At 66.7% G+C, this 55,183-nt stretch carries 60 protein-coding genes (1 of these 60 cut by a window edge); 37 read left to right on the top strand and 23 right to left on the bottom strand.

Going from position 1 to position 55,183, the window contains the following annotated elements:
- Positions 1-430 precede the first annotated feature (430 nt).
- The 3 genes from G6N43_RS25510 to G6N43_RS30460 form a co-directional block, all read right to left on the bottom strand.
- Positions 431-643 (bottom strand): hypothetical protein, encoded by a 213-nt coding sequence (locus tag G6N43_RS25510; protein WP_083154372.1) that lies wholly within the window; start codon positions 641-643, stop codon positions 431-433.
- A gap of 51 nt (positions 644-694) precedes the next feature.
- Positions 695-1,720: a DNA topoisomerase IB gene (locus tag G6N43_RS25505; protein ID WP_083154370.1), complete on the bottom strand. Its 1,026-nt coding sequence runs from the start codon at positions 1,718-1,720 to the stop codon at positions 695-697.
- An 81-nt stretch (positions 1,721-1,801) separates the two neighbouring features.
- Positions 1,802-1,969: a hypothetical protein gene (locus G6N43_RS30460; RefSeq protein ID WP_165761887.1), complete on the bottom strand. Its 168-nt coding sequence runs from the start codon at positions 1,967-1,969 to the stop codon at positions 1,802-1,804.
- 121 nt (positions 1,970-2,090) lie between these two features.
- Here G6N43_RS30460 and G6N43_RS25500 point away from each other — a divergent pair, with 121 nt between their 5' ends.
- Together G6N43_RS25500 and G6N43_RS25495 are read left to right on the top strand one after the other, a co-directional pair.
- Positions 2,091-2,525: an ATP-binding protein gene (locus tag G6N43_RS25500; RefSeq protein WP_083154368.1), complete on the top strand. Its 435-nt coding sequence runs from the start codon at positions 2,091-2,093 to the stop codon at positions 2,523-2,525.
- 62 nt (positions 2,526-2,587) lie between these two features.
- On the top strand, positions 2,588-3,310 hold the full coding sequence (locus G6N43_RS25495) for an RNA polymerase sigma factor SigF (protein WP_275989105.1): 723 nt from the start codon (positions 2,588-2,590) through the stop codon (positions 3,308-3,310).
- Here the strand turns inward: G6N43_RS25495 and G6N43_RS25490 are convergent.
- Positions 3,281-3,724, bottom strand: coding sequence for an STAS domain-containing protein (locus tag G6N43_RS25490; RefSeq protein WP_083154450.1), 444 nt, complete (start codon positions 3,722-3,724; stop codon positions 3,281-3,283). The two genes, G6N43_RS25495 and G6N43_RS25490, sit on opposite strands and share 30 nt — an antisense overlap.
- 251 nt (positions 3,725-3,975) lie before the next feature.
- Here G6N43_RS25490 and G6N43_RS25485 point away from each other — a divergent pair, with 251 nt between their 5' ends.
- Positions 3,976-4,512, top strand: coding sequence for a nucleotidyltransferase family protein (locus tag G6N43_RS25485; RefSeq protein WP_083154447.1), 537 nt, complete (start codon positions 3,976-3,978; stop codon positions 4,510-4,512).
- On the opposite strand, the gene G6N43_RS25480 is transcribed toward G6N43_RS25485, so the two are convergent.
- Positions 4,505-4,834 (bottom strand): hypothetical protein, encoded by a 330-nt coding sequence (locus tag G6N43_RS25480; protein ID WP_083154364.1) that lies wholly within the window; start codon positions 4,832-4,834, stop codon positions 4,505-4,507. The genes G6N43_RS25485 and G6N43_RS25480 overlap by 8 nt on opposite strands.
- A 23-nt stretch (positions 4,835-4,857) precedes the next feature.
- Between G6N43_RS25480 and G6N43_RS25475 the strand changes: the two genes are divergently transcribed.
- Positions 4,858-5,556 carry an SDR family oxidoreductase gene (locus tag G6N43_RS25475; protein WP_083154362.1) on the top strand — a complete coding sequence of 233 codons (699 nt, stop codon included), beginning with the start codon at positions 4,858-4,860 and terminating at the stop codon, positions 5,554-5,556.
- Positions 5,557-5,607: 51 nt separating this feature from the next.
- Here the strand turns inward: G6N43_RS25475 and G6N43_RS25470 are convergent, their stop codons facing one another.
- From G6N43_RS25470 to G6N43_RS25445, 6 genes are all read right to left on the bottom strand, one after another.
- Positions 5,608-7,407 (bottom strand): acetyl/propionyl/methylcrotonyl-CoA carboxylase subunit alpha, encoded by a 1,800-nt coding sequence (locus G6N43_RS25470; RefSeq protein WP_083154360.1) that lies wholly within the window; start codon positions 7,405-7,407, stop codon positions 5,608-5,610.
- Positions 7,408-7,532: 125 nt separating this feature from the next.
- Positions 7,533-7,937, bottom strand: coding sequence for a SufE family protein (locus tag G6N43_RS25465; protein ID WP_179967920.1), 405 nt, complete (start codon positions 7,935-7,937; stop codon positions 7,533-7,535).
- A 2-nt stretch (positions 7,938-7,939) separates the two neighbouring features.
- Positions 7,940-8,827 (bottom strand): sulfurtransferase, encoded by an 888-nt coding sequence (locus G6N43_RS25460; RefSeq protein ID WP_083154356.1) that lies wholly within the window; start codon positions 8,825-8,827, stop codon positions 7,940-7,942.
- Positions 8,828-8,945: 118 nt separating this feature from the next.
- The gene (locus G6N43_RS25455) at positions 8,946-9,587 is read right to left on the bottom strand and encodes a Maf family protein (protein WP_083154355.1); all 642 of its coding nucleotides are present in this window, start codon (positions 9,585-9,587) and stop codon (positions 8,946-8,948) included.
- On the bottom strand, positions 9,584-9,856 hold the full coding sequence (locus tag G6N43_RS25450; RefSeq protein WP_407664834.1) for an acyl-CoA carboxylase subunit epsilon: 273 nt from the start codon (positions 9,854-9,856) through the stop codon (positions 9,584-9,586). Before G6N43_RS25450 ends, G6N43_RS25455 begins: the two co-directional genes overlap by 4 nt.
- 50 nt (positions 9,857-9,906) lie before the next feature.
- Positions 9,907-11,547, bottom strand: a complete 1,641-nt coding sequence (locus G6N43_RS25445) for an acyl-CoA carboxylase subunit beta (RefSeq protein WP_083154351.1) — start codon at positions 11,545-11,547, stop codon at positions 9,907-9,909.
- A gap of 96 nt (positions 11,548-11,643) precedes the next feature.
- Here G6N43_RS25445 and G6N43_RS25440 point away from each other — a divergent pair, with 96 nt between their 5' ends.
- Together G6N43_RS25440 and G6N43_RS25435 are read left to right on the top strand one after the other, a co-directional pair.
- Positions 11,644-12,450, top strand: coding sequence for a biotin--[acetyl-CoA-carboxylase] ligase (locus tag G6N43_RS25440; RefSeq protein ID WP_083154349.1), 807 nt, complete (start codon positions 11,644-11,646; stop codon positions 12,448-12,450).
- A 21-nt stretch (positions 12,451-12,471) separates the two neighbouring features.
- Positions 12,472-12,990, top strand: a complete 519-nt coding sequence (locus G6N43_RS25435) for a PH domain-containing protein (protein WP_083154347.1) — start codon at positions 12,472-12,474, stop codon at positions 12,988-12,990.
- Here the strand turns inward: G6N43_RS25435 and G6N43_RS25430 are convergent.
- Positions 12,945-13,625 carry a GtrA family protein gene (locus G6N43_RS25430; RefSeq protein WP_083154345.1) on the bottom strand — a complete coding sequence of 227 codons (681 nt, stop codon included), beginning with the start codon at positions 13,623-13,625 and terminating at the stop codon, positions 12,945-12,947. The genes G6N43_RS25435 and G6N43_RS25430 overlap by 46 nt on opposite strands.
- Before the next feature lie 129 nt (positions 13,626-13,754).
- Here G6N43_RS25430 and G6N43_RS25425 point away from each other — a divergent pair, with 129 nt between their 5' ends.
- From G6N43_RS25425 to G6N43_RS25415, 3 genes are all read left to right on the top strand, one after another.
- Positions 13,755-14,939: a 5-(carboxyamino)imidazole ribonucleotide synthase gene (locus tag G6N43_RS25425; RefSeq protein ID WP_234810169.1), complete on the top strand. Its 1,185-nt coding sequence runs from the start codon at positions 13,755-13,757 to the stop codon at positions 14,937-14,939.
- Positions 14,932-15,444 (top strand): 5-(carboxyamino)imidazole ribonucleotide mutase, encoded by a 513-nt coding sequence (gene purE, locus G6N43_RS25420; RefSeq protein WP_083154341.1) that lies wholly within the window; start codon positions 14,932-14,934, stop codon positions 15,442-15,444. The genes G6N43_RS25425 and purE overlap by 8 nt, the downstream gene beginning before the upstream one ends.
- Positions 15,445-15,506: 62 nt before the next feature.
- Positions 15,507-16,670, top strand: coding sequence for an acyl-CoA dehydrogenase (locus G6N43_RS25415; RefSeq protein WP_083154339.1), 1,164 nt, complete (start codon positions 15,507-15,509; stop codon positions 16,668-16,670).
- Between the two features lie 92 nt (positions 16,671-16,762).
- Here G6N43_RS25415 and G6N43_RS25410 read toward each other — a convergent pair whose 3' ends face one another.
- From G6N43_RS25410 to G6N43_RS25400, 3 genes are read right to left on the bottom strand one after another with little or no spacing between them, the layout of a single operon-like run.
- Positions 16,763-18,178, bottom strand: a complete 1,416-nt coding sequence (locus tag G6N43_RS25410; protein WP_083154337.1) for a multicopper oxidase family protein — start codon at positions 18,176-18,178, stop codon at positions 16,763-16,765.
- A gap of 23 nt (positions 18,179-18,201) precedes the next feature.
- A complete protein-coding gene (locus tag G6N43_RS25405; RefSeq protein WP_110810468.1) occupies positions 18,202-18,906 on the bottom strand; it encodes a TIGR03089 family protein in 705 nt (234 codons plus the stop codon).
- 2 nt (positions 18,907-18,908) lie between these two features.
- Positions 18,909-20,375 carry an LCP family protein gene (locus G6N43_RS25400; RefSeq protein ID WP_083154333.1) on the bottom strand — a complete coding sequence of 489 codons (1,467 nt, stop codon included), beginning with the start codon at positions 20,373-20,375 and terminating at the stop codon, positions 18,909-18,911.
- Positions 20,376-20,442: 67 nt separating this feature from the next.
- On the opposite strand from G6N43_RS25400, the gene rfbD reads away from it, so the two are divergent.
- From rfbD to manB, 3 genes are read left to right on the top strand one after another with little or no spacing between them, the layout of a single operon-like run.
- Positions 20,443-21,306, top strand: coding sequence for a dTDP-4-dehydrorhamnose reductase (gene rfbD / locus G6N43_RS25395; RefSeq protein ID WP_083154331.1), 864 nt, complete (start codon positions 20,443-20,445; stop codon positions 21,304-21,306).
- Between the two features lie 33 nt (positions 21,307-21,339).
- Positions 21,340-22,242, top strand: a complete 903-nt coding sequence (locus G6N43_RS25390; protein WP_083154329.1) for a glycosyltransferase family 2 protein — start codon at positions 21,340-21,342, stop codon at positions 22,240-22,242.
- On the top strand, positions 22,239-23,318 hold the full coding sequence (gene manB, locus G6N43_RS25385; protein WP_083154445.1) for a mannose-1-phosphate guanylyltransferase ManB: 1,080 nt from the start codon (positions 22,239-22,241) through the stop codon (positions 23,316-23,318). The genes G6N43_RS25390 and manB overlap by 4 nt, the downstream gene beginning before the upstream one ends.
- 49 nt (positions 23,319-23,367) lie before the next feature.
- Here the strand turns inward: manB and G6N43_RS25380 are convergent, their stop codons facing one another.
- Genes G6N43_RS25380 through cofD form a run of 3 tightly spaced genes read right to left on the bottom strand, consistent with a single transcriptional unit; the run spans position 23,368 to position 26,251 of the window.
- Positions 23,368-23,907: an NUDIX hydrolase gene (locus tag G6N43_RS25380; protein WP_083154327.1), complete on the bottom strand. Its 540-nt coding sequence runs from the start codon at positions 23,905-23,907 to the stop codon at positions 23,368-23,370.
- Positions 23,904-25,253 (bottom strand): coenzyme F420-0:L-glutamate ligase, encoded by a 1,350-nt coding sequence (locus G6N43_RS25375; RefSeq protein ID WP_083154325.1) that lies wholly within the window; start codon positions 25,251-25,253, stop codon positions 23,904-23,906. Before G6N43_RS25375 ends, G6N43_RS25380 begins: the two co-directional genes overlap by 4 nt.
- Entirely contained in the window at positions 25,250-26,251 is a 1,002-nt protein-coding gene (cofD, locus tag G6N43_RS25370; protein WP_083154323.1) for a 2-phospho-L-lactate transferase, read from the bottom strand. The genes G6N43_RS25375 and cofD overlap by 4 nt, the downstream gene beginning before the upstream one ends.
- A gap of 295 nt (positions 26,252-26,546) precedes the next feature.
- Between cofD and G6N43_RS31135 the strand changes: the two genes are divergently transcribed.
- Positions 26,547-26,954, top strand: a complete 408-nt coding sequence (locus G6N43_RS31135) for a WhiB family transcriptional regulator (RefSeq protein ID WP_083154321.1) — start codon at positions 26,547-26,549, stop codon at positions 26,952-26,954.
- A 10-nt stretch (positions 26,955-26,964) separates the two neighbouring features.
- Here the strand turns inward: G6N43_RS31135 and G6N43_RS25360 are convergent, their stop codons facing one another.
- Positions 26,965-27,387: a metallopeptidase family protein gene (locus G6N43_RS25360; protein WP_083154442.1), complete on the bottom strand. Its 423-nt coding sequence runs from the start codon at positions 27,385-27,387 to the stop codon at positions 26,965-26,967.
- Positions 27,388-27,515: 128 nt separating this feature from the next.
- Here G6N43_RS25360 and G6N43_RS25355 point away from each other — a divergent pair, with 128 nt between their 5' ends.
- From G6N43_RS25355 to manA, 4 genes are all read left to right on the top strand, one after another.
- On the top strand, positions 27,516-27,935 hold the full coding sequence (locus G6N43_RS25355; protein ID WP_083154319.1) for a DUF3499 domain-containing protein: 420 nt from the start codon (positions 27,516-27,518) through the stop codon (positions 27,933-27,935).
- Positions 27,936-28,019: 84 nt separating this feature from the next.
- Positions 28,020-29,408 carry a phosphomannomutase/phosphoglucomutase gene (locus tag G6N43_RS25350; protein WP_083154317.1) on the top strand — a complete coding sequence of 463 codons (1,389 nt, stop codon included), beginning with the start codon at positions 28,020-28,022 and terminating at the stop codon, positions 29,406-29,408.
- The gene (locus G6N43_RS25345; protein WP_083154315.1) at positions 29,405-30,505 is read left to right on the top strand and encodes a TobH protein; all 1,101 of its coding nucleotides are present in this window, start codon (positions 29,405-29,407) and stop codon (positions 30,503-30,505) included. The genes G6N43_RS25350 and G6N43_RS25345 overlap by 4 nt, the downstream gene beginning before the upstream one ends.
- 4 nt (positions 30,506-30,509) lie before the next feature.
- Positions 30,510-31,736, top strand: coding sequence for a mannose-6-phosphate isomerase, class I (manA, locus tag G6N43_RS25340; RefSeq protein WP_083154313.1), 1,227 nt, complete (start codon positions 30,510-30,512; stop codon positions 31,734-31,736).
- Here the strand turns inward: manA and G6N43_RS25335 are convergent.
- The gene (locus tag G6N43_RS25335; RefSeq protein WP_083154440.1) at positions 31,733-32,062 is read right to left on the bottom strand and encodes a hypothetical protein; all 330 of its coding nucleotides are present in this window, start codon (positions 32,060-32,062) and stop codon (positions 31,733-31,735) included. The genes manA and G6N43_RS25335 overlap by 4 nt on opposite strands.
- 33 nt (positions 32,063-32,095) lie before the next feature.
- Positions 32,096-33,469, bottom strand: coding sequence for an FAD-dependent oxidoreductase (locus tag G6N43_RS25330; RefSeq protein ID WP_083154311.1), 1,374 nt, complete (start codon positions 33,467-33,469; stop codon positions 32,096-32,098).
- 53 nt (positions 33,470-33,522) lie between these two features.
- On the opposite strand from G6N43_RS25330, the gene G6N43_RS25325 reads away from it, so the two are divergent.
- From G6N43_RS25325 to ahcY, 6 genes are all read left to right on the top strand, one after another.
- A complete protein-coding gene (locus tag G6N43_RS25325; protein WP_083154308.1) occupies positions 33,523-34,989 on the top strand; it encodes an amino acid permease in 1,467 nt (488 codons plus the stop codon).
- Between the two features lie 170 nt (positions 34,990-35,159).
- On the top strand, positions 35,160-36,362 hold the full coding sequence (locus G6N43_RS25320) for an alkane 1-monooxygenase (protein WP_083154437.1): 1,203 nt from the start codon (positions 35,160-35,162) through the stop codon (positions 36,360-36,362).
- Positions 36,359-36,520 carry a rubredoxin gene (locus tag G6N43_RS25315; protein ID WP_083154306.1) on the top strand — a complete coding sequence of 54 codons (162 nt, stop codon included), beginning with the start codon at positions 36,359-36,361 and terminating at the stop codon, positions 36,518-36,520. Before G6N43_RS25320 ends, G6N43_RS25315 begins: the two co-directional genes overlap by 4 nt.
- Positions 36,521-36,603: 83 nt before the next feature.
- Positions 36,604-36,783 carry a rubredoxin gene (locus G6N43_RS25310; protein ID WP_083154304.1) on the top strand — a complete coding sequence of 60 codons (180 nt, stop codon included), beginning with the start codon at positions 36,604-36,606 and terminating at the stop codon, positions 36,781-36,783.
- A 50-nt stretch (positions 36,784-36,833) separates the two neighbouring features.
- Positions 36,834-37,472: a TetR family transcriptional regulator AlkX gene (gene alkX, locus G6N43_RS25305; RefSeq protein WP_083154301.1), complete on the top strand. Its 639-nt coding sequence runs from the start codon at positions 36,834-36,836 to the stop codon at positions 37,470-37,472.
- 128 nt (positions 37,473-37,600) lie between these two features.
- Positions 37,601-39,058 carry an adenosylhomocysteinase gene (gene ahcY / locus G6N43_RS25300; RefSeq protein ID WP_083154299.1) on the top strand — a complete coding sequence of 486 codons (1,458 nt, stop codon included), beginning with the start codon at positions 37,601-37,603 and terminating at the stop codon, positions 39,056-39,058.
- A 48-nt stretch (positions 39,059-39,106) separates the two neighbouring features.
- Here ahcY and G6N43_RS25295 read toward each other — a convergent pair whose 3' ends face one another.
- The gene (locus G6N43_RS25295; protein ID WP_083154297.1) at positions 39,107-39,463 is read right to left on the bottom strand and encodes a heme-binding protein; all 357 of its coding nucleotides are present in this window, start codon (positions 39,461-39,463) and stop codon (positions 39,107-39,109) included.
- Positions 39,464-39,618: 155 nt separating this feature from the next.
- On the opposite strand from G6N43_RS25295, the gene G6N43_RS25290 reads away from it, so the two are divergent.
- Positions 39,619-40,923, top strand: a complete 1,305-nt coding sequence (locus tag G6N43_RS25290; RefSeq protein ID WP_083154295.1) for a lipase family protein — start codon at positions 39,619-39,621, stop codon at positions 40,921-40,923.
- 12 nt (positions 40,924-40,935) lie between these two features.
- Here the strand turns inward: G6N43_RS25290 and G6N43_RS25285 are convergent, their stop codons facing one another.
- Positions 40,936-41,622 (bottom strand): DUF899 domain-containing protein, encoded by a 687-nt coding sequence (locus tag G6N43_RS25285; protein WP_083154293.1) that lies wholly within the window; start codon positions 41,620-41,622, stop codon positions 40,936-40,938.
- 91 nt (positions 41,623-41,713) lie between these two features.
- Between G6N43_RS25285 and G6N43_RS25280 the strand changes: the two genes are divergently transcribed.
- The 13 genes from G6N43_RS25280 to hpf all read left to right on the top strand — a co-directional run.
- Complete coding sequence (locus G6N43_RS25280; RefSeq protein ID WP_083154291.1) at positions 41,714-42,340, top strand: dTMP kinase; 627 nt, start codon at positions 41,714-41,716, stop codon at positions 42,338-42,340.
- A 102-nt stretch (positions 42,341-42,442) separates the two neighbouring features.
- A complete protein-coding gene (locus G6N43_RS25275; RefSeq protein WP_083154289.1) occupies positions 42,443-43,699 on the top strand; it encodes a prolipoprotein diacylglyceryl transferase in 1,257 nt (418 codons plus the stop codon).
- A gap of 154 nt (positions 43,700-43,853) precedes the next feature.
- The gene (locus tag G6N43_RS25270) at positions 43,854-44,996 is read left to right on the top strand and encodes a BTAD domain-containing putative transcriptional regulator (protein ID WP_083154287.1); all 1,143 of its coding nucleotides are present in this window, start codon (positions 43,854-43,856) and stop codon (positions 44,994-44,996) included.
- Positions 44,997-45,108: 112 nt separating this feature from the next.
- Positions 45,109-46,662, top strand: coding sequence for a serine/threonine-protein kinase (locus tag G6N43_RS25265; RefSeq protein WP_083154435.1), 1,554 nt, complete (start codon positions 45,109-45,111; stop codon positions 46,660-46,662).
- A gap of 110 nt (positions 46,663-46,772) precedes the next feature.
- A complete protein-coding gene (locus G6N43_RS25260; RefSeq protein WP_110810467.1) occupies positions 46,773-47,474 on the top strand; it encodes a C39 family peptidase in 702 nt (233 codons plus the stop codon).
- A 160-nt stretch (positions 47,475-47,634) separates the two neighbouring features.
- Positions 47,635-48,321 (top strand): two-component system response regulator MtrA, encoded by a 687-nt coding sequence (gene mtrA / locus G6N43_RS25255; protein WP_069407393.1) that lies wholly within the window; start codon positions 47,635-47,637, stop codon positions 48,319-48,321.
- Positions 48,322-48,370: 49 nt separating this feature from the next.
- Complete coding sequence (mtrB, locus tag G6N43_RS25250) at positions 48,371-50,008, top strand: MtrAB system histidine kinase MtrB (RefSeq protein WP_083154285.1); 1,638 nt, start codon at positions 48,371-48,373, stop codon at positions 50,006-50,008.
- 56 nt (positions 50,009-50,064) lie between these two features.
- The gene (gene lpqB, locus G6N43_RS25245) at positions 50,065-51,789 is read left to right on the top strand and encodes an MtrAB system accessory lipoprotein LpqB (RefSeq protein ID WP_234810168.1); all 1,725 of its coding nucleotides are present in this window, start codon (positions 50,065-50,067) and stop codon (positions 51,787-51,789) included.
- A 99-nt stretch (positions 51,790-51,888) separates the two neighbouring features.
- On the top strand, positions 51,889-52,542 hold the full coding sequence (locus G6N43_RS25240) for a hypothetical protein (RefSeq protein WP_083154282.1): 654 nt from the start codon (positions 51,889-51,891) through the stop codon (positions 52,540-52,542).
- Positions 52,535-53,104 (top strand): DUF6529 family protein, encoded by a 570-nt coding sequence (locus G6N43_RS25235; protein ID WP_083154279.1) that lies wholly within the window; start codon positions 52,535-52,537, stop codon positions 53,102-53,104. Before G6N43_RS25240 ends, G6N43_RS25235 begins: the two co-directional genes overlap by 8 nt.
- A 14-nt stretch (positions 53,105-53,118) precedes the next feature.
- Positions 53,119-53,544, top strand: a complete 426-nt coding sequence (locus G6N43_RS25230; protein WP_083154276.1) for a Rieske (2Fe-2S) protein — start codon at positions 53,119-53,121, stop codon at positions 53,542-53,544.
- Positions 53,545-53,588: 44 nt separating this feature from the next.
- Positions 53,589-54,230, top strand: a complete 642-nt coding sequence (locus G6N43_RS25225) for a ComF family protein (protein WP_083154274.1) — start codon at positions 53,589-53,591, stop codon at positions 54,228-54,230.
- A 322-nt stretch (positions 54,231-54,552) separates the two neighbouring features.
- Positions 54,553-55,183: the 5' portion of a ribosome hibernation-promoting factor, HPF/YfiA family gene (gene hpf, locus G6N43_RS25220; protein ID WP_083154272.1), read on the top strand. The gene runs 47 nt beyond the window's last position; 631 of the gene's 678 nt are visible here — the first part of the coding sequence; it begins with the start codon at positions 54,553-54,555; the stop codon falls past the right edge of the window.

The following is a 55,183-nucleotide window of genomic DNA, read 5'->3' as shown; positions in this document are numbered from 1 at the left end:
AATCTCCCGCAACCGGTGGGTACCCGGGGCGGTGCGGGCTAAACCCGGGCTAAGCCTTCGCGCAATGCCGCGGAGTACCTGCTGTAGCCCGCTCGCAGCGCCACGACGACGACGACCCACGCCAGCCCGAAGCCCGAAGCGCGAACCGACGATCGCGTTGGTGACGAGGTCGCCGATGTCGAGGAAACCGCCGATGCATGGCCTGGGCGAGTTGGCCGGGCATGCCGTCACGGTTGGCCGGGCAACGCGTCACCAGCAGACCCGTCCCCGCAACGATCAGTGCCAGCAACAGAGCCGCACGTAACCGATGTGCACGTGCACTGCGAACCGCCATGGCGACTCCTGTCAGCCGGAGAGCGTCTCACCTCCGACAGGTGCGAGTACCTCGCCGCTGTTGGTGTGGTCGGGATATGAGATGTCAGCGTCCGGATCAGACATCCATGTCCTCTTCGGGGTCGAAGTCGACGGTTTCAAGTTGTTCCTGCCAGTCGGGGCCCGCCGCCTCGAGCGGCAATTCGGTCGGGGGTTCCGCGGTGTCCTCTTCGTCGAGAACCGGCTCGTTGATCGCGCGATGCTGCTCGACGGCGTCATCGACCGGGATGTCGACGGGGATATCGTCGGGGAAGTTCTCGCTGTCTTGCATAGCGGCCGGATACCCCGCGCGACGTGCGGGAAACCCTGTCGCGACAGGACGCTAGCCCTTGTTGCCCTTCGCGACCTTGCGGATCAATCGCGCGGTGCCGCTGTCCAGAATCGCCTGACGTTTGTCCACCGCTTTGGTTTTCGCGGCGCGCCGGGCAGCGGCGGCGATCGTGAGGCCGGACTCGTATCCCTCGACGACGCGGGGGTCGACGTAGGACCCCCGGGCCACCGCGGGAGTGTTGCCGAGTTCCTCGGCGACCTCTTTCATGACCGCCGATTCCACTCGCTTGATCACGGACTTGTTCTCCGGGGGATCGGCATCGACGAACGCCGCCGCCGCCAGGACCGTGCCATGCCAGGTGCGAAGGTCCTTGACCGTGTACTCGTCGCCGACGAGCTCTTTGAAGCGACCATTGAGATCGTCGGCGTGCAGCTCGGTCCAACCGGAACCGTTGCGGCACACCAGCAACCGCTCGGTGCGGTCGGGTCTGCGCATAAGCGCACGCACCGATCGCACCACCTCGGGGTCCTCGATCTTCAGGGTGCGGCGCACCCCGCTCTTGGCTGGATAGTCGAACTCGACGGCATCCTGCGCGAGCGTCACGTGCTCACAGAGCAGCGTCGCGAGGCCGAACGAGTTGTTCTCTTCGGCGTACTGTTCTGATCCCGATCGGAAGTACCCGAGATCGAGCAGCTGCAGTGCCAGCGCGATCACGCGGTCGCGGGTGAGCCCGCGGCCACGCAAGTCGGAGGCGATCTGCTGCCGCATCTCGGGCAGCGCGGCGGACATGTGCAGCGCCCGGTCGAACTTCTCCTCGTTGCGGTCCTCCTGCCACTGCTGGTGATAGAGGTACTGTCTGCGGCCGGCGGCGTCGGTTCCGACCGCCTGGATGTGCCCATTGGGATAGGAGCAGATCCAGACCTTCTTCCAGGCCGGCGGGATCACGAGGTTTTTGATGCGGCTCAGCGTCTCTTCATCGGTGACCGGGGAGCCATCGGGGTAGTGGTAGGAGAATCCCTGCCCTCTTCGCACCCGACGCAGGCCGGGGCCGCGCAACTGGCTACGGCGAAGCCGCATGTTTGGCGCGTGACCAGGTGAGGGTATGGATGTCAGACCATGCCGACTCACGAACCAACACGGACAACCAACTCTTCGGCGTCACTGCATCATGGGCGCCAGGATGACGAACGCCCCGGCGTATATCGCCACCACGATCAAGATCAGCCCAACCAGTACCAGCCCGGCCGTGACAATGATCCGACGCAGTCCCCGGGCACCCCCCGGGTCCGCGTCGCCGAGCCGGCCGTGCGACTCCACTTGCTTCATGACCGGGGATTACCCGACCCCGCTGCTTGGCACACGTCAGCCTTGGCTGGCTCCGGATGTGCCCATGAGTAACTGGGATACGACCTGGGGTAACCTCGCTTCAACATTGCCGGGAGGTCAAATGGCCGACGTTGCTAAATCAAACAACGGGCACCAACGGAAGGCCGGGTCGGTCGAACTTCGAGTGGCCGCCACACTGGAAAACCTTGCGGTGCTTCGGACACTCGTCGCCGCCGTGGCCACCTACGAGGATCTGGACTTCGACTCCGTTGCCGATCTGCGGTTGGCCGTCGATGAGGCATGTACACGGCTCATCCGATGCGCAGTCCCGGACGCGACGCTGTTGCTGGTTGTCGATCCGCAGGAGGACGCGGTTGTCATCCACGCGTCGACGACATGCAAGAGTCCCGACATCCTGGCACCCGGCAGCTTCAGCTGGCATGTGCTGAGCTCACTGACCGACGACGTGCGGACCTTCCAGGACGGGCAGGGCCCTGAGGAAGGACAGGTGTTCGGGATTTCGATGACGACGAGGCGAGCGAGCTCGCTGCAGTGAGCCCGTCGACCTCGCAGGGTTCGTCGTCGCGCTCGAACTCTGAGTACGCGGACGTCGCCGACATGTTCCGCGAGCTGGAGGGCGTGCCCGAAGACACGGCGGCCTTCCAGCGGCAACGCGACCGCATCGTCGAGCGGTGCCTGCCGTTGGCCGACCACATCGCCCGCCGCTTCGATGGCCGCGGGGAATCCCGCGACGATCTGGTTCAGGTGGCGCGGGTGGGCCTGGTCAATGCGGTGATCCGGTTCGACGTGAACGCCGGTTCGGACTTCGTCTCGTTCGCCGTGCCGACGATCATGGGAGAGGTCCGCCGCCACTTCCGCGACAACAGCTGGTCGGTCAAGGTGCCCCGCCGACTAAAGGAACTTCACCTACGGCTGGGCGCCGCGACCGCGGAACTGTCCCAGCGGCTGGGGCGCGCCCCCACCGCATCGGAACTGGCCGCCGAGCTGGACATGGACCGCGACGAGGTCATCGAGGGTCTGGTGGCCGGAAGCTCGTACAACACGCTGTCGATCGACAGTGGCGGCAGCGGCACCGAGGATGCCCCGGCGATCGCCGACACCCTCGGCGACGTCGATCTGGGACTCGATCAGATCGAGAACCGAGAAGCGTTGCGGCCGTTACTCGAAGCGCTTCCGGAGCGGGAACGAACGGTGCTGTTGCTGCGATTCTTCGAATCGCTCACGCAGACGCAGATCGCCGAGCGCGTTGGCATCTCGCAGATGCACGTGTCTCGCCTGCTGGCGAAATCGCTAGCGCGTCTTCGTGATCAGCTGGAGTGACGGCCGCGGTTCGTCCGCAACCGCGGACAGCGCGCTGTCGAGGCGTTCATAGAACGGCAGGGCCGAATCGGGATCGCAGATCGCCAACAGCTTCGTCACCGCCGCACTTGGCACCGAAGCCCATTTGATGGACTCGCCCGCGCACCGGATATTCAGCGTGTGCAACGCCGAAAAGCCAGAAGTGCCAAAGAATTCCACCTCACTCATATCGAGAACGAGGTTCTGGATGCGAGCGCCGTGGCGCATCGCATAGTCGACCAACTCCTGTGAGTTCGCCGCGTCGATCTCGCCCTGCGCCGTGACCACGACGGTGTTCGGCGGGAGCAATCGGGTCGCGAAGTGTGCCGTGTGTACTTCGGCATGATCGATCGGGGTTTCCGGCTTGGGATGCCGGGTATTTGTCGATGTGGACATGTGTGACTCCATCAGTGAATACGTGATTCGTACTGTGGCTCACGTCAAAAATTTGGCCCTGCGCTATTGAAAGCCTCGCCGCAGGAGGTGCTATCCGCCCTGCACGTCGATGACGTTTGCAGCCGGCTGTTACCTCAACCTGTATCGAACCCTACGCCCTGCGGCTCCCACTAACAATCGGAATGACTCAACTGCAGGTCAAAGCGCTGGTAACGCTTGTATCGCCCGCCCGCCGGCACCACACTGATGACATGTCACCGAAGACGGCTGGGGTGTTGCTCGCCGCCGGTGCGGGTAGGCGGTTCGGTATGCCGAAAGTGCTTGCCGCGCAGGGTGAGTGGCTGACATCCGCGGTCGCTGTGCTGCACGACGGCGGCTGTGATGACGTGATCGTGGTGTTGGGCGCCGCGATCGTCGACGTGCCCGCGCCCGCGCGTGCCGTCGTCGCAAGCGACTGGTCAGACGGGTTATCCGCCTCGTTGCGCGCGGGTCTGTCGGTGGCCGACGCCGACTTCGCGGTGCTGCACACCGTCGACACTCCCGATGTCGGGGCCGACGTGGTGAGGCGGGTGCTGGCTGCCGCGCAGTCATCGTCCTCGGGACTGGCCAGGGCGGTGTACGACGGCGTTCCCGGACACCCCGTTGTCGTGGCTCATCAGTATTGGGCCGAGTTGCTCGACGGCCTGCACGGTGACGAGGGCGCCCGACGCTTCCTTGCCGCGCGCAGCGACGTCATCGAGGTGGAGTGCGCCGACCTGGCGACCGGCCGCGACATCGACGTCAGGTAATCGTCAGCCCGAGCATCGCCGACGCGAAGCGACGAACGGATTGCTCGGCGATCTCCGCGGCATCGTCGTGGCCCTCGCGCGCCCTGGTGGTCAACGTGGCGGCCTGCGGGTCGACCCGCACCTCGGCGAGCATCTCGCCGGTGGTCGGTTCACAGACGGCCCACGTATAGCCGGTATCGGTCGCCCATTGCGCGGTGCAGCGCGCGATGTAGTCGGGGTCGGCCTCACCCATCGAGGCGAGTGCGGGTCGGTCGTTGATCAGTTCGTCGTCCCGCGGTGCGCGCAGATACCAGGCACCTGCATTAATCTCCACGGGCTCCATACCCTCGATGGTAGGCATGCCGTATGAAGATCACAGTGATCGGTGCCAGTGGGCTGATCGGCACCAAGGTAGTCGGGCTGTTGGCGGCCGACGGACACGAAGTGGTCGCCGCAGCCCGCAGTACAGGTGTCGACGTACTCACCGGTGAGGGGCTCGGTGAGGCGCTGACGGCCGCCAACGCGCTCGTCGACGTCACGAATTCCCCGTCGTTCGAGGACGGCCCCGTATTGGACTTCTTCACCACGGCGACCACGAATATCGTTGCCGCCGCGAAGAACGGGGCCGTCGGCCACTACGTTGTGCTGTCGATCGTCGGGGTGGATGGTCTGCCGCACAGCGGCTACATGCGCGCCAAGGTGGCCCAGGAGAAGTTGCTCATCGAGTCCGGCCTGCCGTACACGATCGTGCGTGCGACGCAGTTCGCCGAGTTCACCGACGCCATCACCGGATCGTTGACGGTCGGCGACGAGGTGCGCGTCCCCGACGCGCTGATCCAGCCCATCGCGGCTGACCGCGTCGCCTCCGAGGTCGCGCTCGCCGCCGTCTCACGGCCGCTCAACGGCATCGTGAATATCGGTGGGCCCGAGAAGATTTCGTTCGAGCAGATGGCGAACGAGTCACTGGCCCGGCAAGGCGACGACACGAAGACCGTCGTCGTCGACTCCGATGCCGAATACTTCGGCACGCCGCTGCAGCGCAACAGTCTCGTGACGGTCGACTGACGGCGATTTGTGTGCGTTCGGGAGCGCTGAGCGATCCTCAACGCACACAAATCACTTGATTTCGGCCAGCACCGTGCCCTGAGTGACGGCCGCACCCGACTCGACTGCGAGACCGGTGACCGTGCCGTCCTTGTGCGCCGTGACGGGGTTCTCCATCTTCATCGCCTCGAGGACCACGATCAGGTCGCCTGCGGAGACTTCCTGTCCTTCTTCGACGGCGACCTTGACGACGGTGCCCTGCATCGGCGCAGTGACGGCGTCACCCGATGCCGCCGCACCACCGTGCGAACCGCGCTTGCGGGGCTTGGGCTTCTTGCGCACGATGCCGGCGCCGGCCGGGGCCGCACCGCCACCACCCAATGCGAGATCGCCGGGCAGCGACACCTCGAGGCGTCGTCCGCCGACCTCGACCACGACGGACTGCCGCGGGATGGTGTCTTCCTCTTCGATCGGGTCACCGCCGGTGAACGGCTCGACGGTGTTCTCCCACTCGGTCTCGATCCATCGGGTGTGCACGTCGAACTTCTCGCCGTCACCGATGAAGGCCGGGTCGGAGACCACCGCGCGGTGGAACGGGATGACCGTGGCCAGGCCTTCGACGACGAACTCGGACAGCGCACGCCGCGACCGGGCCAGCGCCTCTTCACGGGTGGCACCGCTGACGATCAGCTTGGCCAGCATTGAGTCGAACTGGCCGCCGATGACCGAGCCGCTCTCCACGCCGGAGTCCATCCGCACGCCAGGGCCCGTGGGTGCGACGAACTTGGTGACCGGGCCGGGGGCGGGAAGGAAGCCGCGGCCGGCGTCCTCGCCGTTGATGCGGAACTCGAAGGAGTGGCCGCGCGGGGTCGGATCCTCGGTGATGTCGAGGGGCTCGCCATTGGCGATCTTGAACTGCTGCAGCACCAGGTCGATGCCAGCGGTCTCCTCGGTGACCGGGTGCTCGACCTGAAGGCGGGTGTTGACCTCGAGGAAGGAGATCAGCCCATCCTGGCCGACGAGGTATTCGACGGTGCCGGCGCCGTAGTAGCCGGCCTCCTTGCAGATGCGCTTGGCGGACTCGTGGATCTCCTTGCGCTGCGCGTCGGTCAGGAACGGTGCGGGCGCCTCCTCGACCAGCTTCTGGAAGCGGCGCTGCAGCGAGCAGTCGCGGGTGCCTGCGACGACGACGTTGCCGTGCTTATCGGCGATGACCTGCGCCTCCACGTGGCGGGGCTTGTCCAGGTAGCGCTCGACGAAGCACTCGCCGCGGCCGAATGCGGCGACCGCCTCGCGGGTGGCCGACTCGAACAGCTCGGGGATCTCCTCGATGGTGCGGGCGACCTTCATGCCGCGGCCGCCACCGCCGAACGCCGCCTTGATCGCGACGGGCACGCCGTACTCCTTGGCGAAGGCGACGACCTCGTTGGCGTCCTTGACCGGGTCGGGGGTGCCTGGCACCAGCGGAGCCTCGGCGCGCGCGGCGATGTGGCGCGCGGTGACCTTGTCGCCGAGGTCGCGGATCGACTGCGGGCTGGGGCCGATCCAGATCAGCCCGGCGTCGATCACCGCTTGGGCGAAATCGGCGTTCTCCGAGAGGAATCCGTAGCCGGGGTGGATCGCGTTGGCTCCAGACTTCTCGGCGGCTTCCAGGATCTTCTCGAAGACGAGGTAGGACTCGGCCGACGTCTGCCCGCCGAGCGCGAAGGCCTCATCGGCCAGCCGTACGTGAGGCGCGTCGGCGTCCGGCTCCGCGTACACGGCCACGCTTGCAAGCCCGGCGTCCTTGGCGGCCCGAATCACCCTGACCGCGATCTCCCCGCGATTGGCGACAAGCACCTTGGAGATCTTTGAGCTGGCGTGACTGGCCACTGCGCCTCCTGACGGCATTATTTTTTAAGAAACGTCTTTAAGAATGTATCGGAGGCAGTTTAAGAGACTCCGCTGGGCTGCTGATGACGCGGTGCCCCTAACCGGTTCACAGTGTGGCGCCGATCTCAGCGCAGATGCCGCTTGATGCGCGCCAGCATCGCTGACATGCCGCGCAGCCGCAGCGGGCTGATCAAGGCGGCGAGCCCGAGATCGCTGTAGAAGTCGTCGGGCACCGCCAGGATGTCGTCGGCCGGTTGATCGTCGAGCCCCGCCGCGAGGATGGCGGCGAAACCCCGCGTGGTCGGCGCTTCCGCGGGTGCGCTGAAGTACAGCCGGACGTGGTCGCGGTCGCCGGCGTCGACGTGAAGAAACAGCGGCGACTGGCATTCCGGGACCGGTTCCATCGCCGCCTCTTCGAGATCCGCGGGCAGGGGAGGCAGCTCGCCGGCGAACTCCAGCAGCAGAGCCAGCTTGTCCTGCCCCTGCATCTCCTTGAACTCGGAGACCACCTCGGCGAGGGCGGCGGGCATGCTCACGGTGCTTCGCCGGGCTCTTCTCCAACGGCGACAGGCACCCGCACGGCGTTGCCCCATTCGGTCCAGGAGCCGTCGTAGTTGCGCACACCCTCCCGGCCGAGCAGATGTGTCAGCACGAACCAGGTGTGGCTGCTGCGCTCGCCGATGCGGCAGTAGACGACGGTCTTGTCGTCGGGGCTCAGGAAGCCGTACAGCTCCTCGAGTTCAGCGCGGGTGCGGAACTGGCCGTTGTCCTTGGCCGCCTTGCCCCACGGGATCGACCTCGCGGTCGGGATGTGCCCGCCGCGCAGCGCGCCCTCCTCGGGGTAATCGGGCATGTGGGTGCGCTCGCCGGTGTACTCCTGTGGTGAGCGGACGTCGATCAGGGGCTGCTTGCCGAGGATGTCGAGGACGTCCTCCTTGAACGCGCGGATCGGCGCGTCATTGCGTTCGACGACGGGGTAGCCGGTCGAGGTCTTCGTCGGTACCTCGAGGGTGGTGTCGCGGCCGTCGTTGATCCAGAGGTCGCGTCCGCCGTCGAGCAGCCGCACGTCGGGGTGTCCGAACAGGGTGAACACCCACAGCGCGTAGGCCGCCCACCAGTTGCTCTTGTCGCCGTAGATGACGACAGTGTCGTCGCGGGCGATGCCCTTGCGGTTCATCAGCTCGGCGAACTGTTCGCCGGTGATGTAGTCGCGGACGTGGGGATCGTTGAGGTCGACGTGCCAATCGATCTTCACGGCGCCCGGGATGTGGCCGGTGTCGTAGAGCAGCACGTCCTCGTCGGATTCGACGATGGCCAAACCAGGACGGCCCAGGTTGCCCGACAACCAATCGGGGGTGACCAGGCGTTCCGGATGGGCGTATTCGGCCAGGGTGGGGGAGGGATCGGGTGGCAGCGGCACAACAGGGAGCCTACTCAGCCAGTACAAGCCGCGTTCCGCGAGTCGTGTCGGGCGCCGAATGTGCGCTCACCGCGAGAAACCCGGCCGTGCTTCGCCGTGGGCGCACGCTCGGCGCGGACTAGGTGACCGGATTCGCGGACCAGAGGTCGGCGACCGACATGCCTTTCGCGTCGAGCAGTCGCCGGATCAGCGGCAGGCCGATGCCGATCACCGACGACGGATCGCCGTCGACAGCGTCGACGAACCAACCACCCAGGCCGTCGAGGGTGAATCCACCCGCCACTGCCATTGGCTCGCCACTGCGGACATAGGCATCGAGATCAGCGGACGAGGGATGTCCGAACGTCACCGTGGTGACGGTGGCGTCGGCGGCGCGCCACGTTATGTCGTTGTCTTGCAAGCGAATCACGCTGTGCCCGGTGTAGAGCTCACCGGACGTGCCCGCCATCTCCTGCCACGCCAGTCGGGCGTCGTCGGCGGTGGCCGGCTTGCCGCGCAGTTGACCGTCGCGGTACAGCATCGAATCACAGCCGATGACAACGCAATCCGCGGCGACCGCGGCATCGAGAAGGCTGACGACGGCTTCGGCCTTGGCTAACGCAAGGGCAGTGGTGACCTCGGTCGGCGTGGCCGACGGATCCAGGGTCGCCATCACGGCGTCCTCGTCGACACCGGACACGATGACTAGTGGATCAATTCCAGCCTGGCGCAACACTTTACGGCGGCCAGGTGATGCCGATGCGAGGACAAAGCGCGTCATCGATGACGCATGTGGGTCCGTTCCAACAGCGTCACCCGTTGCCAGCTGAAGACCGAATAGCGCAGCCGGTCCACCGGGTGGCCCCACAGGTTCTCTTCCTGCTCACGCGGCTCGGTCGGGGCGCTCGACGCGGCGGCGAGCACGGCGATCACCGCCGCGAGCTCCTCGTCGGTCGGATTGCCCTTGACGACCTGGATGTGCGGCTCGTGCGCACGCGGATCCGTCACGGCCTCATCCCCGCCTGCTGCCACCGCCTCAACCCCGCTCACAGGTGCTAAATCGTTCGCCCCGCTCACAGGTGCTGAATCGTTCGCCCCGCTCACAGTGGAATGTTCCCGTGCTTCTTCGGCGGCACCTGCGTCACCTTCCGTTCCAGCAGCCGCAGCGCGGTCGCCACATAGCCGCGGGTGTGCGACGGCGGAATCACCGCGTCTACGTAGCCCCGTTCCGCCGCGACGTACGGATTGACGAGGGTGTCCTCGTAGTCCTGCTGCAACTGCAGCCGCAGCGCGCCGACGTCCTCGCCCTTCTTGGCGGCCTCGTTGAGCTGCTGCCGGTAGACGAAGCCGACCGCGCCCGCGGCGCCCATCACGGCGATCTGAGCGCTGGGCCAGGCCACGTTCACGTCGGCGCCCATCTCCTTGGACCCCATGACGCAGTACGCACCGCCGTACGCCTTGCGGGTGATGACGGTGATCTTGGCGACCGTCGCCTCGCCGTACGCGTAGAGCAGCTTGGCCCCGCGCCGGATGATGCCGTTGTATTCCTGGTCGGTGCCCGGCAGGAAGCCCGGAACGTCGACCAGCATCACGATCGGCACGTTGAAGCAGTCGCAGGTGCGGATGAAGCGCGCCGCCTTCTCAGAGGCGTTGATGTCCAGGCAGCCGGCGAACTGGGTCGGCTGGTTGGCCACGATGCCCACCGGACGGCCCTCGATCCGGCCGAAGCCGACGACGATGTTCTGCGCGTAACCCTGCTGCACCTCGAGGAATTCGTCGTCGTCGAGGATGCGCGTGATCACCTCGTGCATGTCGTACGGCTGGTTCGGCGAATCGGGGATCAACGTGTCCAGCTCGAGATCCTCGTCGGTGAGGTTGTCCTCGATCGCGCCCTCGGGAACCACTGCGGGATAGCGCGGCGGGTCGGAGTAGTTGTTGCTCGGGAGGTACGACAGCAGTTCGCGGACGTAGTCGAACGCGTCCTGCTCGCCGGTGGCCACGTAGTGCGCGGTGCCCGACTTGGCCATGTGGGTGTGCGCGCCGCCGAGCTCCTCCATCGTGACGTCCTCACCCGTGACCGTCTTGATGACGTCCGGTCCGGTGATGAACATCTGGCTGGTCTGGTCGACCATGATCACGAAGTCGGTGAGCGCGGGGGAGTAGACGTGCCCACCCGCCGCGGCACCCATGATCAGCGAGATCTGCGGGATCACGCCGGAGGCCAGGATGTTGTTGTGGAAGATGTTGCTGTACAAGCCGAGTGAGACGACACCCTCTTGAATACGGGCGCCTGCACCGTCGTTGATGCCGATCAGCGGCCGGCCGGTCTTGATCGCGAGTTCCTGGACCTTGACGATCTTCTCGCCGTACACCTCGCCGAGGCTGCCGCCGAAGACCGTCGCATCCTGGCTGAAGATGCAGACCTCGCGGCCGTCGATGGTGCCGTACCCGGTGACCACGCCGTCGCCGAACGGGCGCTTGTCGGCCAGGCCGAAGTTGGTGCTGCGGTGCCGGGCCAGCGCGTCGAGTTCGACGAACGAGCCCTCGTCCAGCAGCGCGAGGATGCGTTCCCGGGCGGTCAGCTTGCCCTTGGCGTGCGTCTTCTCGACCGCAGCCTCACCGACCGGATGCAGCGTCTCCTCGAGACGCCTACGCAGATCGGCCAGCTTGCCCGCCGTGGTGTGGATGTCGATTTCGTGCTCGCCAGAGGGCTCGACCGACTGATCGCTAACGCTCGTCATGAGGGTCGATGCTAGCCAACGGCCGCGGCGGCGCCGACGGCGCGTCCTTAATATCTCCTTAAGCAGCGGCGAGCGGTGTCACCTAGGGTTTGAGCGATGACGGTAGTGCGCGCTCCGCTCGACGAGGCCGCCTTACGCGCCGACGTCCTCGGCGGCCCGGTATGGCGATCCGTGGAGGTGGTCGACGAAACCGGATCCACCAACTCCGACCTGATAGCGCGGGCCAACAGCGGGGCCCCGATCGGCGGTGCCGTTCTGATCGCCGAGCACCAGACTGCCGGCCGGGGCAGGCAGGGCCGCAGCTGGTCGGCCGCCAAGTATGCGCAGATCACGATGTCGGTGGCCATCGACACCGCCGGGGTGCCCACCGACGCCTGGGGCTGGCTCCCGCTGGCCACCGGCGTGGCCATCGTCGACACCGTCCGTCCACTCGGCGTGGACGCCGGCCTGAAGTGGCCCAACGACGTGCTGGTGGGTGACGGCAAGCTCGCAGGCATTCTCGCCGAGGTGGCCGCGGAGCAGCGGGTGGTCGTCGTCGGCATCGGACTGAACATCTCGCTGACCGGTGACGAAGTGGGCGTCGCCGGCGTCACCTCTCTCACCGACCTCGGGGTGGCCGCCCCGGATCGCCAACGGCTGGTGGTCGAGTTGTTGAGCCAGTTGGGCCGTCGCGTCGACGCATGGCAGCGCTCCGGTGGCGTCGACCCCGAACTGATCGCCGACTACCGCGCCCGCAGCCTGACCCTCGGGATGCCGGTACGCGCGATCCTGCCCGGCGATCAGGAGGTCATCGGGATCGCGCGCGACGTCGACGACCAGGGCCGACTGTCGATCGACACCGACGGGCGGACCACGACGGTCGCCGCAGGCGACATCGTCCACTTGCGACCCGCGGACGGCTGACACGCCATAGGGTTCATCACCATGGGATACCCGGAAAAAGTGCTGGCCGCGGGCGAGCACGTGGTACTGCACCGCCACCCGCACTGGAAGCGCCTGATCGGTCCGATCCTGATCCTGTTGGTGGTCACCGCGATTGCGGCGTTCGGCGCCGGCTACGTCAATACCACCAACTGGGATCAAACGGCGCGCAACGTTGTGATGATCGTCATCGGCGTGGTTTGGCTCGTCATCGTCGGCTGGCTGACGTTGTGGCCGTTCCTCAATTGGTGGACAACGCATTTCGTCATCACCGACCGGCGGGTGATGTTCCGGCACGGTCTGCTGACCCGTTCGGGTATCGACATCCCACTCGCGCGGATCAACAGCGTCGAGTTCCGCCACGGCGTAGTCGATCGCATACTGCGCACCGGCACGCTGATCGTCGAGTCAGCGTCGCATGATCCGCTGGAGTTCATGGATATCCCGCAAGTGGAACAGGTCCACTCGCTGCTGTATCACGAAGTCTTCGACACCCTGGGCTCTGAGGAGTCGCCGAGCTGATCGAGCCGCGTGCGCCGGGCCGGCCTGCGTAGCGGCGTCACGTTTCCCTCGGCGTCGATGCGGTGCAGCGCCGCGTCGCGCACATCTTCCATCGTCTCGGCGATGCCGCCGTCGGTGAGCGTGGCCTCCAGCGCCTTGTCCGGGTTGCGGCCGAACTCGTCGGGGAACACCCAGCGCCGGAACGCCCAGAAGCGGAACGCCATCTGCAGCAGGTTGCCGACGATGTACGCGGCGATGAAGTCGGCGATGTTCTCGACCATCAGGCTGACCTCGGGGACACGCAGCATCAGCACATAGCTCGAGAACCACAGCGGGGCCATCGAGAGCAGCACGCCGACGCCGCTGAACGCGAAGAACATCAACGCTTCGTGGTGGCGTTCCCGCCCGCCGCGGTCGCGGAAGCTCCATTCGCGGTTGAGGATGTAGGACGCGATCACCGCGACCACACCGGCGATGATTTTCGCCGTCACAGGCTTGGGCTCCAGCACCGTGAGCTTCAGCGTGAAGAAGACCGCTGAGTCGATGACGAAGGTGGTGGCGCCGACGATCGCGAACTTGATCAGCTCGTGGTGCCGTTCGAAGTACGGCCGGATCGGGCGCGGTAGGCGCGCGATCGTGGCATCGGTGAAGGACACAACAGGGCAGTGTACGGAAAATGGCCACCTCACGCGTACCCCAGCAGGTCACCGTCGGTAAACGCGGGGCTGATCGCATGACAACATAGGCACGTGCCACGCAACTCGACCTCGCCCCCCGTGGTGACCATGATCGGCGGCGGACAGCTGGCCAGGATGACCCAGCAGGCCGCGATCGCGCTTGGCCAGACGCTGCGTGTGCTGGCCGTCACACCGCAGGATCCGGCGGCGCAGGTGACCCCGGATGTGGTGATCGGATCGCACGACGATCTCGACGCACTGCGACGCGCGGCGGACGGCGCGGACGTGCTCACGTTCGACCACGAACACGTGCCGACCGAGATGCTCGAGAAGTTGATCGCCGAAGGCGTTAACGTCGCGCCGCCGCCGTCGGCGCTGATCCACGCCCAGGACAAGCTGGTGATGCGGCGCCGACTGGAGGCCCTCGGGGCGCCGGTGCCGCGCTTCGCGGAGGTGACGGCCGCGTCTGACGTGGACGACTTCGCGGCGGGCTCTGATGCGGCGCTGGTGGTGAAGGCCGTGCGCGGTGGCTATGACGGACGCGGCGTGACGCTGGCGCGCGACATCGCCCATGCCCGCGAGGTGGCCGCTGAGTATCTGGCCGCCGGTGTCGAGGTCCTCATCGAGGAGAAGGTGGCGATGCGCCGCGAACTGGCCGCGTTGGTGGCGCGGTCGCCGTTCGGCCAGGGCGCGGCGTGGCCGGTGGTGGAGACCGTGCAGCGCGACGGCATCTGTGTGGAGGTCTTCGCGCCGGCTCCCGATCTGGATGACGACCTTGCCGGCGCCGCAGCGGGGTTGGCGTTGCGGCTGGCCGACGAACTCGGTGTGGTCGGGGTCCTGGCGGTCGAACTGTTCGAAACCGTCGACGGCGGTCTGATGGTCAACGAGCTGGCGATGCGGCCGCACAATTCGGGCCACTGGACGATCGACGGTGCGCGCACCAGTCAGTTCGAGCAGCACCTGCGTGCGGTGCTCGACTATCCGCTGGGAGACACGGCGCCTATCGCGCCCGTCACCGTCATGGCGAATGTGCTTGGTGCGCAAGAGATTCCGAAGATGAGCATGGACGAGCGGCTGCATCATCTGTTCGGCAGGATGCCCGAGGCCAAGGTGCAGCTGTACGGCAAGGGCGAACGGCCCGGCCGCAAGATCGGCCACGTCAACGTGCTCGGCGCGCCGGGCGGCTCACCGGATGACGCCGACTACGTCGCGGAGGTTCGGGAACGCGCGGTGCGGGCCGCACACTGGTTGTCGCACGCCGAATGGACGGACGGATGGAGCTCGCATGACTGATTCGCCGAAGCCGCGCGTCGGCGTGATCATGGGCAGTGACAGCGACTGGTCGGTGATGGAGGACGCAGCGCACGCGCTCGCCGAGTTCGATGTGCCGTTCGAGGTCGGGGTCGTGTCGGCGCATCGCACGCCGGACCGCATGCTCGAGTACGCCAAGGGAGCGGCGGCGCGCGGTATCGAGGTGATCATCGCCGGCGCCGGCGGGGCCGCGCATCTGCCCGGCATGGTGGCGTCGGCGACTCCGCTGCCCGTGATCGGCGTGCCGGTGCCGCTGGCCAAGCTCGACGGCCTGGACTCGTTGTTGTCGATCGTGCAGATGCCCGCGGGTGTGCCGGTGGCGACGGTGTCGATAGGCGGTGCGCGCAACGCCGGCCTGCTGGCCGTGCGAATCCTCGGGTCGTCGGACGTCGCGCTGCGCAAGAGGGTCGAGAATTTCCAAAGTGGGCTGGCCGACATGGTGCTGGAGAAGGACGCGGCACTGCGTGAACGGTTGCTCGGGCAGTAGATCTGCCGATCGGATCGGTAACGCCGAAGCGTAAAGTTACCGGCGAGTAGCAAGGAGTTGGCATGGCCATCGGAAACCCGTCATTCGACGCATTCAAGCTGTCTGACGAGCACAGCGAGCTGCGCGCGGTGATGCGCGACCTGTGCGATAAGGAGATCGCCCCGTACGCCGCGGACGTCGACGAGAAGGCCCGTTACACCGATGAGGCGCTGGCGGCGCTGACGGCCTCGGGGATGGCCGCGATCCACATCCCGGAGGAGTACGGCGGCCAGGGTGGGGACTCGGTGGCGGCGTGCATCGTCATCGAGGAGGTCGCGCGGGTGTGCGCGTCGTCGTCGCTGATTCCGGTGTGCAACAAGCTGGGCACCATGGGGCTGCTGCTGCGCGGCTCCGAGGAACTCAAGAAGCAGGTGTTGCCGAGCATCGCCGCGGGCGAAGCGGTGGCGTCGTATGCGCTGTCTGAGCGTGAGGCGGGCAGCGACGCGGCAGCAATGCGCACCCGCGCCCGCCGCGACGGCGACGACTGGGTGCTCAACGGCGCGAAGTGCTGGATCTCCAACGGCGGGCACTCCACCTGGTACACCGTCATGGCGGTGACCGATCCGGACAAGGGCGCCAACGGCATCTCGGCGTTCATCGTGCACAAGGACGATCCGGGGTTCAAAGTCGGCGCCAAGGAACGCAAGATGGGCATCAAGGGCTCGCCGACCACCGAGTTGTACTTCGAGGACTGCCGTATCCCGGGCGATCGGATCATCGGTGACGAGGGCACCGGCTTCAAGACCGCGCTGGCCACGCTGGATCACACCCGCCCGACCATCGGTGCGCAGGCCGTCGGTATCGCCCAGGGCGCGCTGGAAGCGTCGATCGCATACACCAAGGAGCGCAAGCAGTTCCGGCAACGCATCGCCGACTTCCAGGCGGTGCAGTTCATGCTCGCCGACATGGCGATGAAGGTCGAGGCGGCCCGCCTGATGGTCTACACCGCGGCGGCGCGTGCCGAGCGCGGCGAGCCCGATCTCGGCTTCATCTCCTCGGCGTCGAAGTGCTTCGCCTCCGATGTGGCGATGGAGGTCACCACCAACGCCGTGCAGCTGTTCGGCGGCTACGGCTACACCGTGGACTTCCCCGTCGAGCGGTTCATGCGCGACGCCAAGATCACCCAGATCTACGAGGGCACCAATCAGATTCAGCGCGTGGTGATGTCCCGCGCACTGCTCAAGTAACGCTGCGCTCGCACCTTTCCTACGCGAGCAGACGCAAACTGACCTTTTTTGCGGCGTGTCGGGAGGCGTACGTGTCTGCTCGCGAGAGAAGTTCAGCCCGCGTACTCGAGGAAGAACGCCATACCCGCCTCGAGGTGATAGGTGTTGTGGCAGTGGGTGATCCACTTGCCGGGGTTATTCGTGTCGAAGTCGACGTCGACGGTCTGGAGGGGTGGCACCAGCACGGTGTCCTTTCGGGCCTTCGGGGTGGCGCCCTTCATCACCTGGAACGTGTGGCCGTGTAGGTGGAACGGGTGGAACATCATCGACGCATTGATGTAGCGGATCCGAACGCGCTGATTGGGTTTCACCGCGACCCCGTCGCGCGGCGGGTCGTACAGCTTGCCGTTGATCGGCCAGTTGTAGCCGTCGACCGGCCCGGCCAAGCGGGCGTCGATGACCTGGTCGGGTTCCTTAGCGGGCAGCGTGACCTCCGGTGCGGGTGACAGCGTCGCGGTGTCCAGCGGTGCCTGGGCGCGGACGGCCGCGACGAACGCGTCGACGTTCACCTCGGCCGGCGCGCGGTTGACCCGCATGTTCAGCCGGGCGTAGCCCTCCTTGCCTTCCGGCACGGCGATCACCGGCAGCGACTCGTTGACGGTGATGATCGCGTCCACCCGCTCGCCCATGCCGAGGATCACCGAGGTCGCCTGCACCGGCACCACGGGGTAGCCGTCGGCTTGGATCACCCGCATCGTCGTGTCGGGCACCGCGACCCGGAACGCGGTGTCCGAGCCCGCGTTGATCACTCGCAGTCGGATCCGTTGACCTGTACGGAAATCCACGACCTGCGGATCCTGCGGGGCGCGGCCGTTGATGATGAAGTACGGGTAGGTGACGTCGCCGCCGTCCGATCCGAGCGGGCTCGTCGGCGTCACGCCCGGGCCGCCCGGTGCCATCGGCTTCATGCCGGTCTTGCGCAGGTTCGTGAACACCTCGTCGGGGTTGGTGCCGGTGCCGTCGATCCAATCGTCCAGCACCACAACGAGTTCGCCATCGTAGTCGGCCTTCTCATCCGGGTCTTCGACGATCAACGGCCCGTACATCCCACGGTCGAGTTGAGTGCCGACATGTGAATGGAACCAATATGTTCCGGCGTCCGGCACGACGAAGTCGTAGAGGAACGTCTGCCCCTTCGCGACCTCGGCCTGCGTCAGCGGCGGCACCCCGTCCATGTCGTTGACGATGGCAATTCCGTGCCAGTGCACCGTGACGCCCTGCGGCAGCGTATTGGTCAGTTTCGCGCGGATCCGCTGACCCTTGCGCACGCGAATCTCCTGAGCGGGTACCCGATTCCCGTATGCCCAGGTCCGCAGGGTCGCCCCGGCGAGGTCGATGTCGGTCTCACCGGCGGCCAGCGTGAGGTCAGGGGCGGCCGGGCCCGACGGCGCGTGGGACCGCGAGCAGGCGGCGGCCACTCCCGCGACGCTTACGGCGCCCAGCGCAAGAAACTGCCGTCGGCCAAGCATGCTCCAAGCGTGGCACTTCGCGGCTATCCCCGCGTGATCTTCTCCGTTTGTCTACGACGATCCAGCGTCGCGGCATGCGGATTGGCGACCTGCACGAGCGACGCCCCGACCGTGTACAGCGCCAACAGGTGATTCACCAGGTCGTCCGCGGTTTTCCAGTCCGCCGTCGACAGCACGCGGTCGTCCGGGGTCAGCCCCTGCGCCTCAGCCGAGGCTCTCGCCGCGGCCAGCACCTCATCCACCGACCGGCCGTCGAGCGCGAGGCCCGGGTGCCGCTCCGGGGCGATCTGGTCGCCGTGCACGCGGACCGCGGTGGCGTAGTCCGTCACGCCCACAGGAAGATCGGGCGCCGGCTTGCCGAACGGGTCCAGCGACAGGACCGCGATCTCGCCGACCCCGACGGCCTCATCGGCCTCGCCGAGCCGCGCCGCGGTGCACAACGCGACGTCGGCCTGTCCGCCCGTGACGACTTCCGCGCCGATCCACCAGATCCCGAACAGCACCGCGGCCGTCTGCCAGTGCGCGGGCAACAGCACCGCCACCTTGGTGTCGGACCCTGCGCCCAATTCGTCGCGTAACAGGTTGCCGGTCTTGGCTGCCCAGTTCACCAGGGTGGAGGTGGACAACTCGATTCGCTCACCCGTCGCGTCGTCGTAGTAGGTGATCCGCGGGCCGGCAGGGTCGGACGCCATGAGCGGATCGAGGATCGCCGAACTGACTGTGCTCACGTCTAGTTGACGCACTCCGGGTCATTCGATCCTGCGGTGATGATCGGCGACGCCAGCGGGTCCACCGCCTGCGACTCGACCGCGACGGGATCGGCCATGTACAGCGTCGGGTCGGTACCGTCAAGGCCCGAACCGGGCCCCGTGTAGTCGTCGGCAAGCACTACGCGGACCGTCCCGGGTGCCACCGAGGCGTCTTCGACGACGGGCAGTCCGCCGAGGTCCTTGGAAATCTCCTGTGCGCCAACGTCGTCGGCCTTGGCTGCCTGCACCTGGCTGTTGGCCACCGGCGCGCCCTCATGGTTGCCGGTAGTGCCGGGGGTGAAGCCCTCCGAGGTCAGCACACGGGAGACCGAGGAGGCGAGTCCGTTGACCTCGGTGGCGTTGACCACGTCGACGGTCGTCTTGTCCGGCGTGTACGCGAGCTCCTCTGTCTTGCCCTCGTCCTGGTCGTGCAGCAGCCCGTCGACCCAGTCCTTGACCGCGGCGGGGTCGACGCGCACGACACTTTGCATCCCGTCGTCGCTCCACCCGTTCTCCTGCAACACCGGAATCGTGGCGAAGGCGACGTTGCCCGCAGCGAGCTTCTGCAACTGCTCGGCGAATTCCATGACGTCCCAACCGTCGGAGAGCACAACCGAGCGCTGCACGGCGTCCTCGAGGCGGTTCAGCGTCGCCGGGCTGGACAGGGTCTTACCCGAGATGACTTCGTGCGCAAGCGATGCCATCACGACCTGCTGGCGCACGACGCGATCGAGATCGCCGCGGGGGAGGTCGTGACGCTGACGAACGAAGCTCAGCGCCTGGGGGCCGTCCAGCTTCTGCCATCCCGCCGGAAAGTCGGCACCCGAAAGGGGTTCGTAGACGGGATTTTTCAGGCACACGTTCACCCCGCCCAGAGCATCGGTGATGAGCGAGAAGCCGAGCAAACCGATTTCGGCGTAATGGTCCACGGTGACGCCGGTCAGGTTGGCCACCGTCTTGATCAACGCCTCGCGACCGGCCTCGATGGCTTCGGGTTCGGCCTGTGCCTTGTCCATTCCGTCGTGTTCGACGAGTTCCACCAGCTTCTCGAAGTGCGCCGAACCGTAGACGCCGTTGATCTTCATCTTCCCCATACCGGGTGCCTCGACGTAGGAGTCACGGGGGATCGAGATCGCGGTGGCGGACTTCCCGTTGTTCGGGATGCGGATCAAGATGATGGTGTCGGTGTTGGTCGCTTCGTCGTCACCGGCACGCAGGGTGGCGAGTTCCTCCGCGGACAGCGGGTTTCCGTGTGCATCTGTGCGACTGTCGACTCCGACCAGCAGGATGTCGATCGCACCGTCTTCGCCGCCGCCGCCGAGCGCCAGGGGCGAGATGTGGTTGATGCCGGACTCGAACGACCGGATCTTGCCCCAAGCGACCCCGGTTCCGACGACGATCGCCAGTGCCAGCGACACGGCGATGACACGAAATGTGCGAGCGGGCATCAGCCCAGGCTACTTGCGGAAAGGCCGCAGGGTCGGTAGCCCGAGTCGGCGTGCCAGACTCGTCACTATGTCTTTCCGAGAGTCTGCCCGAATTGTTATCTCCGGCGCCGGTGGCATGGTCGGACGCGAATTGGCAGCTCAGGCGCGTAAACAGGGCCGCGATGTGCTGGCGCTGACGTCGTCTGAGTGGGACATCACCGATGCCCCTGCGGCGGAGCGATTCATCGAGCCAGGTGACGTGGTGATCAACTGCGCGGCCTACACCAATGTCGACGCTGCCGAGTCCGATGAGGAACGCGCGCATGCCGTCAACGCCGTGGGGCCGGCCAACATCGCGCAGGCCTGTGCACGGGCCGGAGCCGAGTTCATCCACATCTCCACCGACTATGTGTTTCCAGGCAACGGCGACCGCCCGTACGAGATCGACGATGAGACGGGACCGCTCAGCGTGTATGGGCGTACCAAGCTCGCGGGTGAGTTCTCGGTGCTGGCAGCAATGCCCGACGCGCACATCGTCAGGACGGCGTGGATCTACGAGGGCGGCGACGGTGGCGATTTCGTGGCCGTGATGCGCCGCCTGGCCGCAGGCGATGGCCCGGTGGATGTGGTGGCCGACCAGGTGGGGTCACCGACGTATGCCGCCGATCTGGTGGGCGCGCTGCTCCAGGTCGCCGAGGGGAACATTCGGGAACCGATCCTGCACGCCGCCAACGCCGGGCAGGCGAGCCGCTTCGAGCAGGCACAGGCGGTGTTCGAGGGCGTGGGCGCCGATCCCGCCCGGGTGCGGCCGGTCGACACCGGCCGCTTCCCGAGACCCGCCCCCCGACCTGCGTATTCGGTGTTGTCGTCACGATTGTCGGAGAAGGCCGGGTTGACCCCGCTGCGGCCGTGGCGCGAAGCGCTTGCCGCCGCTCTCGCCGAGCACAGTTAACCTCTAGCCGTGAGTCGAGTGGGTAGCCGTTAGGTGAGTGACGAACTAGTCGTGGTGACGGTGACGTATTCACCGGGGCCGCATCTGAACCGGTTTCTGGCGTCGTTGTCGCACGCCACCGATCGGGCGGTGACCGTCGTCATGTCCGACAACGGGTCCACCGACGGCGCGCCCGAGGAGGCACTCGAGCGGTATCACAACGTGCGCCTGTTGCGCACCGGTGCGAACCTCGGTTACGGGACCGCGGTCAACCGCGCGGTCGACGAGTTCTTGAAAGACGGTGCAGCTGAGCCGATCTCCGAGAATTCGGACTTCTTCATCGTCGCCAACCCCGATGTCCAGTGGGGACCGAACAGCATCGACATCCTGTTGGATGCGGCGGCCCGCTGGCCGCGAGCGGGTGCGTTGGGGCCGATGATCCGCGACCCGGACGGCACCGTGTACCCGTCGGCGCGTCACCTGCCCAGCCTCATCCGGGGCGGTATGCACGCCGTCGTCGGGCCGCTGTGGCGGACCAATCCGTGGACCGCGGCCTACCGGCAGGCCAGGCTCGAGCCGAGCGAACGACCCGTCGGCTGGCTTTCCGGTTCGTGTCTTTTGCTGCGAAGGTCGGCGTTCGAGGAGGTAGCGGGGTTCGACGAGCGCTATTTCATGTACATGGAGGACGTTGACCTGGGAGATCGCCTGGCTCGGGCGGGCTGGCAGAACGTGTATGTGCCCTCGGCCGAGATTTTGCACGATAAGGGCCACGCGGCCGGTCGGGATCCCGCACGCAACTTGGCGGCCCACCACGCCAGTACCTACACTTTCCTGGCAGATCGCTATTCGCACTGGTCACAGGCGCCGCTGCGGTGGACGATCAGGGCCGCTCTCTCCGCCCGGGCGGGGCTGGTAGTGCGCAATGCCCGGCGGAAACAGGCGAAAGGACGGCGCTGATGAATCCGGCTGACGTGGATGCCGTCGTACTCGTCGGTGGTTTGGGCACCCGGCTGCGCCCGCTGACGCTGTCGGCGCCCAAACCGATGCTGCCCACCGCGGGGCTGCCGTTCCTGACCCATCTGCTTTCGCGGATCGCCGATGCGGGCATCGAGCACGTGGTGCTCGGCACGTCGTACAAAGCGTCGGTGTTCGAATCGGAGTTCGGCGACGGGTCGAAGCTGGGCCTGCAGATCGAGTATGTGGTGGAGGAGGAACCCCTCGGGACGGGCGGCGGCATCGCCAATGTGGCGTCGAAGCTGCGGCACGACACCGTGCTGGTTTTCAACGGCGACGTGCTGTCAGGCGTCGACCTGAATGCGCTGCTGGACAGCCACGAAAGCAACAACGCCGATGTGACGCTGCATCTGGTGCGCGTCGGCGACCCGAGGGCGTTCGGCTGTGTGCCCACCGACTCCGAAGGTGTGGTCACCGCGTTCCTGGAGAAGACGCAGGACCCGCCCACCGACCAGATCAACGCGGGGTGTTACGTCTTCAAGCGCGAGGTGATCGATCGGATTCCGAAGGGACGCGCGCTCTCCGTCGAACGGGAGGTGTTCCCGGCGCTGCTGGCCGACGGACTTCGGGTGTGCGGCTACGTCGATTCCACGTATTGGCGCGACATGGGCACCCCCGAGGATTTCGTCCGCGGGTCGGCCGATTTGGTGCGTGGTATCGCGCCGTCACCGGCGTTGCACGGCCACCGCGGCGAGGAGTTGGTCCATGACGGCGCGAGCGTCGCGCCGGGTGCGCTGTTGATCGGTGGCACGGTGGTCGGCCGCGGCGCCGAGATCGCCGGTGGCGCAAGGCTGGACGGTGCGGTGATCTTCGACGGCGCCAAGGTCGGGGCCGGCGCGGTGATCGAGCGGTCGATCATCGGGTTCGGCGCGCATATCGGGCCTCGGGCGCTGATCCGCGACGGCGTGATCGGCGATGGTGCCGACATCGGCGCGCGCTGCGAGCTGTTGCGTGGTGCGCGGGTGTGGCCGGGTGTGACGATTCCCGACGGCGGCATCCGCTACTCGACTGATATCTAAGCGATTTCGGCGTGTTGAGTCTCGCTGAGCGTGACTGAGCACGCCGAAATCACATCCGGCTGCGGGCCGCCGCGGCAAGTTGGGTGAGGCCGAAATCGCAATCCTCGGGCAGCCCGTCGAGGGGCCACCACCGCAGATCCAATGACTCGTCGCTGCACGCGATTTCAGCGCCTGCCGGCGCATGCACGAGGAACTGCATGTCGAGGTGGCGTGTCGGCACACCGAGCGAGCACGTGACGGGATGCACGTGCAGCGCCGCCAGCGATCGATCGATCTCCAGACCGTCGATACCCGACTCCTCGGTGGCCTCCCGTAGTGCGGCGGCGACGATGTCGGAGTCGGATTCCTCGCAGTGGCCACCGAGTTGCAACCACCGCCCGATCCGCGGATGCAAAGTGAGCAGCGCCTGCGTTCCCGTGTGATCGACGACCAACGCCGAGCCGGTCACGTGCCCCGGCGCGCATGAGCGCAGGCAACCATCCGGACGCGCTGCCAGGAACGCCAATACGGCGTGCCGCAGGGTGTCTTGTCCGGGATCGGGTGCCCGCCATTCAGTCAATAGGTCGACCGCCGACGCGTGCGGGCTCATCGGGTGACTAGCAGGTCGTCAGTCGGCACCGGATCGCGTGGTCCCGACGGCCCCGAACCCTCGTCCGGATAACCGATCGCGATGGCGCCCAACGGCTCCCAGTCGCCCGGCAGATCGAGCTCGTCACGCACCAGATCCGCGGCGAAGATAGTGGACCCGACCCAGCAGCTGCCAACACCGCGGACTGCGAGGGCCACCAGTAGCGCCTGCACCGCGGCCCCGACCGCCACGGTGAACATCGTGTGCTCCGCCGCGGTGCGTTCGGCGTCGGGATAGCTGTGCGCCCCATCGGGAACCATGAACGGGATCACGAGTTCGGGCGCATCGTAAAGGATCTGGCCGCGGCTTACGCGGCGTTCGACGGCATCGGCAGGTCGACCGTCGGACGTCAGGTCCGCTCGCCACTTCTCCTTCATCCTGTCGAGCAGAGCCAACCGTGCGGCCTGATCACGCATCCATACGAACCGGACCGGTCGCGTGTGGTGTGGTGCCGGTGCCGTGAGCGCCTCGGCGACGGCCGCCTCGATCAGCTCGGGCGGCACCTGCTCATCGCTGAAGCGCCGCACCGACCGTCGCAACAGCTGGGCCTGGCTGCGGCCGAGTGCTATCGCCTCCTCGGTCCCCAGCCAGAACAGATCCTCCTCGCCGGCTCGCACCAAGTCACGCGCGGTGGACCCGTTGTCGGCCAGCGATAGTCCTCGCACCACCGCGACCGGGATATCGGTCAGCTTGCCCTTGACGAGATCGGCTGCCGCGGCGATCTCGTCGGCGATGGCGATCTCGGTGACGATCAACTCGTTGCCGTGCCGATCACGCGACCCTTCGTAGCCGTGCAGCACCGTCAGCCCTGCCGCTCCGATCGCGACGTCGGTCTGTCCGTTACGCCATGCGCGACCCATGGTGTCGGTGACCACCACACCGACAGTGACACCGAGGCGTTCACGCAGCCCGTCCCGCAGGGCGGCGGCACTGGCATCGGGGTCGGTGGGCAGCAGTGCGAGTTCCGCAGAGTCGACGTTCGAACCATCCACTCCCGCGGCTGCTTGCACCAGGCCGAGCGCGTTCTCGGTGATCAGTGTCTTGCCTTTGCGCGCCAGCACCCGCACAGCCTCCGCATCGATCAGCTTGCGCCGCAGAATGTCTCGCTCTTCGTGGTCGACGGGCGCATCGACGATGCGTCCTTCGCACTTGGACATCACCTTGCTGGTGACCACCAGGATGTCGCGGTCCTGAAGCCAGGGCGCCGCGGCGGCGATCGCGCCCGCGAGGTCGTCACCGGGGCGGAACTCGGGAAGCCCAGGGACAGGCAGTAATTCGACGGCCGCGGCGGACCCGTGCTCCGTCATCGCGGCGGATCCAGCTTGAGGCCGGCCAGATCGAAACCGGCGCGCACCATTTCGGCGGTGGCCGCCGAATCCGTCATCAGCAGCGGCACTGCACGCACCTCGACGCCCTCGATCTCGGCGTGGTCTCCCTCGTGTATCAACCAGCCGTCGAGGATGCCGGTACCGCTGCGGGCTCCGTAGTGCACCCCGACCGCTTCGGAGGTACTGGCCACCCCGATGACCGAAAGGCATTCGTCGGCCATGCCGCGCAACGGCTTACCGGCGACGATGGGGGAGTAGCCGATGACCCGCGCCGTCGTCGTCCGCAGTGCGCCGCGGATCCCCGAAATGTTCAAGATCGATCCGATGCTCACCACCGGATTGGACGGGGCGATCAGTACAACGTCCGCGGTCTCGATCGCCTCGACGACACCGGGACCGGCGGTCGCCTTGTCGGCGCCGACGAACGCGAAACTGTGCGTGGGTACCTGAGCGCGATAACGCACCCACCACTCCTGGAAGTGGATGGCACGCTTCTCGCCGTCCTCGGGATCGGTGATGACGACGTGGGTTTCGCTGCGATCGTCAGTCGCCGGCAGCAACCGTGCACCGGGTGACCATCTGCTGCACAAGGCTTCGGTGACTTGTGACAACGGATATCCGGCACGCAACATCTGGCTGCGCACAAGATGGGTGGCGAGATCGCGGTCGCCAAGGCCGAACCAATCCGGCTGCACGCCGTAGGCGGCGAGTTCCTCCTTGGCGTGCCAGGTTTCATTGCGATGGCCCCACCCGCGCTCCGGATCGATCCCGCCGCCAAGGGTGTACATGCACGTATCAAGATCCGGGCAGATGCGCACACCGAACATCCACGCGTCGTCACCGACGTTGACGACGGCGTTCAACTCGTGCGGTGACGGATTCTCCGAATCCCCGAATTGGCCCAGCCCCAAAAGGTGCTGCACGCCGAGCAGAAAGCGCGCGCCGCCGACGCCGCCAACCAAAACGGTGACCTTCACATTGATCGACATTAGGCCGTCCGGGGCCGGCAAGAGCATGTGGCCGTTCGTGTGACAGACACGCCGAGATCTCGACGCGCCGAATTCGGGTCACGGAATGGTATGAATTTCTGTTCCAGCGCTTGACCACGGCAGCTAACGCGTGTGTAATCACACCAGTGTCATTTCGCGGTTGGCCGGCCGGTTTCGGTGTCGCAGACCGAGATTCGATCATATGTTCGAATTGAGATGGCCGCACAGAACAATAGTGGGGCTCTGTTTTACCGATCTACGACACCAGGTGAGGAGGCGGAAAATGTCTTTTGAGTACAGCGATTTCGATCATGTGGTCCGGTTCGACGACCGACTGCTCGGCTCAGTGGACAGCGCGCCGCACACCGATACGGGACCGGCACCGTTCGAGACGCCGCGGCGTCCCCAGTTGAGTCTGGTGCCCACCCCGGTCGAGGTGGCGCCGACGATTCCGGCAACGCTGACGCCGGAGGACGACCTCTGGCAGGAGAAGGCGCTGTGCGCCCAGACCGACCCCGAGGCGTTCTTCCCGGAGAAGGGCGGCTCCACCCGCGAGGCCAAGCGCATCTGCCAGGGCTGCGAGGTGCGCGACGCGTGCCTTGACTACGCACTGGCACATGACGAACGCTTCGGCATCTGGGGCGGCCTCTCCGAGCGCGAGCGCCGTCGCCTCAAGCGCGGCGTGATCTAGCCGTTACGTCTCACTCGTCTTCGATCGTGGGGTCGATGACGGAGGGTTCGACCCCCAGGTATGTGGCCACCTGTGCCACCAAAATCTCGTGAAGTAATTCCGAAAGTTCAATGGGGTCCTTCGCCCGTCGTTCGATCGGCTTGCGGAACAACACTATTCGTGCCCTGGTCGCGTTGCCGCGCACATCGACGCCGGCCGGGATCAGCCGGGCCAGTGCGATCGGCCCGTCGGCGATGACCTCCGGCGGCCACTGCACGCTGTCCGGATCCTTCGGTGCGATGCGGGGGATCTCGTCGACGGCGATGTCCAGAGTGGACACCCGATCCTGCCAACGGCGTTCGATCGGCTCATAGGCTTCCAACACGGCCATGTCGAACAACTCGGCGCGGCTGCGCCATCCGGGGACCGTCGGGGGTAGGAGCGGCCCGCGCATTTCGCGGCCGCGGCGAGATCGCAGGCGTCTGCGCTCGGGCACGACAAGATCGTAACGGTTGGAGATCGACACTCCGACGGCGCGCGTGTCCGGCGGCGTGCGCCGTTTGCGCACGATAGCCTCTCGCTGTGAACGTTCCCCGTCGCTGCTGCCGGCCCGGGTGCCCCCACTATGCGGTCGCGACGCTGACCTTTGTGTACTCCGACTCAACGGCAGTCGTCGGTCCGCTGGCCACGGTGTCCGAGCCGCACTCGTGGGATCTCTGCGTCCTGCACGCCAGCCGTATCACCGCCCCGCGCGGCTGGGAGCTTGTCCGCCACGCGGGTCCGCTGCCGTCGCACCCCGATGAGGACGATCTGGTGGCGCTGGCCGAAGCGGTGCGCGAAGGCCGCGATGTGCCACCGCCCATGAACGGAGTCGCCGCCGGTTTTTCCGACCCCGTCACCGGTATGTCCGGCGGGGCCCTGATGGCGCCGCCGACCCGTCGGCCGGAAACCACGGGGCGGCGACGTGGCCATCTGCGGGTGCTGCCAGATCCGCCTGATTAGCGGGCCGCCGAGGCGAGGACTACTCGCGATGTGGCGGCCGCTCGGCGGCTAGGCTGGCGCAAAGTCCACGTCTCGAGGAGTTGTATGTCCCGGCCCGCCGCGGCTGTCCACCGCGTCATCAAGGCGTATGACGTGCGAGGCCTTGTGGGCGACGAGATCGACGAGCCGTTCGTCCGCGAGGTCGGCGGCGCGTTCGCGCGGCTCATGCGCGGTGAGAACGCCACCTCGGTGGTCATCGGCCACGACATGCGCGACAGTTCGCCCGCGCTCTCGGAGGCCTTCGCAGAGGGCGTCGTCGCGCAGGGTCTCGACGTGGTGCGCATCGGCCTGGCCTCCACCGACCAGCTGTACTTCGCCTCCGGGCTGCTCGACTGTCCGGGCGCAATGTTCACCGCGAGCCACAACCCGGCCGCCTACAACGGCATCAAGCTGTGCAGGGCCGAAGCCAAGCCGGTCGGCAAGGACACGGGGTTGACGACGATCAGCGAGGACGTCATCGCCGGGGTCCCTGCCTTCGACGGGCCCCGCGGCTCGATCTCCGACCGCGACGTGCTGGCCGACTACGGAGAATTTCTGCGGTCGCTGGTCAGTCTGGCCGAGATGCGGCCGCTGAAGGTCGCCGTCGACGCAGGCAACGGAATGGGCGGCCACACCACTCCCGCTGTGCTGGGGCCGATCCCGTCGATCACGCTGGCACCGCTGTTCTTCGAACTCGACGGCACGTTCCCCAACCATGAAGCCAATCCGCTGGACTCCGCGAACCTCGTCGACCTCCAGGCGTTCGTGCTTGGGACAGGCGCCGACATCGGGCTGGCGTTCGACGGCGACGCGGACCGGTGCTTCGTCGTCGACGAGAAGGGCCAACCGGTTTCGCCGTCGGCGGTGACGGCGCTGGTCGCCTCGCGGGAGCTGGGTCGCGAAATCGGCGCTACGGTGATTCACAACCTGATCACATCGCGGGCGGTGCCCGAACTCGTTGCCGAGCGTGGCGGCACCCCGGTGCGCTCGCGCGTCGGCCACTCCTACATCAAGGCGCTGATGGCCGACACCGGCGCGATCTTCGGTGGAGAACACTCGGCGCACTACTACTTCCGCGATTTCTGGGGAGCCGACTCCGGCATGCTCGCGGCGCTGCACGTCTTGGCGGCACTGGGGGAGCAGCATCGGCCCCTGTCTGACCTGATGGCCGACTACCAACGCTATGAGGCGTCCGGCGAGATCAACTTCACCGTCGCCGACGCCGGGGCGCGCGTCGACGAAGTGTTGTTGGCCTTCAATTCCCGCATCCACTCGATCGACCACTTGGACGGTGTCACAGTCGATCTGGGCGACGGGTCGTGGTTCAACCTGCGGTCGTCCAACACCGAGCCGTTGCTGCGGCTCAACGTCGAAGCACGGACCACAGAAGAAGTCGACGAGATAGTCGGGCAGATCTCGCAGATCGTCAGCGCGGAATCCGAGGCGGCGACGTGAACGCAACCCACTCGGTCGTCGACCTCGACGATGTGGAAGGCCTGCTGACCGCCGACCGTGACGGTTCGCTTCGTGCGGCGGCGATGGCCGGTGCTCAGGTGCGCGCAACCGCCGCGGCCCTCGACGAGGGGGAGCTGGATCAGCTGCAGAGCGACCAGCCGCCACGCACGGTGATCTGGGTCGCGGGCCGCGGAAACGCCGAAACCGCAGGCTCTTTGCTCGCCGCCGCGCTCGGTGGTTCGGTGGCCGCGCCGATCGTCGTGGCCCCCGAGGTGCCGCCGTGGATCGGCGCGCTGGACGTGCTGATCGTCGCGGGCGACGACCCCGGTGATCCCGCGCTGGTGTCCGCCGCCGCCACCGGCGTGCGTCGCGGTGCTCGCGTCGTCGTCGTCGCGCCGTATGAGGGACCGCTGCGCGACGCCACCGCGGGACGGTCCGTCGCGTTGGCGCCGCGGGTGTGGGTGCCCGACGAGTTCGGCTTCGCGCGCTATCTCGCCGCCGGCCTGGCGACACTGCATGCGGTCGACCCGGGGCTGCAGGTGGATCTCGCAACGCTGGCTGACGAACTGGACTCAGAAGCGTTGCGCAACAGCGCCGGACGCGAACTCTTCACAAATCCCGCGAAGGCGTTGGCCGAGCGGATGGACGGTTGCGATGTCGTCATCGCGGGCGACAACGCGGCGACTCTGGTGTTGGCGCGCCACGTCGCGGCCGTCATGTTGCGGGTCGCCCACCGAGTGGTGGCCGCGGTGGGACTGGCGGATGCGTTGGTGGCGTTGCGCAGTGGCATGGGCGATGCACCGGGTCGGGAGCAGTCGATATTTCACGACGAGCAGATCGACGGTCCGCTGCCACCGCGGGTGCGCACCTTCGTGCTCGCCACCGACGCCGAGCGTCCGGTGGTGATCGCCAGGATCGCCGGCCTGGACGACGTCGACGTGATCAACGCCGAGGACGTGCCGGAGACGCCGGACACCCCTGCGGGTGAGCTTGCACCCGTGGCCGTGGTGCGGCCCGGACGTCTGGAAGAACAACTGGCCATGCTGGCGCTTCGCATGGAGATGGCAGCCGTCTACCTGAAGCTGGTGCGGGGTTGAGCAAGTGAACCTGCTGCGTGGCGCGGTGCGGACCTATGCCTGGGGATCACGTACCGCGATTGCGGATTTCACCGGACGACCAAGTCCCACAGCGCATCCAGAGGCCGAGCTGTGGTTCGGCGCCCATCCGGGTGATCCCGCATGGCTGGAGACCGAAGACGGTGAGCGGTCCCTGCTCGAGACGCTGCGCAATGATCCGGAGGGGCAGCTTGGGCCTGCGGTGCGCGGCCGGTTCGGTGACACACTGCCCTTCCTGCTCAAGGTGCTCGCGGCCGACGAACCCCTCTCGCTTCAGGCGCATCCCAGCGCGCAGCAGGCGGCGGAGGGCTTCGCCCGCGAGGACAAGTTGGGCATCCCCGTGTCCGCGCCGAACCGCAACTACCGCGACCCCAGCCATAAGCCCGAAATCCTCATCGCCGTCGGACAATTCGAGGCGCTCGCCGGATTCCGCCCCGCGGAGCGCACCATCGAGTTGATTCGGGCGCTGGCGGTGACGGATCTCGACCCGTACGTCGGTCTGCTCGTCGGCCAGCCCGACGCGGACGGTCTGCGGGCGCTGTTCACCACGTGGATCACCGCGCCGCAGCCCGATCTCGACGTGCTGGTGCCCGCGGTGATCGAAGGTGCGATCCACTATGTGCGTTCGCGCAAAAAGGAATTCGCCGCCGAGGCCAAGACCGTACTCGAACTCGGCGAGCGCTATCCCGGCGATGCCGGTGTGCTGGCGAGCCTGCTGTTGAACCGCATCACCCTGCAGCCGGGCGAGGCGATCTACCTGCCTGCGGGAAACCTGCACGCCTATCTGCACGGTGTGGGTGTCGAGGTGATGGCCAACTCCGACAACGTGTTGCGCGGTGGCCTGACCCCCAAACACGTCGACGTGCCCGAACTGTTGCGTGTGCTCGACTTCACCCCGGCAAGTGAGGACCTGATCCGCCCCACCGTCACCGAGGACGGCATCGAATTGGTGTACAACACCCCGGCTCCGGAGTTCGCGGTCTCGGAGTTGCGCATCGACGGCGAGCACCTGGGTCACGAGATCGACGCCCCGAGCCGCCATGACGGGCCGCAGATCCTGTTGTGCACCACGGGCTCGACGGTGGTGCACGCCAAGGGCGGCAATGTCACGCTGAACAGGGGCTCCGCGGCGTGGGTCGCCGCCGACGAGGGGCCGATCCGGCTGGCCGCCGACAGTCCGACGAGGCTCTTCCGGGCCACGGTGGGTATCTAGAACGCCAGCCGCGCGTCTCGGTTCTGCATGAACCTGATCAGAACCTCCTCGGCCGCGCCGTACTGCGCCGCGTCGATCCAGAGGGTGTAGGGCACCGGCCCTCGCGCACGGGCACGCCGACCGCCGGGTATCGCGGCGTAGCCGCCGATGTCGGCCGCGGCGAGCAGATCGAGAACCGTTGTCACATCGGCGAATTCGATGTCGGCCAGCAACTCCCAGGTATCTGCCCACACGCCGTTGTCGGTACCGCCGGGCGGCAACCAGTAGGGGATATCGCACGATGCGACGTCACGGATATCCCTCAGCGGCCGGGTCAGCGAAGTCATGGTGGTCTCCACCGACCAAGGTACGCGGACGCCTTATCGACCGGCAACCAGGTTGCGGCGCCTGGCCGACGTGACGGAGTGCTCCGACAACCACAGCCGTATGTTGTGCCGGATGGTGCGGCCGACAAGGCGAGCCGAGGGAATCATGTAGAGACTGTCGAGGAGGCTGAACCGACGCAGAAACCATTCGGCCAGTACGGGATCCGTCTCCGCGGCACCGAGGAACTGATCGAACAGGCCGCCGACCGGTTTGTACCAGCGCGGCATCTCACCGGTCGCGTTGTGCAGGGTCAGGTCGCCGATCGCGGTCATCATCCACACTGGATAGGTCGTCTTGGCAGTGGCCTTCGCCAGCTGAGCGGCGATGTCCGATTCCCCGGACTCGATGACGCCGCGCAGGTTCGCCGCCTGGATGGCCGTCATCGTCATGCCCTGCCCGAAGGTCGGATTGAAGCTCGCGACGGCATCGCCAAACGGGAAGATGCCGCCGGGGAAGCGCTCGAGCTTGTCGTAACGACGCCACCGGCTGATCGGGTACTTGTGGAACGCCATCTCGCCCAGGGGCGTGCCCTGCCGCAGGGCCGACGACACGTGCCCGGGTAGGACGTCGTCGGCGAGATCGCAGCACTGCGCGAAGTCCCGCGGCGGCTCGGTCTTTGCGACCCCGAACGTCGTCACGTTCCAGATGCCGTCCTCGTAGAGCAGCATGCCCACGCCGAGCGGCTGATCCCGAGAAGCGCCTGCCACCACGACCTTTTCGGTCAGCAGGCCGTCGGGAACCCGAACGCGCTGACTGGCGTAGGAGATGCCCACGTCGACCGTCTCCTCGTGGGGGCGTGGGTAGCCCCACTTCTCGAGCCAGTTGGGCAGCCGGGTACCCCGGCCCGCCGCGTCGACGACGAGATCTGCGGATACCGTCTCGCCGGAGTCGAGCAGGACACCGGTCACCCGTCGGCTTGCCGCGTCGTAGGTCGGCTCGGTCACCGTCGCGTGGATGATGCCGACGTTCTCGATCGCCTGGACGCGCCGCCGGATCTGCCACTCCAGCATCGGTCTGCTGGGCACATACGCGGTGAACTTGTCCTGCAGCCGATGCGCGGTCCCCAGCACGTGACCCGCGGCGCCGAAATGAATGCAGTCGGGCCGGTTCTCCAGGATCGGCACGCCGTCGGCCACCATGTCGTCGAGCAGGCCGGGGAAGTGGCTCTCGAACTCCTGGGCTCCGCGCGCCATCAGCATGTGCACGTGCCGGCCTTGGGGAATGGCGGGCCGGTTCGCCGGACCGTCGGGCAACTCGTCGCGCTCGTAGACGGTGACGTGCTCGCTGTCGTCGGAGAGTACCCGGGCGGCGCACAGCCCGGCCAGGCTGCCCCCGATCACGATGGCGTGTTTATAACTCCGCCCCATCGGGTGCACAGTACTCGGTACATTCCAGCCACAGACCTCGGAAGGAAAAGCCGATGACGCGCAGGACGAAGTCGGTTGAGCAGTCCATCGCCGACACCGACGAACCCGATACTCGCCTGCGCAAGGACCTGAACTGGTGGGACCTCACCGTCTTCGGGGTGTCGATCGTCATCGGCGCCGGCATCTTCACGATCACCGCGTCGACGGCAGGCAACATCACCGGCCCAGCGATCTCGATCTCCTTCGTCATCGCGGCGATCGCCTGCGGGCTGGCCGCACTGTGCTACGCCGAATTCGCGTCGACGGTGCCGGTGGCCGGCAGTGCTTACACGTTCTCGTACGCGACCTTCGGCGAGTTCATCGCGTGGGTCATCGGGTGGGATCTCATCCTCGAGTTCGCCGTGGCGGCAGCCGTGGTTGCCAAGGGTTGGTCGAGTTACCTCGGCACGGTGTTCGAGTTCGGTGGTGGGACAGCGGATTTCGGTGGCTTGCACGTGGATTGGGGCGCCCTGCTGATCATCGCGGTCGTCACCGCCATCCTGGCGTGGGGTACCAAGCTCTCCGCAGAGGTGAGCCTCGTGATCACGGTGATCAAGGTGGCGGTCGTGCTGTTGGTCGTGGCCGTGGGTGCGTTCTACATCAAGACGGCTAACTTCACTCCTTTCATCCCGCCAGCCGTCGAAGGTGGCGAGGGCGGTGCCGGACTCGACCAGTCGCTGTTCTCGCTGGTCACCGGCGGCGGTGGGAGTACCTACGGCTGGTATGGCGTGCTCGCGGGCGCTTCGATCGTGTTCTTCGCCTTCATCGGCTTCGACGTCGTGGCCACCACCGCCGAAGAAACCAAGAACCCGCAGAGGGACGTGGCGCGCGGCATCCTGGCCTCGCTGGCCATCGTCACCGTCCTGTACGTCGCGGTGGCTGTGGTGCTCTCGGGCATGGTGAGCTATACCGAGCTACGCGAAGCCGGTGAAAAGGCAAACCTCGCAACCGCATTCGCCGCCAACGGTGTCCACTGGGCGGCCAAGGTGATCTCGATCGGCGCGCTGGCAGGGCTGACGACAGTCGTGATCGTGCTGGTGCTGGGCCAGACCAGGGTCTTGTTCGCAATGTGCCGCGACGGTCTGATGCCGCGGTCGTTGGCCAAGACCGGACGCCATGGCACGCCGGTACGCATCACCCTCATCGTCGGTGTGCTGGTCGCGGTGGCGGCGTCGGTGTTCCCGATGGACAAGCTCGAGGAGATGGTCAACATCGGCACGCTTTTCGCGTTCGTGCTGGTGTCGGCCGGCGTGATCATATTGCGCCGCACCCGTCCCGATCTCGATCGCGGCTTCCGGGTGCCGGGAGTGCCCGCGCTGCCGATAGCCGCGATCGTGGCGTGCCTGTGGCTGATGCTCAACCTCACCGCGCTGACCTGGGTCCGATTCCTCATCTGGATGGCCGTCGGCGTGGTGGTCTATTTCCTCTACGGCCGCCGCCACTCGGTGCTCGGCCGTCGCGAGGCCGCTCAGGTCTCGTAACCCTGCGATTTCGGCGTGCTGGGTCTCGCTCAGCGTGACTCCGCACGCCCAAATCGCGCGTATGAACTTTACAAAATAGTGTCTAGTGTCTAGACAGGCGACAAAATGAACGCTAGAGTCAACTCCAATCGTGATGGCACTCACCTCGGGAGGCACTAGTGACCACGCAAATGTCCGACGTCGAAGTCGCCCAGTGGCGGGACAAGAAGCGCTACCTGTGGCTGATGGGACTGATCGCGCCGACGGCACTGTTCGTGATGCTGCCGCTGGTGTGGGCGTTCAACCAGTGGGGCTGGCACGGCGCGGCACAGGTGCCGTTCTGGATCGGCCCGATCCTGCTCTACATCGTGTTGCCTGCACTCGACCTCCGGTTCGGGCCCGACGGGCAGAACCCGCCCGACGAGGTGATGGAGCGGTTGGAGAACGACAAGTACTACCGCTACTGCACCTACCTCTACATACCGTTCCAGTACGCCAGCGTGATCCTGGGCGCCTACCTGTTCACCGCGTCGAACCTGAGCTGGCTCGGCTTTGACGGTGGGCTGAGCTGGCCGGCGAAGATCGGCCTGGCGCTGTCGGTGGGCATGCTCGGCGGCGTCGGCATCAACACCGCCCACGAGATGGGCCACAAGAAGGACGAATTGGAGCGCTGGCTCGCGAAAATCACGTTGGCGCAAACGCTCTACGGCCACTTCTACATCGAGCACAACCGCGGCCACCACGTGCGCGTCGCCACCCCGGAGGATCCCGCGTCGGCCCGATTCGGTGAGACGTTCTGGGAGTTCCTGCCGCGCAGTGTGTGGGGGAGCTTGAAGTCGGCGTGGCAGTTGGAGGCCGCACGACTGCGCCGGCAGGGCAAGAGTCCCTGGCACTGGTCCAACGACGTACTCAACGCCTGGGCGATGTCGGTGGTTTTCTACGGCATCCTGATCGCGGTCTTCGGCTTTGCGCTGATTCCATACATCCTCATCTCCGCGGTGTTCGGGTTCACCCTTCTCGAGGCCGTCAACTACCTGGAGCACTACGGCCTGCTGCGCCAGAAGACCGAAAGCGGTCGCTACGAGCGGTGCGCCCCGGTGCACAGCTGGAACTCCGACCACATCGTCACCAACCTGTTCCTGTACCACCTGCAGCGGCACAGCGATCATCACGCCAACCCGACGCGTCGCTATCAGACGCTGCGCAGCATGGAGGGCGCACCGAATCTGCCCAGTGGTTACGCATCGATGATTTCGCTGACCTACTTCCCGCCGCTGTGGCGAAAGATGATGGACCACAGGGTGATCGAGCACTACAACGGCGACATCACCAAGGTGAACGTGCACCCGCGCGTGCGCGACAAGGTGTTCGCCAAGTACGGGGTGGCGGCATGAGCATGTTCAAGTGCCCCGGCTGCGGCTACCTCTACGACGAGGCGAAAGGTGCGCCGCGCGAAGGATTTCCGGCGGGCACCCCGTGGGACGACGTTCCCGACGACTGGTGCTGCCCGGACTGCGCAGTCCGCGAGAAGGTCGACTTCACAACCGTTTAGCCCCATCGACTCTGCGCCCAGGGCGCTCAAACTGCCCAATACCTCGCCCTGAGCGCAGAGTCGATACCGAGAAAGGAAACGACATGGACTACAGACTCTTCGTCTGCGTGCAGTGCGGATTCGAGTACGACGAGGCCAAAGGCTGGCCGGAGGACGGTATCGCCCCGGGCACCCGCTGGGATGACATTCCCGACGACTGGAGCTGCCCGGACTGCGGCGCCGCAAAGGCGGACTTCGACATGGTGGAAGTGGCGCGGTCGTGACTGTGGCCTGGCGGAGTGAAGCGCCAGGAGTGACTAGAACGGCTAACGTCATGGGGGTGAGCAGCCCGCGACAGCGCCGGACCGCGCAACGCATCCCCTACGCCGAGGCATCGAGGGTGTTGTTGCGCGATTCGATCCTCGACGGCATGCGCGACGAACTGCTCACGCGCGACTGGTCGGCGATCACGCTCTCGCATGTGGCCAAGGCCGCCGGCATCAGCCGCCAGACGATCTACAACGAGTTCGGCTCCCGCCACGGCCTCGCCCAGGCCTACGCGCTGCGGCTGGCGGACCGGCTCGTCGACCAGATCGAAGGTGCGATCGAGGGCAATGAGGGCGACGTGCACGCGGCCTTCGTGCACGGGTTTCGCGACTTCTTCACCGAGTCCGCCGCCGACCCCCTGGTGCAGTCGCTGCTGACCGGCGACGTCAAACCCGACCTGTTGCAGCTCATCACCACCGACAGCGGGCCGATCCTCACGCATTGCTCGCAGCGGCTGACATCGACGTTCGTTGATAGCTGGGTGAAATGCAGCGAGGACGACGCGGCGGTACTGGCGCGGGCGATCGTGCGGCTCGCGATGAGCTACGTTTCGATGCCTCCCGAGGCAGACCACGACGTCGCACATGACCTGGCCCGTTTGATGACGCCATTCGCCGAGCGCTACGGTGTTATCGATACCTCTTAGCTGTCAGAGCGCCACCGCTGTCAAAAACGTGGAGCGCCTGTCCCGCGAGCCCGCAGGCTAGGGTGTCGTCGCTGCGCACATCTGTGCGCCCAGAGACAAAGACGAATGAAGAAGGGCTCTAGAAATCCATGACTGAGTTGAAGGCCGACGTGCGCAACGGCATCGATTACAAGGTGGCCGACCTGTCGCTGGCCGAGTTCGGCCGCAAGGAGATCCGGCTCGCCGAGCACGAGATGCCCGGCTTGATGGCGCTTCGCCGCGAATACCACGACGTCCAGCCGCTCAAGGGCGCACGCATCTCCGGCTCGCTGCACATGACCGTGCAGACCGCCGTGCTCATCGAGACCCTGGTGGCCCTCGGTGCCAAGGTGCGCTGGGCGTCCTGCAACATCTTCTCCACCCAGGACCACGCCGCCGCGGCCGTCGTCGTCGGCCCGAACGGCACCCCCGAGGAGCCCAAGGGCACCCCGGTGTTCGCGTGGAAGGGCGAGACTCTCGAGGAGTACTGGTGGGCCGCCGAGCAGATGCTCACCTGGGAAGGCGAGCCCGCCAACATGATTCTCGACGACGGCGGTGACGCCACCATGATGGTGCTGCGCGGCGCGCAGTACGAGAAGGCCGGTGTCGTTCCGCCCGCCGAGGACGACGACTCCACCGAATGGAAGGTCTTCCTCGGAGTCCTGCGTAAGCGCTTCGAGACCGACAAGAGCAAGTGGACCAAGATCGCCGAGTCGGTCAAGGGCGTCACCGAGGAGACCACGACCGGTGTGCTGCGGCTCTACCAGTTCGAGGCCTCCGGCGAGCTGCCGTTCCCGGCGATCAACGTCAACGACTCGGTGACCAAGTCCAAGTTCGACAACAAGTACGGCACCCGGCACTCGTTGATCGACGGCATCAACCGCGGTACCGACGTCCTCATCGGCGGCAAGAAGGTGCTGATCTGCGGCTACGGCGACGTCGGCAAGGGCTGTGCGGAATCGCTGGCCGGCCAGGGCGCCCGGGTGACGGTCACCGAGATCGACCCGATCAACGCCCTGCAGGCGCTGATGGACGGCTTCGACGTGCGCACCGTCGAGGAGGCGATCGGCGAGGCCGACATGGTCATCACGGCGACCGGCAACAAGGACATCATCACGCTGGACCACATGCGGCAGATGAAGGACCAGGCCATCCTCGGCAACATCGGCCACTTCGACGATGAGATCCAGATGGCGGCGCTCGAGCGTTCGGGCGCCAGGCGCCTCAACATCAAGCCGCAGGTCGATCAGTGGATCTTCGACGACGGCAAGTCGATCATCGTGCTGTCGGAAGGCCGGTTGCTGAACCTGGGCAATGCGACCGGGCATCCGTCGTTCGTGATGAGCAACAGCTTCTCGAACCAGGTGATCGCCCAGATCGAGTTGTGGACCAAGAACGACGAGTACGACAACGCGGTCTACCGGTTGGCCAAGCACCTCGACGAGAAGGTCGCGCGTATCCACGTCGAGGCACTCGGCGGCACGCTGACCAAGCTCACCAAGGAGCAGGCCGAGTACATCGGCGTCGACGTCGAAGGCCCCTACAAGCCGGAGCACTACCGGTACTGACGCTCTAGAACAGAGGCCCCTGACACGACGTGTCAGGGGCCTCTGCTATCAGGGCGAAACCAGTGCGCCGCAATGGTTCTTGATGTCCATCAACGGCTGACGGATGCCGATCATCTCGACGCTCTCCTGCGGATGCGCCTTCATGTAGTCCGTGATGTGCTCGGCGACCTCTGCTCGTGACTGGCCCTGCAGACTGTCCATGAAACCGTTGAGGTCCGGATGGGTGAACAGGTAGGCCGAGGTCGACACATCGACCCCGGCTCGGACGCCTTCGAGATCGGCGGCAGTGCAGCCGGGTGGGTTCTGCGGCTCAGCGTTCGCGAATGGGACTGCGCCGAACAGCGCGGCGCACGATGCGGTGCCGGCGAATACGGATAACACCAGGCGGCGAGCGGCGTTGAGCATGGGATGTATTCCTCAGGTGATCAAGGGTTGGCACGGTCTGTTCTCAGTCTCTGATCGGCCAACGGCCGGTGCGTCCGATCCCAAGCGCATACACAGGAAACCCGCAGTATGCGCACATCTGCGGGCGTCGATAACCGTTCTGTTACGGTCGCTGTGTGCGCCGGGGGGTGGTTGTCGCTGTTCTCGTTGTCCTGGCAGGGGTTTTCGCGCCACAGGCCCATGGCGATCCCACCAACGACGACTGGAATCCCGTATTCAACGAGGACGAGTACACCGCGTTCTACACCCCGCCCGACCCGCTGCCGCCGGGCGCGCCCGGGGACCTGATTCGCACCGAGCCGTCGCGACTGGTGCTCGAACCGTCGGGCCAGCTGGGCGTGATCATGGCGACCGGAACGCGAATCATGTACCGCAGCACCGACGCTCGCGGAAACCCGATGGCCGTCACCGGCACCTACTTCGAGCCCTACAACAACTGGCCTGGCCAAGGCCCGCGTCCGCTGATCGTGTACGGGCCGGGGACCCAGGGGCAGGGCGATCAGTGCGCGCCGTCGCGGCAGTTCAATCAGGGCATCCACTGGTCGCCCTGGCTGGACCTGACGTTCAACTACGAAGAGATGTTCGTCGCCACGATGGTGGCGCGCGGATTCGCGATCGTGATGACCGACTATCAGGGGCTCGGCACACCCGGACTGCACACCTACGTCAACCGGATCGCGCAAGGCAATGCGATGCTCGACGCCGGTCGGGCGGCTTTGCGACTCCCGGACACATCACTGGATCCGCATGGCCCGCTTGCCTTTTGGGGTTACTCGCAGGGCGGCGGGGCCGCGGCATCGGCGGCGGAACTGGCGCCGTCGTACGCGCCGGAGCTCAACATCGTCGGAACGTACGCGGGCGCGCCGCCTGCGGACCTGAAGGAACTGTTCCCGTACGCCGACGGCAGCGTCCTGGTCGGCGCTGTCGGCTATGCACTGAACTCGGTGATCACCACATATCCGGAGTTCGAGCAGGCGATCCGGTCGAAGATGACGCCGCGCGGAGCGGACCTGTTGAACAAAGTGCAGGACCAATGCGTGGCGGAGACGCTGACGAAATTCATGTTTCGCCATCTACAGCCGTACTTCAACGAGAACATCTACGAACTGGTCAACCAGGAACCGTTCAAGAGCCTCTTCGACATGCAGAAGCTCGGCAAGTACAAACCCAACGCGCCGGTGATGATCCTCAGCAATCGGTACGACCCGTTGGTGCCGTACGGCCCGGCCGCTCAGCTGGGCCGCGACTGGTGCGCACAGGGCGCCGATGTGCAGTTCTGGACCAATGAGCAGCCGCCGTTTCTGAACAAGGCCATCGTCAATCACGGGCTGCCGATGCTGGTCGACGGTGAGCGCGCGATGCAGTGGATCGCCGACCGGTTCAACGGCTTGCCGACGACGCCGAACTGCGGTCAGTTCTGATTCGCCGCGACGCTACGTGTCGTACTCGTCGCGCTTGCGCGGCCAGTTGGAGAAGTCATCACCGCGTCCCCGCGGCGCGCGGTCGAGCAGCTGCCACGTCGCGTTCAGGGCCTCGGTGCCGCGGTCGTAGGTCGAATACGTGTGGTAGACAGTGCTGCCCTCTGGGCCGTCCTCGAGCGCGAAACAGCTCAGCGCCATCAGCTCCATCATGTCGAGCATGTTGCCGCTGCCCCGGCGTGGCGTCGGGACATGCATGTACTCGTAGAAGTCGGCGTCGAAGTCGCTGCCGCCGGACGAAACCCACTCCACGTCCCAGCCCATCCGCTGCTTGTACGCCGTGAGAACCGGCAGCGGCGACCGCGAAGCGAGGATGAACGTCACGTCTCGGTGTGCCAGGTGCGGCACGGCGCCGACCAGATTGTCGGTCTCGAATGTGCACCCCGGGCAGCCCTCCGGCGTCTTCGGCCCGTGCATGAAGTGCCGCACGATCAGCTGCGATCGGCCGTCGAACAGTTCGGCGAGCGTGCGCTTTCCCGCTGTGGTGTCGAACAGGTACTCCTTGTCCACCGGCACCCACGGCAGCCGGCGGCGTTCCTCGGCAAGCTCGGTGGCGCGCCGGGTCAGCTCCTTTTCCTTGGCCAGCTGCTGCTCGTAGGCGGCCCGCCACTGTTCGCGTGTCCCGACGGTGTGTGTCGTCATCACCTCATACTCCTGATACTCCTGTCGTCGAAGTAGGTAGACCGTCGGCGCCGACGAAACTCATCGGCTGCCGCGCCGCTACGCTCGCTGGGTGCTCATCGTCATCGAAGGTGTCGACGGTGCAGGCAAGCGCACCTTGACCAACGGTCTGCGTACCGCCTTCGAAGGTGCGCACAAATCGGTCGCCACCCTTGCGTTTCCGCGCTACCACCATTCGGTGGAGGCCGACCTGGCCGCCGAGGCGTTGCGCGGTAACCACGGTGATCTGGCCGATTCGGTCTATGCGATGGCGGTGCTGTTCGCCCTCGATCGCGCCGGCGCCAAGGAGCAGATCGGTCACCTCACCGATGCGTACGACGTGGTGATCCTCGACCGCTACGTCGCCTCCAACGCGGCGTACAGCGCGGCGCGGCTGCACCAGGGCGCCGACGGCGAGGTCGTCGAATGGGTGCGCCATCTCGAGTACGACCGTCTTCAGCTGCCCAAGCCGGATGCCCAGATTCTGCTCTCCGTGCCGATCGAGCTTGCCGCCGAACGGGCGGAGAACCGGGCGCGCGAAGAAGCGGACCGCGCGAAGGACGCATACGAACGCGACGACGGCCTGCAGCGTCGCACCGGCGAGGTCTACAGCGCGCTGGCCGCGGCGAACTGGGGAGGACGCTGGGTGGTCGTTCCACCCGACGTCGACGCGAGTGAGCTCGCCAACCAGTTGTCCTAGCGGACGTAAGAATCCCTCAAGAATCCCTGGAGGCCGTCTTCGCAGCCTTGTTGTCACCACCAGCGCCACTCGGGTGCGTGGAAAAGACACAGGAGCTGAACAATGAAGAACACCATCCGTGCCGCCCTCGTCGCCGGCCTCATCGGCAGCGCGGCCATCGGCCTGGCGGGCGGCGCCAACGCCGCCGATACCTCCGGCCACCAGGACTGGGCCGCCGGCGTCCCTGCCGTGCACGCGCAGCAGTTCTCCGGGCACAAGGTTGGCGACGAAGACGACTCGTCAGGCGATACGTCGGCGTTCGACAACGACTACGACATGCCAGCGGCCACCGATCCGGAGCCCGAGGCGCCGGTGGATGTGCCCGACACGCCGGCGGATGAGCCCGAGGCGCCGGCGGATGAGCCGGCGGATGCGCCTGCCGATCCGGAGCCCGAGGCGCCGGCGGACGAGCCCGCGGATGCGGTACCGGAGGCACCCGCCGATGCACCTGTGGATGAGCCGGCGGATGCGCCTGCTGATTCGGTACCCGATGCACCCGCGGACGTGCCGGCGGATGCGCCTGCTGATTTGGTACCCGATGCACCGGCCGACGCGCCTACGGATGCCCCTGCCGATACCCCGCCGGCCGACGCCCCGTCGCCGCACGACATCAACATCGCCGACAACGTCGATCCAGTGCTGGCCGATCCCGAACCGGCACCACCGGGCGACATTCAGGACATCAGCGACGTAGTGATCGGCGCGATGACGAGCAATAGCACGCTGACCGCCGGCGCGTGGAATCGTGAAGTGACAACGTGGAATTCGAGCTGGGTCAGCTATGACAAATACAACCGTCCGGTCATCATGAATCCCTACAACAACCCGCTGCGGTTGGTCTACACCTACGGCAACGCCCCGCGGATCGTCACCGTCCCGCCCCTACAGCGCGTCGTTCTGAACACCCCGACTGCCGGCCTGTACCCCTTTACCGCGGTGGTCGCGGCACCGTCCGGACCGATCAGGCAGGTGTCGGTGGGCAGCTTCACCGGCGGCGGCGCGGTGCCGCAGCCTGGTCAGCCACCGGCTCCCAAGCCGGCACCGCCTGCGACGCTGAAGAACGTGCTGGTGCAGCTGCGCTACTCCACCGGCACCTCGCAGCCGTTCCGGGTCAAGACACTGGCCGACCTCGGCGATGACAACTCCATGGGTGCGCGCCGGGTGCTGATCGACGGCGTCGACACCGCCTGGGGACAGTGGTCGAAGAACGCCAGTGGCGAGCGTCAGTTCGAGATCACCAAGACGCTGCAGCTTCCCGGACTCGCCGCGCCGTCGGAAGGGCCGCTGCCCGGCTACAACGTCGCCGTCCCGAAGCGGTAGCCGCACAACTGAATAAGCGACATCACCGTTCCTGGGGGCGTGGGCGAAAGCCCGCGCCCCCAGGGCCGTTTCCGGACGAGCCGCCGTGAAAGGACCCGGTGCTAGGACACAATTGATCCGGCGGAGGCACGTCGAGGGGAAGGTGGCGCACCATATGTCGGGTAACGCTCTCGGTTTCGGTGTGCTCGGCCCGCTGCAGATGACCATCGACGGTGTCGACGTTCCGGTGGGGACGCCGAAGCTGCGCGCGATCCTCGCCACGCTGGTGATCAACCGCAACCGCGCGGTGGCCGTCGACACGCTGATCAGCGCGGTGTGGGGCGATTCGCCACTCCCTGGCGCCAGGGGCAGCGTCCACTCCTATGTGTCCAACCTGCGCAAGCTCATCGGCCAGGCGGACCCCGCACCGCAGAAGACGTTGGCGAGCGTCGCACCGGGATACCGGCTGACCGTCGCCGACAGTGCGTGCGATCTCGGACGGTTCGCGACGGAGAAAACCGCAGGTGTTCTCGCCGGTGCGGCCGGAGACTTCGAGCGGGCGAGTCGTCACCTGGGGGTCGCGTTGGCGCAGTGGCGCGGTGACGTGCTGGAGGATCTGCGCGAGTTCCCGTTCGTCGACCCGTTCGCCACCGCCCTCGAAGAGGAACGGCTGACCGTCGCCACCGCCCGCGCCGAAGCCGAACTCGCGTGTGGTCGCGCCGCGCTGATCATCGGTGAGTTGGAGGCCCTGGTGGCCGACCATCCCTACCGCGAACCGCTGTGGGCCCAGCTGATCAGTGCCTACTACCTCTGCGAACGCCAGTCGGACGCGCTCGACGCCTACCGTCGGCTGAAGACCGCATTGGCCGACGACCTGGGCATCGACCCCGGCCCGACCGTGCAGACCTTGCACGACAAGATCCTGCGCCAGCAGCCACTCGACGTGAAGGCGGCCGCGCAAACGACGGCCGCCGGTGCGAAGACGGTGCTCGACCAGCGCACGCAGGTGGAGAAAGGCGGCGGCGCGGTGTGGCTGGTGGCCGCGTCGGGCGATCGTTACCCGCTGAGCTCTGTTGCCACCAAGATCGGCAGGCTGCCCGACAACGACATCGTGCTGGACGACGCGAAGGTCAGCCGTCACCATGCGGCGATCATCGACACCGGAACGGGTTTCGCGGTCAGCGATCTGCGCTCGGCCAACGGCGTCGAGCTCAACGGTGCGCGAATCCAGGGCAGTGTCGCGGTGGCCCATGGCGACCGGATCGGGATCTGCGGACACCTGTTCACCTTCGAGTACGACGACTCCGCCGCGAACTGACGCCGACACGTCTCTTGCGCCGTCGCTGTCGGCGAAGTAGTACGGTGCTCGGATAGCCGAAGTGGGGACACCCGGCCCAGTGAGACCGGGCCGCGTGCGAGGAAAGGCGGCGATGAACGACTCCCCGCACAACTCACGGGTGGGCTCACGGTTAGGCCCCTATCACCTCACCCGCCTCATCGGTCGTGGCGGTATGGGCGAGGTCTACGAAGCCGAGGACACCGTCAAGGGCCGAATCGTGGCGCTCAAACTGCTGCCCGACTCCCTGTCGCACGACCCGGTGTTCCGGGAACGGCTGCAACGTGAGGCCCGTGCAGCCGGCCAGTTGCAGGAGCCGCATGTGGTGCCCATCCACAACTACGGGGAGATCGACGGAGTCCTCTACGTCGACATGCGGCTGATCGACGGTATCGACCTGCGCAGTGTGCTGGCCAGGGACGGCGCGATGGCGCCGGCACGGGCGGTCTGGATCATCCGCCAGGTGGCCGCCGCGCTGGACGCCGCACACGCCGCCGGGATCACCCACCGCGACGTCAAGCCGGAGAACATCCTCATCACCGCTGACGACTTCGCCTACCTCGTCGACTTCGGCATCGCCAACGCCGCCACCGACCACACGCTGACCGAAAAAGGCACGGCCATAGGCACATACGCCTATATGGCGCCGGAGCGGTTCAGTTCCAAGCCGGTCACCGAGAAGGCCGACATCTACGCGCTGGCGTGCGTGCTGCACCAGTGCCTCACGGGTGCGCAGCCCTTCGCCGCGGACAGCATCAGCATGCTGATCACCGCGCATCTGATCGAACCCCCGCCTCAGCCGAGCAAGTTGCGTCCCGATATTCCGCCCGCATTCGACGCGATCATCGCGAAGGGCATGGCGAAAGACGCCGCCGACCGCTACAACACGGCAGGCGAATTCGCCCGCGCCGCAGCGGCAATCGTGGGTGGGGGCGACTCGGGGCCGATGATCGAGGTCTCGAGCCCCGTTCATCCGGCCCACCTGGAGACGGTGCCCGTGAACGCGGTCGCCACGCCCGACGCCGCGCCAGCCTCGGGGCGCGAGGACGCGACTCCTCGGCGGGACCGCCGGCCAGTCCTGATCGGCGGTGCGGCCGTCGTGTTGGTGATCGCGGTCGCGGCCACCGTCGCGTGGCTGGTGGCTCGCATGCCCAAGGACGCCTCGCCGATGTCGTCGACGCTGACGATCACACGTACTGTGCCCGACGAACCGCCGAACTCGGTCAGCACGGCAGCCAATCTCACCCCGGCCGAGCGTCAGCTCATGTCGCTGGTACCCGATCCCACGGCGTGCACGCCGAACAAGGAGTGGGACAACGCCATTGCGGCGGTGGACTGCAAGCCCACCGAGAGCGGCGACGGCCACGAAGGCGCGCTGTACGCGCTTTACAGCGATGCGGACCGGCTGCAGGAGGACTTCGACGGCGCGATTGCCGACGACGAGCTCACCGCATGCCCCAACAGCGACGGGTCGCCGACGAGCTGGGAGTACGACAACACCCCCGGTCAGTCGGAGGGCCAGCTGGCCTGCGGAACCCTCAACGGGCGGGCCGATCTGGTCTGGACCAAGACCTCGGATCTGATGCTGGGCGCCGCGCAGGGCAACGACCTCAAGGCGCTGTACGACTGGTGGGTTTCGACCACCTGACGGCACCGCCGGAAACCGTCGGCTCAAGAATCCGTCAAGAATCTCGGTAGTGGCCGGCTCAAACCTTTTCTCAACGGCGCATAACGGGCGCCCTGAGAGAAGGAAACCCCATGAACCGAGTGAAGAACCCCTTCACGACCCGCATCCGCTCCGTCACCGCCGCCGTCCTGATCGGCGCCGCCGCGGTCGGCCTGGCCGGTGGGATCGCCCACGCGGACGACACCTCGGGGGGCCTGCACGGCAACCCCGATGACGCCACGTCGTTCTATGTCGAGCAGCACCTGGACGACTGCTCGCTGATGGCCACAGCGGACGTCGTGGGGCAGCTGACCGGCAACGAGCCCACCGAAGACGAGATCATCGCGTTGGCCAGCTCCACGCCGAGCGCTCACCACGACGGCCCGATCTACACGCCGCCGCCGCCCGACAACCCGGATGGAGGCAACGGCACCGACACGGAGGACCTGCCGATCCTGCTGGAGCACTACGGCATCCGCGCCGTGTACACCGACGACGACATCGCGGCCCAGATCGGTGTGCCGACCGGTATGACGGCGCTCATGAACGCCCTCGACGAGGGCCGCAAGGTGATCGCCAGCGTCAACGCCGAAATGATCTGGGACGCGGACGGCGACCGCACGAGCGCCGACCACGACCTGGTGGTCACGGGCGTCGATACCGACGCCGGCGTTGTGCACCTCAACGACAGCGGCACCGACGACGGCGCCGACGAACAGGTCCCGATCGACGTCTTCGAGGCGGCGTGGCAGACCAGCGGCCATGACATGGTCGTCACCATGGATGCCGGCTGAACGATGCCCTGACGATGACGGGAAGCCGCGGCGCGAACCTCGCGCCGCGGCTTACATACGGCTCATATCGGCCGCGAGGCCGCCCCAGATGCGCCGCGAAGCCGCCAAACACGCAAAACGCGCGTGTGGTAGCCGCAGTTTGTCGCGATCTGGTGACACCATGGACACCATGAGGCAAAGGATTCTGGTTGTCGATGACGACCCTTCGCTCGCCGAGATGCTCACCATCGTGCTGCGCGGTGAGGGGTTCGATACCGCGGTCATCGGTGACGGCACCCAGGCGCTGACAGCGGTCCGCGAACTGCGGCCCGATCTGGTGCTGCTCGACCTGATGCTGCCCGGTATGAACGGCATCGACGTATGCCGCGTGTTACGCGCGGACTCGGGCGTGCCGATCGTCATGCTGACGGCCAAGACCGACACCGTCGACGTCGTGCTGGGCCTGGAGTCCGGCGCCGACGACTACGTGATGAAGCCGTTCAAGCCCAAGGAGCTCGTCGCGCGTGTGCGCGCCCGTCTTCGCCGCAACGAGGACGAGCCCGCCGAGATGCTGTCGATCGGCGATGTGGACATCGACGTGCCGGCTCACAAGGTGACTCGGCTCGGCGAGCAGATTTCCCTGACGCCGCTCGAGTTCGACCTGCTGGTGGCGTTGGCGCGTAAACCACGGCAGGTGTTTACTCGTGATGTGCTGCTCGAACAGGTGTGGGGATACCGTCACCCCGCTGACACCCGTTTGGTGAACGTGCATGTCCAGCGTTTGCGGGCGAAGGTCGAGAAGGACCCGGAGAACCCGCAGGTGGTACTGACTGTTCGAGGAGTGGGATACAAGGCCGGACCTCCGTGATCCCTCACGGCTGCGCCGTGGTCGTGATCCTGACCGTGCGGCGGTCGCCGTGATCTGGGGTTCGAGGAGGCGCATCCATCGGCGATCGGCACCACTGTTCCGCGGATTGGGTGCGCTGAGTCGAGCGATGGGTGCCGTCTGGCGTCGCTCGCTACAGCTGCGCGTCGTCACCCTGACGATCGGCCTGTCGCTGGCCGTCATCCTGGCGCTGGGCTTCGTGTTGACCAGTCAGATCACCGACCGCATCCTCGAGGTGAAGGTGAGCGCGGCGACCGAGGAGATCGACCGGGCGCGCAGCACCGTCAGCGGCATCGTCGGCGGCGAGGAGACGCGCTCGCTGGACAGCAGCCTGCAGCTGGCTCGCAACACCCTGATCGACCGCACCGCCGATGCGGGTCCCGGGCTGGCCGGCGCCTTCGATGCGGTGCTGGTCGTGCCCGGCGACGGACCGCGCGCCGCGACCGCGGCGGGTCCGGTGCAGCAGATCCCGAATGCCCTGCGCGAGTTCGTCAAGGCCGGCCAGGTCAGCTATCAGTACGCGACCGTGCACACCGACGGCTTCTCCGGCCCCGCGTTGATCATCGGCAGCCCGACGTCGTCGCCGGTGGCCAATCTCGAGCTGTATCTGATCTTTCCGCTGAACAACGAGGAATCCACCATCACGCTGGTGCGCGGGACGATGGCGACGGGTGCGGTCGTGCTGCTCGGTCTGCTGGCGGCGATCGCGCTCGTGGTGGCCCGGCAGATCGTGCTGCCGGTGCGGTCGGCCTCGCGCATCGCAGAGCGCTTCGCCGAAGGGCACCTGACCGAGCGGATGCCGGTGCGCGGCGAGGACGACATGGCCCGGCTGGCGGTGTCGTTCAACGATATGGCCGAAAGCCTGCACCGTCAGATCACCCAACTCGAGGAGTTCGGCAATCTGCAGCGGCGGTTCACCTCCGACGTCAGCCACGAACTGCGCACCCCGCTGACGACGGTGCGCATGGCCGCCGACCTGATCCACGATCACAGCGAGGAACTCGACCCGGCGCTGCGCCGCTCGACCGAGTTGATGGTCAGCGAGCTCGACCGTTTCGAAACGCTGCTCAACGATCTGCTGGAGATCTCGCGCCACGACGCCGGTGTCGCCGAACTGTCCGTCGAATCGGTGGATCTGCGCGCGACGGTGCGCAGCGCCCTTAACAACGTCGGCCATCTGGCCGCCGAGGCCGGCATCGAGCTGATCGTCGACATGCCGTCCCACGACGTCATCGCCGAGGTCGACCCGCGCCGGGTCGAGCGCATTCTGCGCAACCTGATCGCCAACGCCATCGATCACGCCGAACATCAGCCGGTGCGCATCCGGATGGCCGTCGACGAGGACACGGTTGCCGTGACCGTCCGCGACTACGGCGTCGGATTGCGGCCAGGCGAGGAGAAGCTGGTGTTCAGCAGGTTCTGGCGTTCGGACCCCTCGCGGGTGCGGCGTTCGGGAGGCACCGGACTCGGGCTGGCCATCAGCATCGAGGACGCCCGGCTGCATCAGGGGCGGCTTGAGGCCTGGGGTGAACCCGGCAAGGGCGCGTGCTTCCGGCTCACCCTGCCGCTGGTGCGCGGGCACAAGGTCACGACGAGTCCACTCCCGCTGAAACCCGTTGGGCCCGACGTCGCCCCGCGGCGTGCGACGCGTGAAGCGGAGAACGTGTGAGGCGCTCGGGCATGATGGCGTCCTACGTCCGCGGGCTGGCGGCTCTTTGTGCGCTGATGTTCGTGCTTGCCGGCTGCGCCGGGGTGCCGAGTTCGTCGTCACCGCAGGCGATCGGCACCGTCGAACGCCCCGCGCCGCCGAGCCTGCCCAAGCCCACGCCGGGGATGGATCCCGACGTGCTGTTGCGCGAATTCCTGAAGGCCACGGCCGATCCCGCGAACCGGCACCTGGCGGCGCGGCAGTTCCTCACCGAATCGGGTTCGAGCGCATGGGATGACGCGGGCAGCGCGCTGCTGATCGACAACGTCGTGTTCGTCGAAACCCGCGGCCCGGAGCGGGTCACCGTGCACATGCGCGCCGACATCCTGGGCTCGCTGTCGGACCTGGGCGTCTTCGAAACGGGGGAGGGCGCGCTGCCCGATCCCGGACCGATCGAACTGGTCAAGACACCCGGCGGTTGGCGGATCGACAAGCTGCCCAACGGGGTTTTCCTTGACTGGCAACAGTTTCAGGCGACTTACAAACGCAACACGCTGTACTTCGCCGACCCGACCGGCAGCACGGTGGTGCCGGACCCGCGCTACGTCGCGGTGTCCGACCCGGACCAGTTGGCCACCGAGCTGGTCAGCAAGCTCATCGCCGGGCCGCGTCCGGAGTTGGCCAAGAGTGTGCGAAATCTGTTGGGACCGCCGCTGAAACTGCGTGGCCCGGTCACCCGCGCCGACGGCGGCAAGACGGGTGTCGGCAGGGGCTACGGCGGTGCGCGGATCGACCTCGACAATCTGTCGACCACCGACCCGCACAGCCGCCAACTGCTTGCGGCACAAATCATTTGGACGCTGTCGCGCGCCGGGATCAACGGGCCCTACGTGATCAACGCCGACGGCGCCGCGCTCGACGACCGGTTCGCCGACGGGTGGCAGACCTCCGATGTCGCGGCCACCGACCCGGGCGCGTTCCCCGGCGCCGCGGCGGGGCTGCACGCGTTGGTGGGTGGGTCGCTGGTGTTCCTGGACGGCCAGCGTGCGACCCGCGTCCCCGGCGCATTCGGGCAGACCCCCGACCAGACGGCGGCAGCGGTGTCGCGGTCGGGCCAGAACGTCGCGTCGATCGTGACCTTGCGGCGCGGCGCGCCCGACATGGCGTCGTCGCTGTGGGTCGGCCCGCTCGGCGGCAACGCATCGCAGGCGCTGGACGGGCGCAACCTGTCGCGGCCCAGCTGGGCCCTCGACGATGCCGTGTGGGTGGTGGTCGACGGCAACAACGTCGTGCGCGTCATCCAGGATGCGTCCGGACAACCGGCGCGCATACCGGTCGACTCCACGGCGGTATCGGCGAAATTCCCCGGCGCGATCCGTGAGCTGCAGCTGTCGCGGGACGGCACTCGCGCGGCCCTGGTCATCGACGGTCAGGTGATCCTGGCCGGGGTGGAGCAGACGCCGGGCGGGGGCTATGCGCTGACATACCCGCGCCGGCTGGGCTTCGGGCTGCAGAACACGGTGGTCTCACTGTCGTGGCGTACGGGCGACGACATCGTGGTCAGTCGTACCGATCCGGAGCATCCGGTCTCCTACGTCAACCTCGACGGCGTCAACTCCGACGGTCCCAGCCGCAATCTGCTGATGCCGGTCACCACCGTGGCGGCCAACCCGTCGACGGTGTATGTCGCCGATGAGCGCGGCGTGCTGCAACTGACGGGATCGGGCGCCGACAACGACCCGGTGTGGTCGGAGGTCCGTCCGCTGATGGTCCCCGGCGCGATACCGGTCCTTCCGGGCTGATCCCATGCATTTGAAGTTGCACTGAACCAACCACCTCCAACGCCCGTTGTGCTGACAAAACGACGCTAGAAGCGTCGGCTGACAGCCAAGGAGACAACGATGAAGGTGCGTGGTCCGCTGATCACCGTCGCCGCAGTGGCGGCACTGGGCGCAGGCATATTGGTCGCCAACATCTCTCAGGAATCAGACCCCCTAACCCGCGGTGTGCCCGGTGCGCCCGTAGCGGCGTCGACCCCAGCGCCACAGCCCAGCGCATCACCGGCCCCGCCCGCCCCCGCGTTTCCGGCGAAGGCGGATTACGTGGGCAAGATTCCGACCGCCTACGGCGTCATCACGCTGGACATCAGCGTCGCCGGAGACAAGGCGGTGGCATACGCCTGCGACGGCAGTTCCGTCGAGGCGTGGTTGCGCGGGTCCGCGGTCAACGGCGCTGTGAGCCTTGCGAGCAAGGACAGGACCAGCCGGCTCGAGGGGCGCCTGGACGGCAAAGCCGTCGTCGGGACCCTGTGGATCGGCGAGAAGAAGTGGGACTTCACCGCCGAGCCGGCGCAGCCACCCGCCGGACTGTACGTGTACGAGGACGGCGGCAACCGCAGCAGCTGGATCGTCGACTCCACCGGCAAGGCGACCGGTGTGCAGCGGCTGGACGACGGCTCGACCGTGCCCGCACCGGCGTTGGCAGCGGACGGCAGTGCGGTCATCGACGGGCGGACCGTAACCGCGTCACGGGTGCAGGGCGCCAGCGATGTCTGAGTCCTTCGCAACACAGCGGATCGCTCGGTCCCACGCCGACACAGCCGTCCTGATCGCCGTCGTCATCGGCGCGCTGGTCGCCGTCGCTCTCGGCGTGTTCGGCAGAGTCCATGAGCCGCAGTTCTTCTCGGTGAGCGTCGCAGGGTTCTCCAGCGGCACGGCGGTGAAGTCGTGGCTGGCGACCCTCGCGGTCGCGCTCGCGCTGTTCCAACTGCTGTCGGCGTTCGCGATGTATCGACTCATTCCCGGCGGCAAGGCACCGGCGTGGATGGGTACCGCGCACGTGTGGTCGGGACGGCTGGCGGTACTGGTCAGTGTTCCGGTCGCCGTGCACTGCCTGTACGCACTGGGCTTCCAGGAGACCGACACCCGGGTGTTGTTCCATTCGCTGTTCGGCTGCCTCTTCTATGGCATCTTCGTCACGAAGATGATCCTGTTGACCCGAAACGGCCTGCGCGGCTGGGTGATCCCGATCGCGGGCGGGTTGCTGTTCTTCGGTCTCGTATACGTCTGGTTGACCTCAGCCCTTTGGTTCTTCCAGACCAGTGGAATCACGTTCTAGCGGAAAGGTTTTCGATGCGACGCAGCCAGTTCATCATCAGTGCGGGTATCGGCTTGGGGGCGAGCGTGCTCGCCGCGTGCACGACCTACGGCAAGAAGCCGGAGGCGCCCGGCGGCACCGCGGCGACGGCCCAGGGGGCGCCGACCACCGGCGGGACGGCTCCCGAGGCCATCGCGGCGACCTCGGCGGTGCCCGTCGGCTCGGGCCTCATCGTCGGCGAGGTCGTCGTGACCCAACCGGCAGCGGGCGACTTCAAGGGCTTCTCGTCGACCTGCACGCACGCCGGATGCACGCTGAACGAGGTGGTCGACGGCACCATCAACTGCCCCTGCCACGGCAGCAAGTTCAACCTGGACGGCTCGGTTGCCCACGGCCCCGCGACGAAACCCCTGACGCCGCAGGCCGTTGTGGTCCAGGGGGATTCGATCTTCCTCGGCTGAGGGTCACGCTAAGACGTGTCACACGTCGCGGCCACACTGCGGACATGCTCGATCTCGTGCTGCCGTTGGAGTGCGGCGGCTGCGGAGCGCGCTCGACGCGCTGGTGCGACGCCTGCGCCAAGGAGCTGGCCGTGCGACCTGACGAACCGCACCTCATCAGCCCGCGCGTCGAGCCCGGAGTTCCGGTGTTCTCGCTGGGCCGCTACGCGGGGGCGCGTCGCCAGGCCATCGTCGCCGTCAAGGAGCACGGCCGTGCCGACCTCACCGGACCGCTGGCCGCCGCACTGCGGGCGGGGCTGTCTCAGCTGCTGACCTGGGGCATCGTCGGGGTGCCGTTGACCGTGGTTCCCGCGCCGACGCGGCGGTGGGCGGCGATGCGCCGCGGGGGCGATCCGGTGGCGCGCGTCGCGCAGGCCGCAACGGAAGGATGCCGCGACATAGCCGTGGTGCAGGCGGTGCGCACGAGGCCCCTGGTAGCCGACTCGGTCGGCCTGTCCAGCGCCGACCGACAGCGCAACATCGCGGGGCGGGTGAAGGTCGTGCGCCCCATCGACGGCGGGTCGGCGGGCGAGGTAGTGGTCGTCGACGACATCGTGACGACCGGGGCCACGGCACACGAAACCGTGCGTGTCCTGCAAACAACCGGGGCGACGGTGGTCGCGGTCCTGGCCCTCGCAAACGCTTGACCCGGGCGGTTTGACGGCCCAGGCAATTACCCCGGCATCAAGGAGATGTGAAGAACTGAAAACGGTCTGAATTTTGGTGGCAATTAGTGGCACGACCGGGTGAACACGGACTACCGTCGGCATCAACCACCCGTGAATGCCTCACGGCGGCGCACCTCAACGTAGCGCCGGCATCGCCCACAAGCGGTAGGAGGTGAGTAGACGACACCTTGCACCGGCGGGCCGCGACAAAAGGCATAGGCATGCAGGCCCCTCGGTGCGTATCCGAAGCAGGCCGGGCACGCAAATGCGTGCGGACGCAAAGAGAAACGAGTTGCCAAGCATGTCGACCCATTCCATTGATTCGGACCAAGAGATGCTGGTCACCGACGAGACGCCCGAACCCGAGACGCGAGCCGAGATCGTCGTCAAGGGCCGCAACGTCGAGATTCCCGATCACTTCCGCGTGTATGTCTCCGAGAAACTGTCCCGCCTGGAACGCTTTGACCGCACCATCTATCTCTTCGACGTGGAACTGGACCACGAACGCAACCGTCGCCAGCGCAAGAACTGTCAGCACGTCGAGATCACCGCGCGTGGCCGCGGTCCCGTAGTCCGGGGCGAGGCCTGCGCCGACAGCTTCTACGCCGCGCTGGAGTCGGCGGTCTGCAAACTCGAGAACCGGCTGCGCCGCAGCAAGGACCGCCGCAAGATCCACTACGGCGACAAGACCCCGGTTTCGCTCGCCCAGGCCACTGCCGTCAGCCCGCCGCCGGATGCCTCAAATGACTCGGCAGCGGACTCGGTGCAGGTGGACGCGGCGCTGCTGGACGAGCACGAGCCGGGGCGCATCGTGCGCATCAAGGAGCACCCGGCGACGCCGATGACCGTCGATGACGCCCTGTCCCAAATGGAGCTCGTCGGCCACGACTTCTTCCTGTTCCATGACAAGGAGAGTGACAAGCCGAGCGTGG

The organism is Mycolicibacterium moriokaense (genome assembly GCF_010726085.1).
Classification (GTDB): Bacteria; Actinomycetota; Actinomycetes; order Mycobacteriales; family Mycobacteriaceae; genus Mycobacterium; species Mycobacterium moriokaense.
The sequence above is the reverse complement of the archived record's forward strand: the minus strand, read 5'-3'. Positions and strand labels throughout refer to the sequence as shown.

What these genes read in the sequence shown, in the direction of transcription:
- G6N43_RS25510 (WP_083154372.1), bottom strand. Translation starts at nt 643, where the DNA reads ATGCAAGACAGCGAGAACTTCCCCGACGATATCCCCGTCGACATCCCG.
- G6N43_RS25505 (WP_083154370.1), bottom strand. Translation starts at nt 1,720, where the DNA reads ATGCGGCTTCGCCGTAGCCAGTTGCGCGGCCCCGGCCTGCGTCGGGTG.
- G6N43_RS30460 (WP_165761887.1), bottom strand. Translation starts at nt 1,969, where the DNA reads ATGAAGCAAGTGGAGTCGCACGGCCGGCTCGGCGACGCGGACCCGGGG.
- G6N43_RS25500 (WP_083154368.1), top strand. Translation starts at nt 2,091, where the DNA reads ATGGCCGACGTTGCTAAATCAAACAACGGGCACCAACGGAAGGCCGGG.
- G6N43_RS25495 (WP_275989105.1), top strand. Translation starts at nt 2,588, where the DNA reads ATGTTCCGCGAGCTGGAGGGCGTGCCCGAAGACACGGCGGCCTTCCAG.
- G6N43_RS25490 (WP_083154450.1), bottom strand. Translation starts at nt 3,724, where the DNA reads ATGTCCACATCGACAAATACCCGGCATCCCAAGCCGGAAACCCCGATC.
- G6N43_RS25485 (WP_083154447.1), top strand. Translation starts at nt 3,976, where the DNA reads ATGTCACCGAAGACGGCTGGGGTGTTGCTCGCCGCCGGTGCGGGTAGG.
- G6N43_RS25480 (WP_083154364.1), bottom strand. Translation starts at nt 4,834, where the DNA reads ATGGAGCCCGTGGAGATTAATGCAGGTGCCTGGTATCTGCGCGCACCG.
- G6N43_RS25475 (WP_083154362.1), top strand. Translation starts at nt 4,858, where the DNA reads ATGAAGATCACAGTGATCGGTGCCAGTGGGCTGATCGGCACCAAGGTA.
- G6N43_RS25465 (WP_179967920.1), bottom strand. Translation starts at nt 7,937, where the DNA reads ATGCCCGCCGCCCTCGCCGAGGTGGTCTCCGAGTTCAAGGAGATGCAG.
- G6N43_RS25455 (WP_083154355.1), bottom strand. Translation starts at nt 9,587, where the DNA reads ATGACGCGCTTTGTCCTCGCATCGGCATCACCTGGCCGCCGTAAAGTG.
- G6N43_RS25445 (WP_083154351.1), bottom strand. Translation starts at nt 11,547, where the DNA reads ATGACGAGCGTTAGCGATCAGTCGGTCGAGCCCTCTGGCGAGCACGAA.
- G6N43_RS25440 (WP_083154349.1), top strand. Translation starts at nt 11,644, where the DNA reads ATGACGGTAGTGCGCGCTCCGCTCGACGAGGCCGCCTTACGCGCCGAC.
- G6N43_RS25435 (WP_083154347.1), top strand. Translation starts at nt 12,472, where the DNA reads ATGGGATACCCGGAAAAAGTGCTGGCCGCGGGCGAGCACGTGGTACTG.
- G6N43_RS25425 (WP_234810169.1), top strand. Translation starts at nt 13,755, where the DNA reads ATGATCGGCGGCGGACAGCTGGCCAGGATGACCCAGCAGGCCGCGATC.
- purE (WP_083154341.1), top strand. Translation starts at nt 14,932, where the DNA reads ATGACTGATTCGCCGAAGCCGCGCGTCGGCGTGATCATGGGCAGTGAC.
- G6N43_RS25415 (WP_083154339.1), top strand. Translation starts at nt 15,507, where the DNA reads ATGGCCATCGGAAACCCGTCATTCGACGCATTCAAGCTGTCTGACGAG.
- G6N43_RS25410 (WP_083154337.1), bottom strand. Translation starts at nt 18,178, where the DNA reads ATGCTTGGCCGACGGCAGTTTCTTGCGCTGGGCGCCGTAAGCGTCGCG.
- G6N43_RS25400 (WP_083154333.1), bottom strand. Translation starts at nt 20,375, where the DNA reads ATGCCCGCTCGCACATTTCGTGTCATCGCCGTGTCGCTGGCACTGGCG.
- rfbD (WP_083154331.1), top strand. Translation starts at nt 20,443, where the DNA reads ATGTCTTTCCGAGAGTCTGCCCGAATTGTTATCTCCGGCGCCGGTGGC.
- G6N43_RS25380 (WP_083154327.1), bottom strand. Translation starts at nt 23,907, where the DNA reads ATGAGCCCGCACGCGTCGGCGGTCGACCTATTGACTGAATGGCGGGCA.
- G6N43_RS25375 (WP_083154325.1), bottom strand. Translation starts at nt 25,253, where the DNA reads ATGACGGAGCACGGGTCCGCCGCGGCCGTCGAATTACTGCCTGTCCCT.
- G6N43_RS31135 (WP_083154321.1), top strand. Translation starts at nt 26,547, where the DNA reads ATGTCTTTTGAGTACAGCGATTTCGATCATGTGGTCCGGTTCGACGAC.
- G6N43_RS25360 (WP_083154442.1), bottom strand. Translation starts at nt 27,387, where the DNA reads ATGCGCGGGCCGCTCCTACCCCCGACGGTCCCCGGATGGCGCAGCCGC.
- G6N43_RS25350 (WP_083154317.1), top strand. Translation starts at nt 28,020, where the DNA reads ATGTCCCGGCCCGCCGCGGCTGTCCACCGCGTCATCAAGGCGTATGAC.
- G6N43_RS25335 (WP_083154440.1), bottom strand. Translation starts at nt 32,062, where the DNA reads ATGACTTCGCTGACCCGGCCGCTGAGGGATATCCGTGACGTCGCATCG.
- G6N43_RS25330 (WP_083154311.1), bottom strand. Translation starts at nt 33,469, where the DNA reads ATGGGGCGGAGTTATAAACACGCCATCGTGATCGGGGGCAGCCTGGCC.
- G6N43_RS25325 (WP_083154308.1), top strand. Translation starts at nt 33,523, where the DNA reads ATGACGCGCAGGACGAAGTCGGTTGAGCAGTCCATCGCCGACACCGAC.
- G6N43_RS25320 (WP_083154437.1), top strand. Translation starts at nt 35,160, where the DNA reads ATGTCCGACGTCGAAGTCGCCCAGTGGCGGGACAAGAAGCGCTACCTG.
- G6N43_RS25315 (WP_083154306.1), top strand. Translation starts at nt 36,359, where the DNA reads ATGAGCATGTTCAAGTGCCCCGGCTGCGGCTACCTCTACGACGAGGCG.
- G6N43_RS25310 (WP_083154304.1), top strand. Translation starts at nt 36,604, where the DNA reads ATGGACTACAGACTCTTCGTCTGCGTGCAGTGCGGATTCGAGTACGAC.
- alkX (WP_083154301.1), top strand. Translation starts at nt 36,834, where the DNA reads ATGGGGGTGAGCAGCCCGCGACAGCGCCGGACCGCGCAACGCATCCCC.
- ahcY (WP_083154299.1), top strand. Translation starts at nt 37,601, where the DNA reads ATGACTGAGTTGAAGGCCGACGTGCGCAACGGCATCGATTACAAGGTG.
- G6N43_RS25295 (WP_083154297.1), bottom strand. Translation starts at nt 39,463, where the DNA reads ATGCTCAACGCCGCTCGCCGCCTGGTGTTATCCGTATTCGCCGGCACC.
- G6N43_RS25285 (WP_083154293.1), bottom strand. Translation starts at nt 41,622, where the DNA reads ATGACGACACACACCGTCGGGACACGCGAACAGTGGCGGGCCGCCTAC.
- G6N43_RS25275 (WP_083154289.1), top strand. Translation starts at nt 42,443, where the DNA reads ATGAAGAACACCATCCGTGCCGCCCTCGTCGCCGGCCTCATCGGCAGC.
- G6N43_RS25270 (WP_083154287.1), top strand. Translation starts at nt 43,854, where the DNA reads ATGTCGGGTAACGCTCTCGGTTTCGGTGTGCTCGGCCCGCTGCAGATG.
- G6N43_RS25265 (WP_083154435.1), top strand. Translation starts at nt 45,109, where the DNA reads ATGAACGACTCCCCGCACAACTCACGGGTGGGCTCACGGTTAGGCCCC.
- G6N43_RS25260 (WP_110810467.1), top strand. Translation starts at nt 46,773, where the DNA reads ATGAACCGAGTGAAGAACCCCTTCACGACCCGCATCCGCTCCGTCACC.
- mtrA (WP_069407393.1), top strand. Translation starts at nt 47,635, where the DNA reads ATGGACACCATGAGGCAAAGGATTCTGGTTGTCGATGACGACCCTTCG.
- lpqB (WP_234810168.1), top strand. Translation starts at nt 50,065, where the DNA reads ATGTTCGTGCTTGCCGGCTGCGCCGGGGTGCCGAGTTCGTCGTCACCG.
- G6N43_RS25240 (WP_083154282.1), top strand. Translation starts at nt 51,889, where the DNA reads ATGAAGGTGCGTGGTCCGCTGATCACCGTCGCCGCAGTGGCGGCACTG.
- G6N43_RS25235 (WP_083154279.1), top strand. Translation starts at nt 52,535, where the DNA reads ATGTCTGAGTCCTTCGCAACACAGCGGATCGCTCGGTCCCACGCCGAC.
- G6N43_RS25230 (WP_083154276.1), top strand. Translation starts at nt 53,119, where the DNA reads ATGCGACGCAGCCAGTTCATCATCAGTGCGGGTATCGGCTTGGGGGCG.
- G6N43_RS25225 (WP_083154274.1), top strand. Translation starts at nt 53,589, where the DNA reads ATGCTCGATCTCGTGCTGCCGTTGGAGTGCGGCGGCTGCGGAGCGCGC.